Genomic DNA, 57671 nt, shown 5'->3' on the forward strand with positions numbered 1-57671 from the left:
GTATTTGGAATCAAATATTTTTTGCCATGACAGCGTATTGTCTGGCTTTATATGTCCAAATCACAGAGGAAACCAAAAAAAGTGCTTGGCAAACATTGGAGCTTCTCCGCATTTATGCCGAACGATCCTGGGAAGCATTCTGGAAAGCTATACACCGAAAGCCAAAAAGAAAATCGAAGGGAAGGCAGAAAAGCCATCTCCCACGAAGTCCGGTAAAGCAGAACGATGCTGGAGTTGCAGTCGTAAAGCCAATAGGAGAAAAAAACGTTCTAAAACAGCGAAATACTTTAAATAAATTTACCATTTTTTGGATAACACGGGCGAATTTACTGACCCTATTGAGTTTTTTGTTTTCAGAGATAAAATCCAGCTGGTAAAATTTAACATCCCTCATAAAATTGGAAAACCCTCTTAAATATCCACAACCTACTTATCACTTGTTAATACATTTGCAAGACTAGTGATCCTCATTCCGTTATTTGTCTTTTTAAACCTCCTATTCGATTGATTTGGTGCAAATAACGGAACGAGGATTCATTTCACCTCTGTTAGAGTGGTTTTTTACCCTTTTAGCGGAATGAGGATCCGCTTTACAGACGTGGATAATTATGACAGTTGTGTACTAATATATGGTATAATAATGTTTTAAATATTTTGATAAAAAAGTGGTGCAGAGAGGATTCTTCGTTACGCCAGGGAAGTTTTTACTTCTTGCAGCCAATTCCCCATTATAGATAGAGGTGGTATCTTGAACCATTCATACGCTCAACAGCGACAGAAGATCGTAGAAGAAGAGCTGAATAAGCTGGAAGAGAAACAATACATCAACAACGATACATATTTGGAAGTCTTGAAAGCTCATAGTCAGTATTATACTGATCAGAAGAACAAGCAACAGCTATCGGAACAGACTAAACAGCAATCAGTACCAAAAGCACCAAAGCCAAAAAAGGTCAAAAAAGTACTGTCTTCACAGGAAATCCGTGACCGCAATATTACCTGGTCTCTTGTTCTTGGGGTGGTTTTGCTGCTGATTGGAGGACTGGTTCTTGCTACAAGCACTTGGGATACGTTGACGGACTGGAAGAAAACGGGACTGATTGGCCTTGTGTCATTACTGTTTTTTGGTTTGGCATATTTTACAGCACGGATTTTAAAAATCGAAAAGACTGCATTTGCCTTTCATGTGCTTGGCAGTCTGTTTCTGCCGATTGTCATCTTGTCTATAGGCTATTTTGAGTTGTTTGGCCATTATTTTTCTTTTTCAGGTGAAGGACGTTTCCTATACGGAGCAGCTGGGAGCATGGTGATTCTGCCTGTTTACATACTTCTCTCTGTAAAGTTAGCATCTCGTTTATTTGTGTGGTTTTCTTTTGTAACGTTTACGGTATTTGCCGGGTTCCTTATAGCATCTTTAGAATTGCCAGTCGACGGGTTTTACTTGGGAATTATGGCATTTAATGCTTCACTAATCGCAGGTTACCACTATACAAGTAAGCAGGGACGTTATCAGTTGTTTACACAGGAATTTGTACGATACATTCAGGCGAGCTTAATATTATCTACCTTGCTCATGCTGGTATTTTATGAAAATGAGCTGATGTATAGCTTTAACCTGATGCTTACAGCGGTTATCTATTTTTCCATGATATTTGTTGCGAATCATAAAGAATATCACATCGTATTTAGTGCGATGTTAGTTTATGGTGCCTATCAATTGATTGAGTTCTCCGTATTGAATGAGGTTGGGGCAATTGTGTATGCGCTACTTGGGATTGTGTTTGCAGTGCTGCCGAATTTAATAAAGAATAGCAGTTCACTGCATAAAGCATTCCAGTATACGAGTGCAATCGTTTCTGCTGGTGCATTTCTTTTTATTAGTTTTGAAGGAATACTCATGCACATGAATGATCCATCTTTTGTTCTACTGATTGCGTACCTGATCATATCGTTGAATTTTACATATTTAACTTACAAGGTAAAACGGACACTGTTTTCCTATTTAAGTCCAGTATTTTTTACAGCTGCATTGTATGAAGTGATTTTACTTAGCCGCGACCTGTTTGGTTATGCGTACATAGGTCTGCCAATGTTTATTGCGGGTCTCTTCTTGTACATTGTTTTTGGTTGCTTCATCACGCTTGGTTTCTTTGAGCTGATTAAAAAGAGCTCCCGTGATATTGGTGGCGTTGTGATGGTACTTTCTATTCTGCTCAATTTAGGAATCGTCAGCTGGTGGCAGATAGGTACAATGTTTGTGCTGCTAGCTGTAGCTGCACTATTCATGGACCGATTTGAACAACGAGCCATTTTTAAAGATACTGCAAGTGCATCTTGGATTCATGCACTAGCAATAGGGTTGGCAGCCGTAGCGTATTTTACAAAGAGTCAACTTTCGGATGCTGCTTTTTTTGTGGATGCTGGGCATCTTGTGTTAGCGGGTATTATTGTCCTGATTGTAAGTATTATATGGAAAAGGAATAAAAAGAAGGCTTTTTATGATAGTTCGTTTTTTATTTCACAAGGATTTTACGCAATTGGATTGATTAGGACTTTTTTATATGACTTTGATGACAATTTTCGTGCATTGATTGTCCTTGGTGGAGTTGGAATGGTCTATTTGCTGTACAGAAAGACAAAGTGGATCGTCATGCCTTATCTGATCGGTGGAGTTTCGTTACTATTTTATTTCACCGTGTTATATGCAGTTCATACGCAATTTACTATCCAATCTGATCTGTATCAGTCAATGCAATTTGTTGTCGGATCACTTTTGCTTTTAGGTACTGGAATAATCATTGGAAACAAGGAACGCAAACTAGTGAAAGCCTTTTGGTGGATTGGACATATCTACTTGCCGTTCTCCTTATTAGTTACGTATATGTTTAATGGTGAGGAAGCAGTGTGGGCATTTCTTGTGGCTGCTGTGATTTATGGTGTAAGTGTTCTTAAAGTAAATCTTGGATGGAAGGTAAACACCTTTTTATACTCGGGTTTCACGTCATTGTGGATAGCCGTTAGTCTTGCAATGCTTTTGTTGGATTTAGATAATCATGTTCATTATGCCTTTTTAATTATAAGTGGAGCACTTGCTGTGGGGTGGTATCTCAGTAATGGAGCTTTTGGACGAAGAATTGCATTTTATATCGTTCCATTCTCTATGGTCGGAATCAGGGTTTTCACATCGATGGACCCGTTTGATCTGCTGCTATTCGTTGTTACAATGCTGTATGGAATTGGTCTGTTATGGATCTTGCATAAGGAAAAATGGGATGTTCTCAATGCAGTCCCCCTTCTCCTTCTTTATCAAGGGCTACTGTTATATAGCTTTGATCAACTGGAATGGGATTATTCAATGCAGGTTGCGGTGACAGGATTTGCGCTGATAGCATTGCTGGTTGGAAGGCAGTTTTATCAGTTGGTTTTTCAAGGTGCAAAAGAAAAAGGAGAGCTGCTGCGTATTGATTGGTATACATTGGTTGGCTTCATTGCGGCAGGCAGTTTATATCTTTGGGTGACAGAGGATTTATGGACAAAGCTGTTGCCGGGGCTATTGCTAGTTGGAAGCTTGTTGCTGCAGTATAATCGTATTCCTTTTGCAGCACCAAAATGGGTCATATTTGTTGCTTGTGCTTATTTACTGCAACCCTATTACACAGTATTAGTTAATAGCGGGCTGCCGGAACTGATAGAAAGGGAATTGTATGTTCTGCCGTGGATCGTTCTCGTTATTTTACTTAAAAAGGTTGCGGGTAAATCTTTAAAGACTCTCGTCAACAATGTTCAGTGGGGAGTCCTGATTATCGTTTCACTTCTTCTGATTCAGGATGGAATGGCAAGTTCAACGATTTACGACGCGTTGATTGTTGGGACACTCGCCCTTGTATCCATTATTGGTGGTATGGCCTATCAAATGAAGTCCTTTTTCTTTGTTGGAACAGGAGTCCTTTTATTAAATGTATTTCTGCAAACCAGACCATACTGGGGAAACCTGCCATGGTGGATGTACCTGCTTATTACAGGGTCCATATTAATTGCAGTTGCAAGTTACAATGAATGGCATAAGCAAAAGACATCAGATGGAAAAGAAACACTACTTTCTGTTTTCAATAAGAAAGTTATTCAACGGATTAAAAAATGGGATTAAAACTTTAAAAGGGGTGTTTATAATGAGATTAGTAAGCTATAAATTAAAAGGGAAACCAAGTTCATTGCGGGTGGGGTTTATGCTGGATGAGAAGGTAATTGACCTGCAGGAGGCCTATCGACAGGTGCTTCTTTCAAAGCAGGACAAGGATCTGAGTAATGCTATAGAAAACGTGCTTCCCTCTGATCCAACGCACTTTTTTGCTGCAGGAAATAGAACTATTGATAAAGCAAAAGAAGCGTATACGTATGCTCAGAAAAATAGCACGGAAGGATTCAGTCTATTATACGAGGAGGTATTACTATACACGCCTATTCCCGCACCAGCCAAAATTATTTGTGTAGGGAAGAATTATGCCGAGCATGCAGTTGAGATGCAGAGTGATGTTCCTCGGTTTCCTGTTCTTTTTGCAAAATTTTCAAGTGCGCTGATTGGACCTGAAGATGTGGTCGTAAAAAGGGATGTTACCGAAAAACTCGATTATGAAGCTGAATTGACAGTCGTTATTGGAAAAGAAGCATCACAAGTCAAAAAAGAAGATGCCCTTGATTACATTGCCGGTTACACGATTGGCAATGATATATCTGCACGTGATCTGCAAAAGCGAACACCACAGTGGCTCCAGGGGAAAACGCTGGATAAGAGTACTCCAGTTGGCCCATGGGTCGTTACAGCTGATGAGGTAGGGGATCCCGGTAACTTATCGATTCGTTCAACAGTGAATGGAGAGGAGCGCCAATCTTCCAATACAAGTAAGTTGATTTTTGATATTCCGTTTCTGATAGAATTTATTTCCAATCTTATTACATTAAAGCCGGGAGATATTATCCTGACCGGAACGCCAAATGGTGTTGGTATGGCGATGGACCCGCCGCAGTTCCTAAAAGACGGGGATGTCGTACAAATAGAAGTAGAAAAGATTGGTCAGCTGAAAAATAAAGTAATGGAACGGTAGATTTTAAAAGGATTAATCTTCTTTTAAAAGAATATATTTAAGTAAGTCTTAAATTCTATATGGGAGGTTATTTAAATGTCAAAAAAAGTCTTGATTATTGCTGGGGATGCAGTTGAATCGTTAGAAATCTATTATCCTTATTTTCGGTGTTTGGAGGAAGGCTATGATACAACGATTGCTGCGGGCTCAGCTAAAAAGCTGCATACTGTTGTCCATGACTTTGTCGGCTGGGAAACATACACAGAGAAGGAAGGCTATATGATTGATGCAACAGCCAGTTTTGATGAAATCAATCCTGAAGAATATGATGCATTAATAATTCCTGGTGGACGTGCCCCTGAGCATGTTCGCTTAAATGAGCATGTGCCAGCGATCGTGGGTCACTTTTTCGAGACAGAAAAACCGATTGCAGCAGTTTGTCATGCTAGTCTCGTGTTAACGACGGTCAGGGAACATCTGCAAGGGCGTGAAATGACAGCTTATATTGCCTGTAAGCCTGAAGTGGAGGCTGCTGGCTCAACTTATATTGAAGAGCCGCTGCACACAGATGGGAACTTAATTTCAGGACATGCTTGGCCAGACCTGCCTGGGTTGATGAAAGAGTTTGTTCGGCAAGTTAACCAGGAATAGTTAATAAGGGTAATAGCACAATTTAACATTAAACCTCCATACATGCCCTTACACAATAAGTTAGCTGTCATACTATAAATGTAATCCTAATCTTTAAGGAGGTATGACCGAATGAGCTATGGTGGTAGAAATGATTTTGCGTTAATTGTTGTACTCTTTATCTTGCTGATAATCGTTGGAGCAAGCGGATTTGTTCGTGGATTTGGCGGCGGATATTAAGAGAGCATAAGAATGCCGTTGTAATTTCCACTCATATCAGTGCGATCTAAAGCCTCATACGTGACGGGGCTTTGGACGCATTTTTAGCAGTTAAGAGATTGTTTTATATTGTATAAGCTCAATTGGCGATACGTAGTTTTCCATCACCTCTTTGACTGACTTCCTGGTGACATCTTGGAAAGTTTTTCACGGTCAGCGGCTGTTGGTGGCTCTTCTAACCAGCTATTATTTATGGTAAGACTTACTCCTTCATTCGCGTATTTGGCAATGCCTGCAGTAAGTGTAGCTAATTTTGCGTGAATGTCATGTCTCATAATTTTAGATACAGCTAATCCGTAGTATTGTAATCCAATAAAATTAGACATTGTTGTATGATAAAGCATTAATTTATCCGAAAACGGTGGTGTAGTTGACTCAGTAAGATGCGCATCCATAAGTTTTGGAGAAGGTAAGTTATCGTTTATAAGAAAAGATCCTAATTGCTTTATCTGTCTATCTGCTAATTTAGCACCATCATAGAAATATTTTCTTAATTTATCTGATGAAGCAACTTGGCTAAATCCGTGCATAAAGGTCTTACCAAGTGTGTTCGTGTTTATATTAACTTGCAGATGTTTAATTTCTATAGCGGTTAAAGGTCTGGTTTTACCTCCTATAGCTGAAACAAATGATTTTTTTTCTGTAAAATCAACCTTTGAAGGGTAGGGGATAGTAGGAGGAAGAATATCCATTCCTTTTGCAAGTAACAATTTAATCCCTCTTTCATAGGTCTTGATCGTATCTTGAATGCACATGTCGAAATATTTGATGATATCTTGTCTGGAAGAGCTTGAAAGCGCACCACCATAAGTTAGTAATCCTGCTCTTGTCATTTCTGTAATATAAAAAACCATAAACATATCACTAAACAACCGCGGAGCTTCCCTTCTAATATCCTGCTCTCCAAAACCGGCTGGGACAGGAATATTCTCCTTTGTATAGATTTCCTTAATCATAGTTATGTGTTTTTTGGAAATATCCAAGGCAAATTCAATATAATCCTTAACTTCCTCATCTTCAACTACTTCCAAGTGGTGTTCAAAAACACAACAGAACAAAGAATCTCCAAGGTAATTTTCAAAAAGGTCACCTAGTTCTGATGAAGCTAATTTTTTGTTTTGTTGATGCTCTTCCATACGTTTTATTGTATTTTCATTAAATGTTTCCCCTGATTCCATTTTAACCCTCCTTAACATATCTACTGAGGTTTAGTTTGTGTAATATATATTATTTTATTTATAAATTTTTTATTTAAATATCCATGCTATACTAGTAGAAAAAGGAGGAGAAGCGGATGATTCAGGTAATAGAAAACGCAATTCAAGATGAGTATCCGGATGATTTTTCCCATTGCTATGGATGCGGTCGACTTAATGAAAGTGGTCATCATTTTCGGACTGGGTGGCTTGGTGATGAAACGGTCACCATATATACGCCACGACCTGAGCATACGGCAATACCGGGATTTGTATATGGAGGGTTAATTGCATCGTTAATTGACTGTCATGGGACAGGTTCAGCGTCACTGGCCTTACACCGGAAGAATGGGTATGAACCTGGTGATGGTGCAGAACCACCACGTTTTGTAACTGCATCCCTCGAGGTGAAATTCGTCAAACCTACGCCAAATGATGTTCAATTAAAAGCAGTTGGGAAGGTAGAAGAGATACATCCAAAGAAGTTCAAGATACATACGGAGGTTTATGCAGGTGATATATGCTGTGTAAAAGGAGAAGTCGCTGCCGCACTAATGCCCGATACATTTGGTAAGCAATAATATTCTGTAAAGCCACTCCATTAGCGTAACGGGTTCACTTTTGGTAATAACATTAGAAATTACATAAGTAGCATACATTTCGCCCCTATTGATTTTTTAACAGGATGAGGATTCGGTTCACTGGTTTGGCGGATCCTCATTCCGTTATTTCCTTGAAAATCCTCATTTTAAGCTTAGGTTCGGATCCTCGTTCCGCTATTTGTCATTACTGCCTCAGGATTTGGCTGATTTTCTGCTTTTAGCGGAACGAGGATCCGTCTCACACATCCGAGAGCGCCTTTTCTGCTATTTAGCGGAACGAGGATTCACTACGACTCCTTGGCGAATCCTCGAAATAACGGATGGTGTCCGCCAGCTGAAGTCAATTATAAAGCGGATATAGTTCATCGATTAGTTGAATATCATCTGAAGAAAGTTTTACATCTGCTGCTTTTAAGTTATTTACTACTTGCTTGTAATTTCTCGCTCCTGGAATGACAGCGTCAATCTGATCACGGGATAAATAAAATGCCAGTACAACATGTAAAACGTCCACATTGTGTTTAGTAGCAATCTCCCGGATCTTTTCGACTTTTTCTAAATGGCGGGTATATGCAACACCTTGAAATTGGGGTCGTTTCTTTTGTGATTCAGAAAGGACCGTATCTTTTGTGTACTTTCCAGCTAACAGACCGGATGCTAAAGGGAAATATGGAACAAAGGATATTTCATTTTCCGAAAAGTATGGGAAAAGCTGACTTTCTGCTGAGCGATCAAGCAGATTATAGTTCCCTTGTACAACATCCAAGTAACCGTCCTGATTTGCATCCTTTAGCTGATCAATAGAAAAGTTGGAAACACCAATCGAGCGGATTTTTCCGGCTTCCTTTAGCCGACTTAGTGCACCGATAGCTTCGGATTTAGGTGTTTTATCATCAGGGAAATGAATATAAAACAAGTCGATAACATCTGTTTGCAGGCGCATGAGACTGTCTTCCACCGTCTGTTTTAAAAATTCGGGTGAATTATCGGTGATTATCTTATCGCCAGTGTACTTATGCGCTCCTTTTGTTGCTAGTACAACTTTATTTCTCGCGTTATTTTCTTTTAATGTTTTTCCGATAATTTCTTCAGAAAGCCCTTTACCATACATAAATGCAGTATCAATAAAATTCAAGCCGTTTACAATCGCTGAAGACACAATTTTACCGCCATATTCCGTATTCGATTCTTTATTTTCTTCCCCAATCTTGTTTGCTCCCAATCCAACCGGATGAATAAATAAACCTGTTTTTCCTAACTCGACTTTATTACCCATTGTAAACCACCTTTCTAGTGTTCCGTTTAGTTATGAAGAGCGCGCGGTTTTAGGTTTCGATGTAGCCTGGATCATTCTCATTGGTATCAATTTCACGATCAGTAGAGTGATTATCGGTTTCTTTTATGCTATATGTCCCTGCCACTATTAATAAAATACAAGGTATTACGTGAAAAAAATTAATAACTGCAATTCCTATGCCTGTCCATAAAAGCCACATTCCGGTCAGCCTGGACTCATTCTCCAGATTCTCTGGTGTTGATTTAACTAACGTAACGATGAAAAAGGAAATCGTTATGATACTTTGTATGAATGCAATAATTAACCCTGTTTTCATCGCTTTATCAGATAACTGAAAAGGAGTGGACTTTATGTCGCCTTCAATCCATCCTCCAATAAAGGATGTCCCATAGTAAACCCAGCTTACTGATCCAAGAATCCCTAGAATAGAGCCAATTAAAGCCATTAGATATATATAATTTTTGTTCAATTCAACATCCCTCCATATGTATCTACCCAATTTGTGTCCATACTAACAGTATACTAAACTTTGTAATTTTCTTACAATTGTTTTGGGGTAAATAATTAATGATTTGGGTAATCACAGTATTCGATTATTATTCCATCTGTGTCTGCTGGGTTCAAGTAAATTAGTCGTCTTCCATGCTTATTAGTGCGTAAGGAATCTTCCAGTACACGGATATCTCTGTTTCTGAGATCATCCAGTGCTTTATCAAGTTCACCGACATGATAGGCAATATGATGAACGCCTTTTCCTTTTTGTTTTAGAAAACGGGCAATAGGAGAGGTGGTGTTATTAGTTGGTGCCAGCAATTCGGTTCGAGCCCCACCAACTTCTAAAATTGCAATTTCACTTTCCACCCCTTGTGCATCGCTTTTATACCGGTCAATTAGTGATCCGCCTAATATAGTTTCATAGAAGTATATACTATCTTCTAAATTTCGAACGGCAATTCCAATGTGATCAAGCTTATAATCCATTACTATTCTCCTCTTGAAAATGATAGTATTATTTTAGCATATATAAGGCTGTGTAAATAAATACGTGTTCGGGATGGTCTTTTAGGTTGTATATATAAGTAAATTATTATATCGTTATATTCAGTTGTTAAGGGGGTGTTCCTTTGTTGAAAACAGAGATTGAAATAGATAGTGCTGCATTAATATTGAAGTTATTGGGTGATAAAACGCGGTTGACCATGGTGAAAATTCTTGATAATCATGACTGCTGTGTTTGTGAATTTGTTGAGATTTTTAATGCAAGTCAGCCATCTATTAGTCAACATCTTCGTAAACTGCGTGATGTGGGGTTGGTAAAAGAAGAAAGAAGAGGCCAATGGATTTTTTACTCGATCAATAAAAGTAATGATTATTATCCATTTGTTGGGCAGCTTCTAAATCAACTGCCTGACCAGGATTTCAGGTTAAAAGAATTAGAAGAACAAGGTACACGAATTACATGTTGTTAATTGGAGGGAACGTGGTTTGTTATCATCGGTTATACTAGCATCACTCATCTTTTTGGTGACGCTTGTTTTAGTTATTTGGCAGCCAAAAGGGTTATCAATTGGATGGTCCGCATGTGGCGGAGCTGTTTTAGCTTTACTAGCAGGAGTAGTTGGTTTTAGTGATGTAATAGAAGTTACACAAATAGTTTGGAACGCAACATTAGCATTTGTCGCTGTTATTCTTATTTCATTAATATTAGACGAAATCGGATTCTTTGAATGGGCCGCTCTTCATATGGCAAGGGCCGCAAATGGCAACGGGGTCAAGATGTTCGTTTATGTCAGTTTGTTAGGCGCAATTGTTGCTGCACTTTTCGCGAATGATGGGGCAGCTCTAATCCTGACACCAATTGTTTTAGCAATGGTCCGTAATTTAAATTTCCAGGAAAAAATGATATTTCCGTTTATTATGGCTAGTGGTTTTATTGCAGACACAACATCATTACCGTTTATTGTAAGTAATTTAGTGAACATTGTGTCAGCAGATTTCTTTAATATTGGATTTGTGGAGTATGCTTCCAGAATGATCATCCCAAACTTATTCTCACTGACTGCGACTATTGTAGTATTATTAATTTATTTCAGAAAGAATATCCCGGATAAATACGATCTGTCACAATTGAGAGAACCAGTTGAAGCGATAAAAGATCAAAAGATGTTTCGGTTGTCATGGTATGTTCTTGGTGTTTTGCTGATTGGTTATTTTGTCAGTGAGTTTATTAATCTGCCTGTCTCGATTGTTGCTGGTGTAATTGCCATCTTCTTTATGCTAATGGCCAGAAGAAGTAAGGCGGTTAATACAACATCAGTAGTTAAAGGCGCACCCTGGGATATCGTTTTTTTCTCAATTGGTATGTATGTTGTTGTGTACGGATTAAGAAATGCAGGGCTTACTGATTTATTAGCTCAGGCGCTTCAGGCATGTGCTGAACAAGGTTTATTTTCAGCTACCATTTCAATGGGCTTTATTGCTGCTATCCTGTCATCCATAATGAACAATATGCCAACCGTGATGATTGATGCGCTGGCAATTGCTGAAACGAGTACTTCCGGTGTAATGCGTGAAGCACTTATATACGCGAACGTCATTGGTTCTGACCTAGGGCCGAAGATTACACCGATTGGTTCTCTGGCAACGTTGTTATGGCTGCATGTTTTGTCCCAAAAGGGAGTCAAAATCTCATGGGGAACATACTTTAAAACGGGAATTATTTTAACCATTCCAATTCTGCTGGTAACCTTAGTAGGACTATATTTAACGTTATTGATATTTTAATGAGGAGCGTGAGCCACTATGTCTAACAAAACGATTTACTTCCTATGCACTGGAAATTCATGCAGAAGCCAAATGGCAGAAGGCTGGGCAAAAAAGTTTTTAGGCGAAGAATGGGATGTGAAGAGTGCAGGAATTGAAGCACATGGATTAAATCCAAAAGCAGTTAAAGCAATGAATGAGGTGGATATCGATATTTCAGATCAGGAATCAGAAATTATTGATACGGATGTTTTAAATAATGCTGCGATAGCTATCACGCTTTGTGGAGATGCTGCAGATAAATGCCCAATGACCCCACCTCATGTTAAGCGAGAGCACTGGGGATTTGATGATCCGGCAAAAGCAGAAGGAACAGAAGCGGAACAATGGCAGGTTTTTCAGCGTGTCCGCGACCAAATTGGCGAGCGGGTTAAACGTTTTGCCGATACAGGTGAATGATAATTGTCATGAAATGTAACCTTGAAATTTTAACACATATAAAAGACTCTGCTTCTAACATAAAGCAGAGTCTTTTTAAGCAGTTAATTCGTACTACTACCACCGTATTATTAGTTACAAATTTTATGGTGGTTGGAATTTGAAAGATAGTGAATTTTACATCAGTGGCTTCGCTTAGAATCATGATAAGGGTTTTTGCAATGGCAGTGTTTATTTCTGCAAGAGTTTGAACCTTCATAATCAGGAGAATGATCATTTTGATGATGAGAATCGCAACCACAGCTACAACCAGTATTAGTATTGTGGTGCTTTTTGGACTGTTTACATTTAGGTCTAAATGGAGCATCTTCTGTTTCAGATTCCATTATTAAGCCCTGTTCTAATTCGTTTACAATATCTGTCTCTAGTCCATTTACCTGGAGTTGCAATGTAGGAGCAAGTACGCCTCCAAAGTGATTAAAAATATATTGGTCCGGCTGATTTGCAACCTCGTCGAGTGTCAGGCCCTCTAGATTAAAGTAGTTTACAAAACTTTCAACAGAAAAATCAGGTAGTACTATCCAAGAGTATGCCTGGAATGGCTGTTCAGGTGGGTTGGCAATTACAAGTCCCCCTTCATTTAATGGAACATAATCCCCGAATAAATCATTTGCAGCAAATCCAAATAAACCATCAGGTCCATCCAAACCAGGAGCAAAGGTAAATTGGTGGCTAACAATAAATAAATAGTAACGCCCATTACGATATACAATATGCGGTCGTTCTAACTGCTGATTTACGCATTCTGCTTCCAAAATTGCTGGAAGTAACTCCCATTCTGTATAGTCATCGTCACGTAATAAAGCAATCCCCACGTTCCCGTTGAATTGAGCAGCGCCGTTTGGAACGTCATTTCCGCTGCGGTAGTCACCGTCTCCAATGTTTTCTGGTTCGCATTCGCGGACAGTTGGCAGGATGGCGGTATTTCCTTCAAATAATAAATATTCACAGCCACTTTCCGGATCTTTATAATACCATGGGTCACGGAAAGAATAGATTATCCCTTCTCCAGATTGTTCTTGCGTCTGATAGAATTCTCCGTCAGGTACAAGTATAATGACGTGTTCACCCCAGTTTTCAAATTCAACTCCATCAAGATTAGAAAGTACATCGCCTTGAGCAAATGCCATCCGTTGCTCGTAAGAAATTGTTGACTCTCCTCTGCGCCCAGTAGCTGTATAGAAGAAGTAGATTACATCGTCTTTTACAAAAGCAGAACCAGCCCATTGACGAGATCCAAGGGTGTCTCCAGCTGGGAAAACTCTTCCTCCTGGGATCCAATCCTGACCATCCCGTGAATAGAAATACCTAATTGTTGCAATGTCATGGCGTTTTCCAGGTAAAACACTTCTTGGAGCAGTAAGCGAGAATATTACTCTCCAGCCACCAGGTAAAACGGCGATAGAACCATCTTGTTCTCTTAGTGGCCAAGTATCCCACACCCATAAATCGGGGGCAGTATTCTCCAAATCATCGAAGTCAATTACTGGAGCAGCGGTATCTGAATTTATTCGAATTCGATCCGCCTGCTGCCGTGTCCAACTTGCAGGTTCACGGTCAAATCCACCACTCTCTTCTAAGCAACATGTAAACATCCGATCTTGAGCTTCGTGATGCTTGTTGCAATGTTTACAGTAATCATGATTTTCTTGTCTCATAGTTTCTGCATACTTCCTTTCTATTTATATATTTTAGTTGAGATACCAAATCTGGTACTCACAATAGAATATGTAAGAAAGGAAAGCCCGTAAAGGACTAACTTACAGGTGTAAATAACTCAATTTTATATAATCAGAGGTTCTTACAAGATAAGTTAAAGAATGGTATAGAAAACTAGTTTTTAAAGATATAACTGAGGTGTTTCGTGAAAGAGAACTAGTAGATTCAGCCATGTTTCTTGGCTAAGCGCAAAAGCAGTATGTCCAAGATGACAAAAGGGATGTTAGTTACATTCTTGTGATAACCTTCTGCCGGAAAATCTCACTTGTCAGCATCATTTCCACCTGTCTGCCCCAAGTGTTTACCGCCTCAATGGTGGTGTTTTCCTGGATGGCAAGTTCACTCACTGTCATACCGCCAATAATGTGATAATACATCCAGTTCCATTGATTTAGCGTCAGACTTGCTCTGAGCTGGTACCATAAACCTGGATCATGTAAGATGACAGGCAGTGACACGAATGTGTGGGATGTTTTTTCGAATAGTAGTTTCATATTATTTCCTCCCTAGTAATTGTATTCACAATTACTATCGTTGGAGAGGGGTGGTTAGGTGGCATTGAAATTAAAAAAATTAAAAATGTTATGCCTGAAATATAAATTTGACAAAAATGAAAGTAAATCGTAAAATGAATGATAGTCAGTCACCGACGGAGGGCTCATAAATGGATAATAAAAAAGAGAGTATTATACAATCAGCTATCGAGGTCTTTCGTGAGAAAGGTGTAGAGAAGACGAAGGTATCAGATATCGTTAAAGGCGCCGGCATTGCTCAAGGCACCTTTTATTTATATTTTTCCTCTAAACTATCTGTAATGCTATCAATTGCGGAAGTTTTGACAGAAAAAATACTCACAAAAATAAATGACAATGTTCAGGATGACTCACCATTTCCTGAAAAATTGGAGGTAGCAATTGATATCGTTTTTGACGTGACCAATGAATACCGTGATCTGTTTGCTTTAACCTATGCAGGACTTGCGTCAACCGAGTATTTGAAGGAATGGGAAACGATATATGAACCATATTATGAATGGTTAAGTAAACAGCTGCAAAAAGCACAAGTGGATGGTGTCGTTCGGGAGTCATTACACCCGCAGCGCACAGCAGAGATATTAATCGGATTAATTGAAGCAGCAGCAGAACAGTCCTATATGTATGGTGATGAAGATGAGAAGGTTGCTGATCTAAAGAAAAAAGAAGTTTTGGAATTTGCGGGGCATGCGCTCGGACTCTAATCGGGTGCAATGTCCTTTTACTCTCTTTTTCGGTAAAAATGACTGAACGTCAGTCAAAAAAGGAGGTGCTCATGATGAATAAGGGATGGATCTATGTATTATTAACATGCTTATTTGAGATGCTCTGGGTACTTGGGTTTAATTTTTCTGTAAGCTGGTGGCAGTGGGGATTGGTAGTTATTGTAATTATAATGGATTTTCAATTCCTAAGAAAAGCTTGTGAAGCACTGCCGACTGGTACTGTTTATGCGATATTTGCATCAACGGGTACAATTGGAACAGCTTTAATGGACGTGTACTTGTTTAATGGCAGTTTAAATTTAGGAAAAATATTCTTCATCATGCTCCTGATTGCAGGTGTAGTAGGGTTGAAACTTGCAGATACGAAAGATGAAAAACGTTCTAAAGGAGGGACTCACTGATGGGTATAATCTTAGTATTGTTAGCTTCTGCTTTTGAAATTAGTGGTGTCATTGGTTTGAAGTTGTTTAGTCAAAAGAGCACTTTTCGAAATGGGATTTTGTATATTGGCGGATTCAGCACATCGCTAGGAGTTCTTTTACTTTCCTTCTCGTTTTTACAAGTAAGTGTTGCCTACGCCATGTGGGTAGGTCTAGGCACTGCTGGTGCGGTATTGGTAAATATGCTTTTCTTTGGGGAATCCAAGAGCCTATCTCGTATTGTAAGTCTTGCTGCCATTATTATTGGTGTGGTTGGATTGAAGGCATTATCTTAAACAAAAATAAACCAATCGAACATGAAAGCTCGATTGGTTTATCATTAGTTTAGTGTCGTTTATTCAGCCACAGGATACCGGATTTTGCAACACGTGGTAAATAACCGGTTACTGATTGTGACATCATTTCTCCAAAGCCTTCAGAGCTTCCGAGAGAACCGAGCGTTCCTTTAAGCTTGAGTTTTTTTGGCTTTTTCGGTTCGTTCCCTCTGAATACATCCATTAAGACTTCCACAATCTGTTCACCTTGCTGGCGTGCAAGCTGGGCACTCGGGGAGTGTTCGGAAGACGCGCAATCGCCTACTACATATGTGTTTGGTTGTTCAGGCACCTGATAAAAGTCATTTATAATAATCTTTTCCTGATCATCCTTTGTAAAAGGCAATTCACGTGCCAGATAATTAGGCCGTACGCCTGCAGTCCAGATGGTAACATCATTGACGAAGCAAACACCATTGTTGCATACACCATCTTTTTCCACGTACTCAACGTTAGCGCCATGTACTATTTCAACGTCATTTTTCAGAAACCAGTCTTCTACATAGTTTTGAATCTTTGTATCAAATGCTTTTAATACTGTGTTACCTCGGTCAAGCAGTCGGATGTTCAGGTCTGGTCTGCTTTCACGTATTTCAGCTGCTGCTTCAATCCCACTCAAGCCTGCACCAACGATCGTAGCTTTACCATAGGCTTTCAAATTGCCAATAGACATTCCAGTATGGCGGGAGCGGCCAATTGTCTGGATGCTTTCCGTGAACTCTGCTGCTCCTTCTATTCCATGGTAGTTGTCTTCACAGCCAAGCCCAATCACAAGATAGTCATATGCTACCGGCTCACTTCTTTGCTCGAATAGTATTTGCTGGTTTTCTGTATCTATTTTACTGACTTCAGCATAGACATAATCCACTTTTTCATGGTCTGGGAAATCGATACGGACATCCTTATCAGCGGATGTCCCTGCTGCTATTGTATAAAATTCTGTTTTAACTGAGTGGTAAGGGTTGCGATCGATAACGGTAATCCGCACATCCTCAGGCAGGTTCTGATCAATTAAACCTAATACAATATTAACTCCACCATAGCCGCCACCTAAAATGACTAAATTTTTCATAGTAAAAACCCCTTATGTACGTATAAATACTTCTATTATTAAGATTACCAAAAGATGTGCCTGAAAACTAGGAAAAGCATGGAATTGTTGTTTTTTGTGTGTTAATGATACATACAGGTCAGGAGGATTCACCTTCAACAACAGCATGAAGCGAAATCAACTTTTCCGGCGTCACCTGTAATTATCCGTGGATTTTTTAGTTATGTCCCGGCCGCTTTTAGCAGAAATGAAAGTATAAATACTCTATATCGCATAAGCGCAACCTGGTTGGAAGCTATTTATTCTCAATGACTCTTTTCATTGCATGAATTTGCCCTAGATGATTGGCCTCATGATATGTTGTCATAACTGCCAATTCACCATATGTTTCATTGCCCATCATTGGTTTTGGCAGTGTTTCATTGAATTTTTCCGGTGGTATTTCTTTAATGCGAACGAGCTGATCCGTTAATTGACTTATTAATTCCTCGACTGATGGAACATCATCTGACCAATCGGCAGGCTTCGTCCCATAGGCAAACAGTTCTTTGTAATGGGAAGGAAGGTGCTGGGATTTAGTTGGGAAACCAAATAGAACTTGTTCTGTTACCGTTAGTACGTGACCGATATGCCAATGAATCGTGTTATTGAAACCAGCAGGCTGAATAGCTGTAAGGTCCTTATCCAAGCCATCTATTTTCTTTAAAAAAGCATTTCTGGTTTTGTCAAACTGCGTATACATTAAATCATTCATGTACGTGTCCTCCTCTGTTTTTGTTAACTCAACTATAACAATTTGTTATTGATTTCTAAAATCTGAAACATTGCTAAGATGAATCCGTATTAAATTAAAGAGAGGTGACTTATGGAATTTAACTATGATAATCAGGAAAAATGGATAAAAAACGGGTTAGCTTCATTTGGTGGTGCAATTCTATTTTTACTTATTATAACTTTTGAAATTTATATGAAAGGATATATAGACAAGGTAATGCTTATTATTGAATTTGTGCCTGTCATCGCAGGGGTAGTTCAAGGGTTTTTGTTTATGACCAGGTCTGAGAAGGACTATATTCGAATTGAGGATGAAGTGATGTCTATTCATCGAGGGACTTTCCTGCCAAGAAAGAAGGTGTTTTTTGATGAAATTAGAAGATATGTTCAATATGATACACTTTTCATCCTTAAATTAGAAGACGATAGAGAAGCCCAGTTTAATATGGACTGGCTATCAAAAGAAGATGTTGGTGAAATCAGGGACTGTCTTAGTGATAAAAATATCCCTGCCATACACAGCAGGGATACGTCGATTAATATTCTTTTTAGGATGCCAGTCTGCTTCCTCTTTTGGTAACAGATCCAGACAAGACCACATACCACAGAAGTCATCACCCAGACCGAAATGAGCCTTGGAATACTGATATATTGTGCCATCATCTTTCTTTTCTAAAATTGATACCCCAGGCTGTGGCGAACCTGGTTTCAGGCAGTACAGTTTATGAATGTGCTTTTGATCGTTTATATTTCCACATCATGTACCGGTAGCGAATCGTGCAGCCGATACAATACCCCATTAGTGCAACTCCTGAAGCAGCTAACACCATCAAGCTGAATATGGACCCAAGTATAGTTAGATTAACATAAAAGAATGTAATGGAGAGACCTAAGCAAACTGTTGCGATCCATTGGTTAAAAAGCTGCTGATCCTTATCTTCTTGTCTGTATTTCTCAAAAGGCTTGCGTAAAAATCGTTTACTGAATGAAATAATAGGATTTTGTTTTGTAAGCAAAGTGTATATACCAACAGTAAATGGTATGAGTAAAATTGCTGGGTGAAAAAGAAGTCCCGATAAAACAAAAATTACAATAAATGACTGATTTACCTGAACAAGTGGCTTTGGAATAGACATGTTCATCCCCTTCCTCGTTAATTCTTATTATACACAGTAGTTTACTCAGAATAAAGGGATTTGTGTTTGATTTGGTGTTTTGTTCTATGGAAAAACCTTTCAAGGTAATAATTTTTACTAATTGGGTAAGATAATTATTAATAAGGGATCGGTTTGAAAGGAAGGGATAAAATTGACTGAAGAACATGTACCTTTAGTGTCCTCTGAGCTTGCAAGTCTTTGGATTGTCTATCAAAAGAAAACCATGATGCTATGCGTTATTGGACATTTTTTATCGAAAAACGAAGAGCCAGAAGCAACTGAGATGTTACAGGCGTTTCAAGACAAAGAATTACGTTTTGTGAATGAAATAAGCGGAATACTTCGGCAGGAAGGTGCGGCGGTACCAGTTGGATTCACAGAAAATGATGTCAATTATAATGCACCAGTATTGTATGGTGACTTTTTTGATATCATGTATTTACGTACCATGATGAAATTAGCCTCTGGTATTCACGCATTACATATGTCGTTGAGTTACCGGAAAGATATAATGGACTTGTACAAAAGGTGCACAGCATTTGCGGAGGATTATTACGAAAAGACGACAGCTTATTTATCCAAAAAAGGGGTGCTCCCAAAATCTCCGGCAGTAACGCTTCCCAATCATGTGGAATTTACAACAGATAAAGATTACCGTTCAGGATTTAAGTTGAATGGAAGCAGAAGAGTATTAAACACTGTAGAAGTTGCTTATATTTATCAGGGGATTGAATCGAATGTTGCCGGGATGAAGTTAATGACTGGATTTGCTCAAGTGGCTAAGGAAGAAGAGGCTATGAAGTATTTTTTTCGTGGAAAAGAGCTGACCAAAAAGCTGATAACAAAGTTCAGTGAAATATTAATGGATAGTGATATTAACGTTCCGACTACTTCAGCCGGAGTGGTTACAGACTCAACAATATCCCCTTTTTCGGATAAGCTTATGATGTATAATACCTCCTTGTTAAGTACCTTTGGATTAGGCAGTAGTGCATTAGGCACATCCTTTAGCCTTAGGAATGATTTGCCACTGAAATTGTTCATGTCAGCTAAGGACATTTTCAATTTTGCAAGTGATGGAGGAAATATCATGATTAAACACGGCTGGACAGAAGAACCGCCTCAAATGAATGATAGAACCGAATTATCAAAGAAGCAGAGTAAATAAATCTATCCTTATTAAAAATCACGTTCATGCAGAGCGTGTTTTTTTGTTGAGTTTATGTGGCCTAGACTTTCCTCTTGACTTGAGGGAAAACTTATGTGTACAATATAAACAAATGTTTATAAACTAAACAAATGTTTAGGGGGTGGCTTCATAATATGAATAAAAATGAACAAAAGATTATAGATTTAATTAAGAAAGATGCATACATATCCCAGCAGGAATTGGCAGACTCCCTTGGACTATCACGGCCATCTGTGGCTAACCTAATTTCAGGTTTAGTTAGAAGAGGATATATCCGGGGTAAAGCATATGTACTTAATGATTTAAAACAGATTGTCTGTGTTGGCGGTGCAAACTTAGACCGGAAAGTTTATGTTAAAGACGAAATACAATTGGGGACATCCAATCCAATTCGGACTACCAAAAATGCAGGTGGAGTTGCGCGTAATATCGCTGAAAACCTGGGGCGATTAGGTATGGACACGACATTACTTACTGTCAGCGGATCGGATTCGGAGTGGAACTACATTGCAGAGCAATCACTTCCATACATGAATCTGGAAGATGTAACACATTTTTCAAAGGCAACAACTGGATCGTACACCGCTGTCCTGGATGATGATGGTGACCTCTTACTAGGCCTGGCTGATATGGACATTTTTGATTTAATGATTCCAGAATGGATCCAGCAGCATGTTTCATTATTGCAACAGGCAAAATGTATTCTCGCTGATCTGAATTGTCCTAAAGATACACTTCAATTTCTATGCAAATTTGCCAAAAGTCGTGATATAACCCTTATTCTGGTAGCAGTATCAACGCCAAAAATGAAGCACATTCCAGATAAGCTTGGTGGTTTGAGTTGGATGATTACAAATCTTGATGAGTCAGAAGCATACTTCCAATGCGATCTTACACCAACAGAAGCTGTTGAAAAATGGCTTGCATTAGGAGTAGAAAATGTAGTAATCACAAAAGGAAAAGAAGGAGCAGTAGTTGGGAATAAAGCAGAAGAGATTTATCATGTGCCGGCAATTGAAACTAGAGAGATTATCGATGTGACAGGAGCAGGTGATGCCTTCTCGTCAGCTGTCACGTATGCATGGTTGGAAGGGGAAAGCCTAATTGACACGACAAAGGCTGGAGTTGTCAATGCAACAAGAACATTACAGACAGCTTATACGGTTCGCCGTGACTTAACAGCGCTACAGCTACAAGAAGACATGGAGGAATTATTATGAAAAAATATATTGTATTATCAGAAGAAGTCAAGAAAGCAAAAGAACAGGGAAAACCTGTCGTAGCACTGGAATCAACAATTATTTCGCATGGAATGCCATATCCGCAAAATGTTCGGACGGCTCGTGAAGTGGAACAAATTATTCGTGATCATGGAGCAGTTCCGGCGACCATCGCTATTTTAGACGGAGAAATCAAAATAGGCCTAAGTGATGAAGAACTGGAGAACTTCGGTAGTAGCGAAGATATTGCAAAGACTTCCCGCCGAGACTTGCCTTATTTATTAGCTACTGGCAAAAAAGGTGCAACGACAGTGGCGGCTACAATGATTTGTGCTGAAGCAGCTGGTATAAAGACGTTTGTTACAGGTGGTATTGGTGGTGTTCACCGTGGAGCCCAAACGTCAATGGATATCTCGGCAGACCTTGAAGAACTCGCAAAAACGGATGTTGCTGTTATTTGTGCAGGAGCGAAATCAATCCTGGATCTTGGTTTGACGATGGAATACCTTGAAACAAAAGGGGTTCCCGTAATGGGATATCAAACAGATGTGCTTCCGGCATTTTATTCACGGACAAGTCCATTTCCGGTTAATTTTCGGACAGATGATGCGGATACAGTTGCTGCCACCCTAAAAGCGAAGTGGGATATGAATTTGACAGGTGGAGCGGTAATTGCTAATCCGATTCCAGAAGAATACGCGATACCTGAAAAAGACATCACAGCAGTAATTGAAACGGCACTGGAGGAAGCCCGGGAAAATAATGTTACAGGCAGGGATGTAACGCCGTTTTTGTTAGGTAAAGTGAAAGAGTTAACCGATGGCAAGAGCCTGGATGCTAATATTGCTTTGGTGAAACATAATGCACATGTTGGAGCAGAAATAGCAGTAAAATTAGCGGGAATGAAATAATTATTTTATTATATCTTCAAAACCTTCTGTTCCCAATCGTTAATTACAAAAAGTTTCATATTTAATACCGATTTAGTAAATGGTACTAATGAGGTGAAGATATGAATAAGGAAAAATTAAAACTCACATCCTCCGAGATAGGATCATTGTGGGGACAGTATATGAACGGAACAATGACAGATATCATAAATCGTTATATGCTTTCTATTATTGAAGATAAGGCAATAAGGGTTATTTTTCAGGATGCTATTAATACTTTTGCTAATCAAAAAAGACAAGTAGTATCTTTTCTAGAGAACGAGGGTTTTCCGGTGCCAATTGGATTTAATGAATCTGATTTTAATAAAGGTACGAAAAGATTGTTCAGTGATATATTTTGCCTGAATTATTTACATGTCATGACTATACACGGTTTAGTTGGTCACACAACTTCTTTTGGAATTGCTGTTAGAGAGGATTTACGGTATTTTTATGATTCTTGTGATACGGAAGGAAAACGGATGTATCATCAAACAATCGATTTATTACTTAAAAAAGGAGAGTTTCAGAGAGACCCGTACTGTTATCCTGGAGAATCCCCAGAGTTTATTACGACCAAGGATTTTACGGATGGATTTTTTGGAAAAGGAAGACGTTTAGCTTCAACAGAAATCATAAGTATTTCACTTAATATAAAAAAGAGCATTTTAGCCAAAACACTCTGTGTAGCATTCAGTCAGGTTGCTCAATCAAAAGAGGTAAGAAAATTTATGACGGATTCTCAAAAAGTTGCCGAGGCTAACGTAAAATCTTTTTCAAAAATTTTGGATGATGACAATTTATCGGTGCCAAAGTCTTGGGAGACAGAAGTGACAACTTCAACCGAATCTCCTTTTTCCGATAAATTAATGATGTATCATATTGGCTTTTTGTCTCAAGTTGCACAGGACTATTATGGGACAGGATTAGCCTCTGCCATGCGAAAAGACCTTTTAATTGCTTATGAACGCACTATCTTAAGAAACCTGAGGGTAACCCAAAAATGGTTTACTATCATGGTGGAAAATAAGTGGCTGGAGCAACAGCCGCTGGTACCGAATAGACAAGAACTTGCGGAAGAAAAGTAATGAAGAAACGAATAGATGGCTGATAAACCTATATTGTTTGTCAGCCAGGGTTTATTTCACAACTTTTTTTATGGTCAGTTTTATATTAAATCATATACGCTTATCGATATACTAGGTCCTCTGTATACATTGTTGTTACCTGTTCTTTGGTATGGATATACGCTCGGAAGACGATTGTCAGGCAACCGTATTGTCAGAGTAGATGGGAGAAAAGTAGGGTTAGGGACCATGTTATTAAGGGTCATTGTAGCATTGTAGCAGGTATAGCCTATACACTTACATTGGGAATTGGGATAATTGTAAGTGCATTTATGATTGGTATTAGGGAAGATAGACGTTCTATACATGACTTTATAGCTGGAACGTACGTGACAAACGATCCTCCAGAAAAATCATAACTTTATAATTTACTGTAAATAGCTCAGTCAGTAACTGGGCTATTTTTAATGAACCGCTAGCGAAATTTTAAAGTTGACATTATTAGTAATTCAAGATAATATAGTTACATAAAGTAAGTTAATGATTAATCATTACCTTACATTTTTTTAATAATAAAGGAGTGTTTGAGACAAAATACAGAAGTGAAAGGATTGGGAACATATGGGCTTCTTAGAAAAAATATTAGGTAAGTCAACTACAACTACAAAGGAGACAAAAAGTATGGCAAACGTGAACTTGGCAGTTATTTATTACAGCTCCACAGGAACAAACTATCAAATGGCTCAATGGGCGGAAGCAGCAGCATCAGAAGTAGGTGCTGAAGTAAAGGTAGTCAAAGCACCTGAACTTGCGCCAGAAGAAGCAATCTCCTCTAATCCAGCATGGAAAGCTCATGCTGACGCAACCAAAGACGTACCGGAAGCAACTTCAGAAGATATTGAGTGGGCAGATGCAATTATCTTTAGTATTCCAACTCGTTTCGGAAATCTTCCAGCTCAAATGAAACAATTTATTGATTCACAAGGTGGGCTTTGGGCTTCTGGAAAAACAGTAAACAAAGTAGTAAGTGGGATGACATCTGCTCAAAACCCTCATGGAGGACAAGAGGCAACAATGCTTAATTTATATACTTCCATGATGCATTGGGGAATGATTATCGCAACCCCTGGTTATACTGACCCGGTATTATTCGGTGCTGGTGGTAATCCATATGGAACAAGCGTATCTGTCGACCAGGATGGTAACATGGTGGAAGATGTAGAAGGCGCAGTTAAGCATCAGGCAAAAAGAACCGTGGATATTGCAACACGCATTAAATCTGGCAGTTAATTTTAAAAAATCCCTCCATTCGCAGTTCAGTGCGAATGAGGGATTTTTGATTGAGGGACGGGAAGATACCTACAAGTCTAATTTAAACCCGAATTCAGGGTGCTTATATATTTGACTGATCGAGAATTTGAATTTGTAATCGAATTAGAGAGGTAACTTCAAATAGCAGGTTTGGGGTTTGCGGACAGCATGGACCTTATTTGGCACCAATACTCTCTTTATACCCTGATATATGTAAAATAAGGACTTCTGTGTCGGGATAGCTTCAAAAAGACGATTCTTTTAATAAAAATAGCGTCTCCTGTGTCCGCTCGTTAATCCTTTTATAGAAGCTAAAGAATACCCATTGTCTCTGCAACATGAAGATTGTTTGTTTATCTGTTTCTATAGCAAGTGATAAATCAGACTTTATCCATGTAGCACCAATCAATGATGGTGGCTGGACAGTTAAATGATATATTAAAAGGCCCCTCATGTGATGTGAGGGGTCTTTTATCGTTGTTTAGCGTACTATAAAATTTAAGTGCTGTGGGTGACTGAACTCCAGAATCAGCGACGTCCAGCTCCAGCGCTTTTGTTCTTCTAGTCCATCAGTTCTCCAACGATCTCATAAGAACGTTTCCGGGCTTCCTGGTCAAATATTTGTGAGTTAATAATCATCTCATCAGCCTGGGTTTCTTCTAGGAACTTTTCGAGACCTTGCTTTACCGTTTCCTTGCTTCCGACAATGGTTGAACGGGAATTAATTGATTGTTCAACTGCTGCTTTTTCCATTTCGGTCCAAACGCTATCAATATCATCAATTGGACGTTGCAATTTTGTAGGCTTTCCTTGTCGAATACTTAAGAATTGTTGCTGCTGAGATGTTGCCAGATACTCTGCTTGTTCATCTGTGTCAGCTGCTATTACATTTACACCGACCATTGCGTAAGGTTTAGCTAGTGTATCGGATGGTTTGAAATTATCACGATAAAGATTCAAAGCTGGAATTGTGTAATCTGGGGCAAAATGACTTGCGAATGAGAATGACAAGCCTTTTTTAGCCGCTAGTTGTGCGCTGAATCCACTTGAACCTAATAGCCAAATTGGAACATTGAGTCCTTCGCCTGGAACAGATCTGACTCTGGCAGTTCCCTCGAAATATGCTTCAAGTTCATCCACTTGCAACGGAAAATCCTCTACACGCTGATTCAATGTACGACGCAAGGCATATGCTGTAGCCTGATCACTTCCAGGTGCACGTCCTAGTCCTAGATCAATTCGCCCCGGATACATGGATTCCAGTGTTCCGAATTGTTCTGCAATAACTAATGTTGCGTGATTTGGCAGCATGATACCGCCAGCGCCCACACGCATATGGTTGGTTGCACCAGCGATGTGTCCAATTATAACTGATGTTGCTGAACTCGCAATCCCAGGCATATTGTGATGTTCTGCAAGCCAGTAACGGTTAAAGCCATGTTTCTCGACACTTTGAGCAAGGTCGACACTATTTTTAAATGATTCCGATGGATCGCTACCTTCTAGTACAGGTGCAAGATCCAATACGGATAGCGGTATATTGTTAAATGTTTTTTTAGTCATTGTATTCACTCCTTATTGAGAAATGATACGACGATAGTAAAAGAACGTCCAATTATTAGCTTGAACAAGCTTCTTTTTTCTATTAGAAAATTTGGCTTTTTGCCAAGCTTTAGCTGCACTTATGCAGTAAGAAAGGATTTATACTGTTGTATGAAAAATACATTAAAAATAATTATTATTTTCATAACAGATGTTGACTGCACATTTGGCAACCATGTTGATTTCTTAACTGCAAAAAAGCCATCAAAAGCTCTTAACTTTTGATGGCAACTATTTAATGTTTTAAGGTTTCCTTTATTTCCTTATACTCCTCTATACTAACCTCGCCTTTAGCAAGTCTATTATCCAAGGTTGCCATTGCGTTGGGGCTACTACTATTATAATAGCACCTTTCATTGCTTCTGCGCTTCCAGAAGATAATATTTGTAATGAATAATGTGATTAGTATTATAAAGAGAAAAAAACCAAATGGATGAAAAAATTCTCCATACATAATGATCAACTCCTATAGTTATTTTTTTGTATCAATTTCTTAGATGCCTTTACAGTAACAAGCGATCTCCAGAATAATATCATTGCGATGACTGGATGGATTGCTGCTACAAAGGGTGCACTTGCAGTTAACTGTGTTGTCACATATTGCATAATGATTAAGAGGTAAAGACCAGCATAATCCCACCGTATTTTTTTAGGAATCCTTACAAAGAATGAAAGAATCAGCATGATAATTGGAGTAAATTCAAAGTAATGAATGAAAGTTGTATGCAGCTCCCAATTACCATAATTAACAAAGGTAGCAATGCCAGCAAGAAATACCTGGATAACTACACAAATAAAAAATAACAGTGAAAGTACTACTAAGATTCCTCGAACGATACGATTCGTATTCGAACGTGTTTCAGTTTTCATGAATTCCCTCCTTTTTATTATTCATTTAGAAACAGTAGTACGCCTTCCCCACGGCTTAAAAACAGATAGTCCAAACATGAGAAGTAGTGAAGTGAGTTGGGTGATTATCCCTATCCACAGCTCTGCTTGTACGATAAAAATATCTGTGCGTGCTCCTGAAGATTCAACCAGCTTAAATGCTTGTAATGTCCAGTAGTACATTCCCCACAAATTTAACGCGAATACTGGAATTGTTAATAACTCTTTTGCGATAATCCAATAAAATTTAAATAGCCCCCATTTTGTCCAGATAGAAAGAAGGATACCGGTGATAATCGTTCCGAAAGTCGATGCTTTAACGGATGTTTTGGATAATAAATGCATGACCTGGTAACTGCTTTCGATAAGCTGTCCATTCTCGGAAATGGCTATGGTTATACAAAGTAGCAAGAAGGTTACCATATTACCTAGCATGATTGCCGCAAACAGGATGTGGCAAGTTTTTAACCAGCTTTTAGTCGTAATTGAGAGTTTCACTTTTTCACCACCTGTTAAGGAAATGTTCTACTATTCTAATGTAACAAGCAGATATAAACCCAAACTAAAGCATTTATAAATTATTTATAAACATCTGATGAAAAAATGAGAAACAAAAAACACCCCGCATGGAAAATAAGTAGTTCCGTTACTGTGGAGAAACATTCGAAATAGCATTCCTTTTAACAGACCAAATCGCATATGATTTGGTATCTTCATTTTTCCTTATATTTCAACGAATATTGGGCATTAGCGCTTGAATTAGCATACAAAATCGCACCCCAAATAGCATAATGTCAATAGCTGTTGTCAATGTGATTTTTCCTATGCGAATTTGTATGTTATTTGCGATGCTGTATTTTCAACCCAAGTAGGTAATTGTAATTTTATGTTAAAACAAATGTAGAGTTTGTGGACCATCGTAAACTAAAGAGGCAGAAGAGTGGAATATGCGTATATACAATTTTGAAACCAAATAATGTATTATTCGTATCAATATAGAGGTGATAAAATGTATTTCTCGTCAAAAAAAGACTTGTGGATGGCAATTATTATTTGGTTATCCGCATTTCTTTTAATTATCCCTCCAGTTTTCTTTCCAGATTTGGGAGTTTGGATGCTCCCTGATTTTTTAAACAAGCAATGGGTTAAAATTGTTGTTTTATTTCCAATTGGTTTTTGTCTAATGTGGATTTGGTTCAAAACTGGATATACAATCGAAAATAATTCTATCAAAATACAATACGGTCCCTTTAAAAAGTATATAGAGATTGATGAAATTTACAATATTAGGGAAACCAAAAATCCATTTACAGCTCCTGCACTTTCTATGAATAGAGTCGAAATTAATTATGGAAAGTACGAAACAATTCAGATATCCCCAAAAGAAATAAGTTTATTCGTAGGCGAATTGCAAAAAAAGAATCCCCATATTCAAATTAAAAATTACTAAAAGAATTACTCTATACATTTATTTACTGCATTAATGGGTTGCGTTAGTTGAAGAAGAAAATAAAAAAAGAACGCTTGGGATATTTAAAATCTAAGCGTTTTTCTATGCTTTTTTCACTGTTATTTATATTGCTAAAAATAGTGAAATTTAGTGTGTTATTTGACCCGTTATTTTAGTTTTTCTCCACAGTATCGGGACTACTTACATGGAAAACGGGTTTTGTTTCAGAGGTGCAAACATTAAAAACAAACGCATCATAAAACACACGGATTTTCACAAGGGAAATATGGGTATTTATGTTAAAATAAATATAGATATTGTGAACGATTATACTAAATCTAACGCAGCAGGTTAGTGAAATTAAGGAAACTATTCCCTTTGTGATTCGTATAAAAAGTATCAGACAATTTGGGGGTGTAGAGGTGGACTACGGATTATTGATAATTGGTATAGCCCTTTTACTTGTGTCATACTTAGTAGCTGTGAAAAAACAAACTTGGTTGTTAGCTGGATTCAATGAAAAAATGATTAAAAATAAGGATTTATTAGGTAAAGTGGCAGGTGGAGGTTTTTTCCTGCCGTTAGGTTTGTTAGTAGTTATCCATAGTTTTATTGAATATTCTTATGAGAAAACTGTTCTAATTATTGCTATGTTGGTTTTATTAACAATTGTGTACTTATTTATAAATAGAAGGTTACTCGATTAGTTCAATTAACGGGTGCTTAAGTTTAACAACAGATATTAGAAAGAAAAATGGCTTGGATATTTTTCCAAGCCATTTTTACTGTGAATTTAATAGTGAAAGTAATGTGATTATAGATGAGATTTAACTTGTGAATCGTTGTTTTGCACCTCACAAGTGAACCCGTTACGCATGGAAAACGGGTTTTGTTTCCTATCACAAAACTCAGAATTGCACTTCGTATTTGTAGTAATACTTGTTATTAAAATAAAAAAATATCAGTTCAGATAACTGATATTTTTCTTCTATTTATTTTCAATTGCTGAATAATAAATTAATATCTAATAAGACTATTTTTTTATGTTTTGGAAATTATAAAATTTAAGTGCTGTGGATAATTGGACATCAGAATCAGCGACGTCCAGCTCCGACGTACAGGACGTACTAGTGCCGGTGATGCCACAGGAGGTGGCGTTCTCACCGGCCAGCGCCTAGCGCCTAGTGGACTTCCTTCCCCGTGTCTACGATAAGTCAACATCGAATCGCTTACGCTCTTCGTGTATCCTTTATCTCACACGGGTCAGTCCAGTCCATACGGCACTGAACAGGCGCTTGCGCTTTTGTTCTGTTTTCTTGCAAAATATTTATTTGCTGTTGCATCTGTTCTATTGTTGTTGCATTTGTTTTTGTTGAAATTCCTGTTGTTGTTTGTCTTGTTCCTCTTGGATTTTATCTTGCCTATCTTGTTCGAGTGCAATAGCTTGCCCTGCTAAAGTAATTATATCTCCAGTAGACACAAACCACTGTCCAACCAATTGTAGAATATCAGCAAAGTTGTTGCCATTGCAGTAATTATTTTCGTTATTATCAATAAGTGGACACATAATATCCCCTTCTTTTCTTTTTAGAACTACTTTATGTTATGTAATCAAGCTTTGGTTGGCAACAAAAAATACTCTTTAATTAATTCTTGTTCAATTAAACTGTGTTGTTCTATTGAGTATCAAATTAGTTTACAAATTGATGCTCATTTCACATTATATTTTTAATTTGCGATAGGTAATAAAACCCTTTAAGCAATGGAATGGTTTAGCCTTTAAAACGATATCCGGATCCCCACACTGTTTGAATTAATTGTGGATTAGCCGTATCCTTTTCAATTTTCCTGCGTATTTTTTTCACGTGAACGGTTACGGTAGCTGTGTCCCCCATTGATTCGATCCCCCATATTTTTTCAAATAAGTGCTCTTTGCTAAAAACCTGGTTCGGGTGCTTAGCCAGGAATGTTAATAAATCGAATTCGCGAGTGGTAAATGGAACCTCCTTTTCGTGGATAAAGACTTGTCTGGATGCTACATTTATTCGAAGCTCGCCTTTATGAATATCCTCGGTAGTCTCGTTGGTCTTAATCAAGCGTTCATATCTGGCTAGATGCGCTTTTACTCGCGCCACCAATTCACTGGGACTAAACGGTTTTACAATATAATCATCAGCACCAAGTCCAAGACCACGTACCTTGTCGATATCTTCATCCTTAGCTGTAACCATGAGGATAGGGATATTGGAAATTCTGCGTATTTTTTTACATAATTCAAAGCCACTTATATTAGGAAGCATTAGATCTAGCAAAATAAGGTTATAGTGCTGTTGCGATGATACAGCTTCTAAACCGGTTTCTCCATCTGAAGCAATTACGACTTCAAAACCTTCTATTTCAAGGTAATCCTGTTCCAATTCTGCAATGCTTTTGTCATCTTCAATGATTAAAACCCTACGCATGTTTATCACCTTCAGTTTTATTAAGGGTGAAGCAAATAGTTAATCCGCCATTTTGAGGACTTGTAGCACTGATTGAACCACCATGAGCTTTAATAATTTGCGAAGCTATCGCAAGACCAAGCCCACTTCCTCCTTTATTTCGTGAGGGATCTGTTTGATAAAATCGGTTAAAAATGTGGACAAGGTTTCCTTCCGAAACCCCCGGACCGTTATCACTAATACATACTTCTACCGTATTATCAAGATCCTTAAGTAAGATTTGTATAATACATTCGCTTTTGTCGATATATTTTATACTGTTGTAAATAATATTGTTCATCACACGAATGAGTTTGTCTCTATCCAATGAAACAGTTGATTGCGTAGCTGCATTCTCGTTAAATGTTAAGTGAACATTGTTGTCCACAAGTTCTGGCTTCATTTCTTCCAGATAATCTTTCATAAATGCTTTAATATTTACTTCCTCAAAATGAAACGGAAGGCTTTTTACATCCAGCTTGGAATATAGGGATAGTTCTTTAATCAGCATATCCATATATTCAGCTTTTGCATGTATGGTTTCCAAATACCTTCCTCGTTTTTCTTTTGTATTGGCAACACCATCCTGTATGCCCTCCACGTAGCCCATTATTGAAGTGATAGGTGTTTTCAAATCATGTGAAATATTAGCAATCAATTCTTTACGGTTATTTTCATATTTATCACGTAGTTCCATTGATTCCTTCAATTGTAACCGCATATCATCAAAAGATTTAACCAACCCACCTAACTCATCCTTGCTTGCTGGTCTGACAGAAAAATCCAGATTTCCATTGCGGATATTTGCCGCAGCATTTGATAGTTGACGGATCGGATTTAGGATACCTTTAGACATAAAATAAGACAACAGCACATTAGTAAGGATAAGCAGGAGTATTAAGCTAATAAATAATAGCGGAAAAAACGTTCTGGCGAATTGCGCGAATGATGAAGATTCACGTAATAGAAATATAGATCCTTCTGTGCCATTGTCAAAATAAAAATCATACTGCTTAACGTTATATCTATCATGCCCAAACGGAGGTCTGGTGTTGAACTCATTTTCACCAAATCGCGGCAAATCATGATAGGAGATCTCTTCTATACGATTCGACTTGTAAGAAAGCTCTGAACCCTTTCGAATAATTATTCCGCTTTCATCGCCTTCTAGCTGGTTTGTTAGTGCTTGGAGATAGGCAGGGTCATCTAATTTACCCTGTTTTAATGATGCCGTTTTTTTTAAGCTATTAAATATTTCTATATCATTTCCCTCCGCCGTATTCCATCCTCCTTGCTGAGATTGATTAAAACCTCCGCTAGTGACGACGTTTAATAAAATAACGATACCTATAATAAAAATGATTGGCATAACAATCATTGCTGTATTTGATAGAAAAAGCCGTTTGCGTATTGACATAATATCCACCTTCAGTCGTTATATTCCTTAGCATAACGCAAAAATCTAAACAAGTTCTAAAAAAACATAAACTTTTTATAAAAAAATTTTAGTAATAAGCTACGTTCACTCTTTATCCCTTGTCAGTAATGCATTAAAGATGCATAAGAAGTTTTATAAATACTAAAATGACAGCGTTTACAATGATCGATTTTGCATACTTATGTATGTAAATAACTTATCTGAATTTTGAGTTAAAATTGAATTTATGATATACTGAAGGACACCGTTTTAATAGAAAGCTAATCTTGGCTTTGTAAAGATTGAATAAATAGCACCACAAAAGAGAGGAGTTGTTGTGATGACAAGAACTAAAAATGGATTTCCTGAAGCGCAGGGATTGTATCATCCTGATATGGAACACGAAGCATGCGGTATTGGGATGATTGCAAATATAAATGGCGAAAAGACACATAACATCGTACAAAATGCGATAAACATTCTGTGTAATTTAGAGCATCGTGGTGGTCAGTCAGCTGATACAAGTACAGGCGATGGTGCTGGTATACTTACACAGATTCCTCATCGATTTTTCCAAAAGCAATGTGAAAAAGAAAATATCACTTTACCGGAAGCTGGTGAATATGGCATTGGGATGACTTTTCTCCCGCAGGACCGTGAGACCAGACTGAAGAGTAAGGAAATATTTGAAAATATTATTCGTGAAGAGGGGCAAACCTTTCTAGGCTGGAGGCCAGTGCCAATAAACGAATCTTTTATCGGAAAAGTAGCGGCGAAGCGGAAGCCGTTTATCCGGCAGGTGTTCATTCAGAAATCGGATGAACTTGCTGACCAAATGGCATTTGAACGTAAACTGTATGTAATTCGAAAACGGGTGGAAAAGGAACTTGCCAGCCTAACAGGATTTGAGGACGTTTATGTTAGCAGCTTATCAACCCGCACAATTGTGTATAAGGGTATGCTTATTCCTGAACAGTTGGATTCCTTCTATATTGATTTAAACCATCCGAATTTTAAATCCGCGTTAGCATTAGTACACTCTCGATTTAGCACGAACACCTTCCCAAGCTGGAAACGGTCACATCCAAACCGATATACGATTCATAATGGTGAGTTTAATACATTGCGAGGAAACGTGAATTGGATGCATGCACGTGAAAAGCTTTGTTCGTCAGCGTATTTTAGTGATGAGGATATAGAGAAAATATTGCCAGTTATTGATGACGATGGAAGTGACTCATCGATTTTTGATAATACATTTGAATACTTACATTTATCAGGCCGTTCACTTGCCCATACTGCAATGATGATGGTGCCGGAGCCATGGGCCAATGATGAAGCGATGAATCAGGAAAAACGCGACTTCTATGAGTATCACAGTACATTAATGGAACCATGGGATGGACCTGCAGCACTAGTATATACAGATGGCAATCAGATTGGTGCATGTTTGGACCGAAACGGGCTAAGGCCGGCTCGTTATTATGTTACAAAAGGTGGCATGATTGTACTTGGATCAGAAGTAGGTGCACTGGACATTTTTTCTGACGAAGTCCTGTATAAAGAACGGCTGCATCCAGGGAAAATGCTGCTCGTTGATCTGGAAAAGGGAACCATCATTCCAGATGAACAAATAAAAATGGAAATTGCAGCTGAAGAGCCATATAAAGATTGGCTTACAAATATGAAAAATCTCGAGGATATTCCTGAAACCACGGTGAAGCAGCCACCGTATCGTGAAGATTCCTTATTGGAACAACAACTTGCATTTGGCTATACACGTGAAGAACTAAATAAGATTATCAAGCCACTTGTCAGCGATGGAAAAGATCCGATTGGGTCAATGGGCTATGACTCGCCGCTTGCTGTCCTTTCACAAAAACCGCAGCTTTTATATAACTATTTCAAGCAGCTTTTTGCCCAAGTAACCAATCCGCCAATCGATGCAATCCGTGAAAAGATTGTAACCATGGCACAAACAACCATCGGAGCAGAAGGGGACCTTGTTAATCCGGGGCCCACGAGCTGTAAGCATATCAGGTTGAAAACACCTATTGTAACGAATGATCAGCTTGAGAAACTTCGTGCAGAGCATGTGCCTGGATTCAAGGCAGCAACGTTGCCCACGCTTTTTGATGCAAAAGAAGGCAGCTTAGAAACATCGCTTAATCTTCTTTTCGACAAAGCAGACGAAGCTATAGCTGATGGTACGACACTGCTGATTTTATCTGATCGTGGTGTGAAGAATGATAAAGCTGCTATACCGGCATTATTGGCAGTTTCCGGATTACACCACCACCTGATTCGTAAAGGTATTAGAACAAAAGTCAGCTTGCTGGTAGAGTCAGGCGAACCAAGAGAGGTACATCACTTTGCTACACTAATAGGTTATGGAGCAGAAGTGATAAATCCTTATTTGGCGTTTGACACAATTGGTGATCTCGTTGAAAAAAATGATATTGAATCTGTTTCATCTGAGCATGAAGCAATTGACCAGTATATTTCCTCAGTTACGGACGGTATTATTAAAATTTTGTCCAAAATGGGAATCTCAACAATTCAAAGTTATCGTGGTGCTCAGATATTTGAAGCAGTTGGTATCCGAAACGATGTGATAGACAAATATTTTACTCGCACAGCGTCAAGACTTGGCGGTATCGGGTTGAGTACAATTGAACAAGAAGTCCTGCTCCGTCATCAGACAGCATATACTGAAAACCGTGGCGGTAACAAGGCATTAGCTGCAGGAGATGAATTCCAGTTTAGAGGAGATGGCGAGGACCACCAATATAATCCAAGTACCATCCATATGCTGCAGCATGCATGCCGGACGAACAGCTATGATGTTTTTAAGAAGTATTCCAAGCTGCTGACTGACGAACGAAACAATTTGCAGTCACTTCGCGGATTAATGCGGTATAAAAAACAAGCATCAGTACCGATCGAAGAGGTTGAATCAGTAGAAGCTATTTGCGCGAGGTTTAAAACTGGTGCAATGTCATATGGAGCAATAAGTCAGGAAGCTCATGAAGCACTGGCTGTTGCTATGAACCGGATTGGCGGAAAAAGTAATTCTGGTGAAGGTGGCGAAGATCCGAATCGTTTCACACCTGATGCTAACGGTGATACGAGACGGAGTTCCATTAAACAGGTTGCATCTGGCCGGTTTGGTGTTAATAGTCATTACCTTGTCAATGCAGATGAAATTCAAATCAAAGTAGCTCAAGGTGCGAAACCTGGCGAAGGTGGACATCTTCCAGGCAAAAAGGTGTATCCGTGGATTGCCGAAGTTCGTGGATCAACACCTGGCGTTGAATTAATTTCACCACCACCTCATCATGATATTTACTCGATTGAGGATTTGGCCGAGTTGATTCATAATTTGAAAAACACAAATCCGGAAGCTCGAATTAGCGTTAAACTTGTATCTGCAGTTGGTGTTGGCACGATCGCTGCCGGTGTAGCAAAAGGCCGTGCGGATCATGTATTAATTAGTGGTTATGACGGTGGAACCGGTGCAGCTCCAAGAACCAGCCTTAAGCATACAGGGCTTCCATGGGAAATCGGACTTGCTGAAACCCATCAAACGCTTTTACTGAACGGTTTACGTGACCGTATTGCTGTGGAAGCTGATGGAAAAATGATGACTGGACATGATGTTGTATATGCAACATTACTTGGTGCAGAAGAGTATGGATTTTCAACAGCACCACTCGTTGTCCTAGGCTGTGTAATGATGCGGGTTTGTCATTTGGATACGTGTCCGGTTGGCGTGGCAACACAAAATCCGGAATTACGTAAAAAATTCACAGGTGATGCAGAGCATGTTGCTAACTTCATGCGATTTATTGCACAGGAAACACGTGAGATTATGGCAGAGTTAGGATTTAGAACAATAAACGAAATGGTTGGTAACACCGATTCGCTGGAAAGAAATGAAAATATTGATCACTGGAAAGCAAAAGATGTTGATTTATCTGCACTTCTATATCAGCCAGATCTGCCAGCAAAGGTCGGTCGATATAACAAGATCAAGCAAGATCATGGAATCGAGAAAACTCTTGATTATCAAGAACTCATTCCAAGTTGTCAGCGGGCAATAGATAAGAAGGAGCCTGTACAGTTCACAACAGCGATACGTAATATTAACCGGGTAACTGGCACGCTGCTGGGAAGTGAAATCACTCGCCGTTACGGTGAGGAAGGGCTTCCTGAAGACACTATAGATCTCACTCTTAAAGGGTCCGCTGGTCAAAGCTTTGGAGGATTTATTCCACGGGGTATGACGTTACGCCTTGTTGGAGATGCCAATGACTTTGTTGGAAAAGGGTTATCAGGTGGAAAAATCATTGTACACCCTGATACAGTTGCAACTTTCCAGCCAAAAGATAATATCATTGTCGGAAATGTTGCTTTTTATGGGGCATCAGCCGGTGAAGCATATATTGAAGGAATTGCCGGAGAACGCTTTTGTGTTAGAAATAGTGGCGCTAACGTCGTTGTAGAAGGAGTTGGCGGACATGGCTGCGAGTACATGACTGGCGGGAAAGTGGTTGTATTAGGTCAGACTGGTCGTAACTTTGCAGCAGGTATGTCAGGAGGCGTTGCTTATATCTATGATGAGGAAGGTACGTTTCATGACAACGTGAATCCTGAACTGGTAAGCGTAGATCCACTAACGAATCAAGCAGAAATAAATGATATTCGGGAAATGATTGAACGGCATATCCTTTATACTGGAAGTAAACATGCTAAACGAATACTTGCATATTGGGAGACTTACGCAGCGCGTTTTGTCCGTGTTATCCCTAAATCATACGTTAAGATACAGAATCGGATTCAGGAACTTAAAAATAGCGGGTTAACGAAATTTGATGCTGAAATGAAGGCGTTTGAAGAAAGTAAAAATGGTGTAAGCATAGTGAAAACAGAAATAGAAAAATTGCAACCTGTAATGAAATGACTTTGGTTTAAGAGCCACATCGAATGTTTTGAAATAAAGTGAGCACAATCAAGCGAATGAAATACACAATAGTTAAGAAAAGAGTCTAACTATAAACGAATTACACAAAAGAAGGAGGAGTCTAATGGGGAAACAAACTGGATTTATGGAATATAGCCGACAAGCACAAAAAGAACGAGACCCAGCCGAACGTACAAAAGACTGGGTCGATTATACAAAACCATTGTCAGAGCAAGAAGTCCAAGAGCAAGGAGCACGCTGTATGGATTGTGGCGTTCCAACATGCCATACCGGAATGGAAATCAATGGCGTAACAACCGGTTGCCCTGTTTACCACCTTATTCCTGAATGGAATCATCTAGTTTATGAGGGTAAATGGAAGGAAGCATTGGAACGTGAACATGAAATGAATAATTTCCCTGAATTCACTGGAATCGCATGCCCTGCCCCATGTGAAGGAGCATGTGTGTTAGGTATAAATGAACCACCTGTGGCAATTAAGACAATCGAACGTTCAATTATTGAAAAAGGATTTGACGAAGGATGGGTTGTGCCAAATCCTCCCGATAAACGTACAGGGAAGAAAGTGGCAGTCGTCGGATCAGGCCCAGCTGGACTTGCCGCGGCTGCACAGTTGAATAAAGCAGGGCATACCGTTACGGTATTTGAACGCAGTGATCGTGTAGGTGGATTATTAACATATGGAATTCCTGAGATGAAACTATCATACGAGATTGTAAAACGCCGTGTGGATATTCTGGAACAAGAAGGTATATCATTTATAACAAATACCGAAGTTGGTAAAGATATAACAGTTTCTGAGCTTGAATTAGATTACGATTCTACTATTCTATGCGGTGGCGCTGCTGTTCACCGAGATATTGAAGTAGAGGGCAGTAAACTAAAAGGTGTTCACCATGCGATGGATTTTCTGCATGCAAACACAAAAAGCTTGCTTGATTCCAACTTAACAGATGGCAATTATATCTCAGCAACTGATAAAGAAGTTATTGTCATTGGTGGCGGAGATACTGGAACTGACTGTCTTGCAACATCAGTTCGTCACAACTGTAAGAGTCTTACTCAGTTTGACATTTATGATAAAAAAGGATTAACACGTGATGAGGAAACAAACCCATGGCCCCAATACCCGGTGATTCACCGAGTTGAGTACGGGCATAAGGAAGCGGCAAGCACGCTTGGGGAGGATCCTCGTGCATATACAGTTATGACTAAGAAATTTGTTGGCGATGATAATGGACATGTTAAAGAAGTTCATACGGTCAACGTAAAACTCCGTTATGAAGGCGGGAAGAAGATTCGTGATGAAATACCAGGTACCGAAAAAGTGTGGCCAGCCGATCTTGTTTTGATTGCAATCGGCTTTACCGGTCCAGAACAAGGCTTGTTGGATCAGCTTGATGTTGAGCGCACCCCAAATTCTACCGTCAAAGCTGAGTATGGAGAATACACAACAAATGTCGATGGCGTGTTCGCTGCTGGTGACATGCGCCGCGGCCAGAGCCTGATTGTATGGGCTATTAATGAGGGACGTGAAGCCGCACGCGAATGTGACCGATATTTGATGGGCGAAACCGTATTACCATAGAATAAAGCACCTCCAACTGGGGGTGCTTTTTTTGTGTTAAAAAGTATAAATACGTTCTTACTGGATAACTGAGCATTAGGGGGTATAGGAAAGCAAAATACGCTTTCTTAAAGATCCTTTTAATAATAAGCCAGGTTTACTAATGGTTAAAAACATAATAAAAATGATGATAGCGGCATATGTTCTTTATTAAGTATAATTTAGCAAAAAAGTTCACACTTTTTTTGAAAAAACTGTTGACTTGTTCACTATAAAGAACTAAACTAAGTATTAATAACAAAAATTATATCCTCATTGGTGGGGAGAATTTTTTTGGAATAATTGTTCTTTATAAAGAATATAATGTGCTTTATGCAGTATACATTAAATTATAGTTAAGGGTGGTTGGGCTATTGAGCAGATTAAAACAAAATCGTTACATAGATAGAAGAACAGCTAAAGAGGTAAATTTAAAAGATTTTATTATTCTAATTAAAAAGAGGTTCTGGATTATTGTCTTGATTACCATTATCACTACTTTGGCTGGACATTTTTATACAACTAATAACAGCACTCCACTTTATCAAACATCAACAGATGTCATTATTGGCTCAGAGGCGGAATCGATGAGTACGATTATGGTGATGGTTACAGATCCACTCGTTATGAATAAGGTTAAAGAAAACCTAGGTTTATCACAGTCATCTGGAAGTATCAAAAGTCAGATAGAAGTACAAAGAGTGGATAATTCTCAAATAATTAATATTGCTGTTACGAATACTGATCCGCAATTGGCTGCTGCTATTGCTGATTCAACAGCAGTGGCATTTAAAAATAGAGTAGCAAACATACTTGAGTTTAAAGATGTACAGATATTAAATGAGGCGGCAGTGAATGCTGCACCAATAAATGGGAATCAAAATAAAACCGTTATCATTGCGTTCGTATTTGGAATTATTGCTGGAACGGGATTGGTGTTTTTACTGGACTCCATGGACGACACAATCAGTAAAGAACTTGAAATCGAGGAAGTTTTAGGAGTACATGTACTTGGAACGGTTTCCAATATGAACAAGAAGAAATTAACGGCCCAGCAAACGAAACAAAAACAACTTGAAATCAGAGGTGAAACCGTTGATGTTAAATAAAAGGACGCAAACAGCCAAGCTAAAAAAACAAAATCTTATCACATACACTAGTTCTAATTCCATTATTTCTGACCAATTTAGAACGATACGCACAAATATTAAATTCTTAACGGAAGAGAAAGAAAAAAAGACTTTTCTTATTACCTCTCCAGAATCAGGTGAAGGAAAAACAACGTTAATCACAAATCTCGCAGTTTCCATGGCCCAGCATAAAGAGAAGGTATTATTGATAGATGCGAACCTGCGAGATCCAAATATCCATCATGTCTTTAAAACATCAAATGAAATCGGCTTAACTGATGTACTTACTGGTAAGACATCGCTTGAAGAGGCAACTTATATTCCTGGAATTGGAAAATTAAAGGTACTTACAAGTGGTTCCACATTGGTTAATCCTGCTGAATTACTAGGAAATGAGTTAATGATAGATCTATTAAAGAAAGTAAAAAGTGAGTACGATATGGTGCTAATCGATTCTCCCACTGTATTAGGTTCCACTGAAACCAGGATACTGGCGAATTTATTGGATGGTGTTGTTTTAATTTTGCAACGTGGCAAGACGGGAATGGAGAAAGCTATTGAGGCACAAAGGGTTTTAGATCTTGCCCATGCAGAAATAGTTGGTGTAATTGTAAATAAGTAGTTATAATGATTATTTTTTTAAACAAATTGTTCTTTATTAAGAATTAAATGATTAATTTTATTTGTTATTAAGAAATCTTGGTGATGCCTACTAGCCATTATCGATGTAGGCACTCGATCATGCTGTGGGTTTATCCAATATAAACCTTAGACGCCAGTCGTCGGTGGTGTGGTGTGAGGGCGGGTTAAATGCCCATACATACATAACTTTAGCAGTTAAGAAAGTATAATGCTTTCTTACTGCATAAGTGCAACTAAGGCTTGCACTCCAGCGTATAAGGGGTTCTAAGAAAGCAAAATACGCTTTCATAAGAATCACTTTAACGATAAGCCAAGTTTTCTAAAATTTATTATCTTAATAGAAAGGAGGACATGTATGACGTACCGGCAAAGATTATCTCTATTTATTATTATTGACTCGTGTATTGTATTATCAGCTATATTTATTAGCAGCTTCCTCGTTAATGCCAGTATTCATGTTATAACTTTACCGTTAACTGTAATTTCAATAGCAATATTGTTGTGTCATTATTTTTTCTCTATAAAATACAAACTTTATAAAAAAGTCTGGGAATATGCCAGCACGAAGGAATTACTGATTATTTTTAAAATTGTATCTTACTCGATTCTGACTGCTGTTATTATTCAGCTTACTTTTCTGCAAGAGATCTCATTCAGATTATTAGCTGTTACATGGCTGCTTGATATGTTTCTGATAGGGGGTTCACGGTTTGTATGGAGATTGTACCGTGACACAGTTATGAATAAGCAGGAAAATAAAATTAGGACGTTAATTATTGGTGCAGGATCAGCAGGGACAATGGTTGCAAGACAGCTATTGAAACATAATGAGGGCAACCTCTTACCAGTTGCTTTTATCGATGATGACAGCCGGAAACATCAGCTCGATATACTAGGACTCCCTGTTGTAGGTGGAGTAAAGCGGATAGCAGAATGTGTGGAAGAATTTGAGATTGATAATATCATTATCTCGATTCCTTCCCTTAGTAAGAAAGACCTGAATATCATTTTTCAAGAGTGTGCCAAGACAAAAGCTCAAACAAAAATTCTTCCTTTACTTGAGGATTTGATCACAGGAAAAGTTTCTGTTAACCAATTTCGTGATGTTCAGGTAGAAGACCTGCTCGGGCGTGATCCTGTAGAAATGGATATTGAGAGTATTTCAGACAGTATTAGAGATAAGGTTGTTCTGGTAACAGGTGCTGGAGGTTCCATTGGATCTGAAATATCAAGACAAATTTCGGAATTTAACCCAAGGCAGCTTGTGTTGCTTGGTCATGGTGAGAACAGTATTTATACGATTGAGCTGGAGCTTGAAGATAAATATAAAGATGGAGAAATAGATTTTGTAACAGAAATAGCTGATATACAGGATGCCAAGAAGATGATGTCGGTGGTCAGTACATATAATCCTGACGTTATCTATCATGCTGCAGCACATAAACATGTACCCTTAATGGAACGTAACCCGGAAGAAGCAGTTAAGAATAATATTATCGGAACAACAAATATTGCTCATGCTGCACATTTAAATAAGGTTGACACATTCGTAATGGTATCAACAGATAAAGCAGTCAACCCGACAAGTGTTATGGGTGCTTCAAAGAGGCTTGCCGAAATGGTCATTCAAGATATGGATCAAAATAGCAGTACAAAATTTGTTGCAGTGAGGTTTGGCAATGTATTAGGAAGTCGCGGAAGTGTCATTCCACTGTTTAAAAAGCAAATTGAAAAAGGCGGCCCGGTAACAGTGACCCACCCTGACATGGTTCGCTATTTCATGACTATCCCAGAAGCGTCGAGATTAGTTATTCAGGCTGGTGCATTGGCAAGAGGTGGGGAAATCTTTGTGCTGGATATGGGGGATCCTGTGAAGATAGTTGAGCTTGCAAGAAATCTTATCAAACTATCAGGTAACTCCATTGATGAAATTGGATTAGAGTTTACTGGAATAAGACCAGGTGAGAAGCTTTTTGAAGAATTGTTAAAAGAAGATGAAGTAAATGAAAAGCAAGTGTACTCCAAGATTTATATCGGAAAAACAACAAGTATTTATGTGGAAGATATTGAAGAAATCGTTTCAAATTATTCCAGATTCGAAAGAGATACGCTCAGGAAAAAATTAATAAATCTCGCAAATAATGATGTGGTACAGGAACAAAGAAAAGCTATTTCATTATAAGGGCAGGGGGCAAATCAAAATGAAAGTAAAAAAAGCCATTATACCAGCAGCAGGATTAGGAACAAGATTTCTTCCGGCAACGAAAGCAATGCCAAAAGAGATGCTGCCTATTGTTGATAAGCCAACGATTCAATACATTGTTGAAGAAGCCATTGAATCAGGGATTGAAGATATTATTATCGTAACAGGTAAAGGGAAAAGAGCTATCGAGGATCACTTTGATAATTCGTTTGAACTGGAGCAGAATTTATACGATAAAGGGAAGTTCGACTTATTAAATGAAGTACAAAAATCCTCAAAAATGGTGGATATCCATTATATTCGCCAAAAGGAACCTAAAGGCCTTGGCCACGCAATCTGGTGTGCACGTAAATTTATCGGAAATGAACCTTTTGCAGTGCTGCTGGGAGATGACATCGTTAAATCTGAAACACCATGCCTGAAGCAACTGATAAATCAGTATAACCGGTATAATGCCTCAATCTTAGGCGTACAAACAGTTAAAGATGAAGATGTCACAAGGTATGGGATAGTAGGCGGGAGCATGATAGAAAACCATCTATATAATGTTCATAACCTGGTAGAAAAACCAAATCAGGAAGATGCACCATCCAGTTTGGCCATTTTAGGCAGATACATTCTAAGCCCTCAAATCTTCGAAATTCTGGGTAATCAAAAACCAGGAACCGGCGACGAAATACAGCTGACAGATGCTATCGCAGAGCTTAATAAGCATGAAGCGGTATATGCATATGATTTTGAAGGAAGACGCTACGATGTTGGGGAGAAGATGGGATTCATTCAAACAACCATTGAATTAGCATTGGATCGGGAAGATTTGCGTAAAGACTTATTGGATTATCTTTCAACAGTTGTCGAAACAGAATTAACAAAATAAAAACTATAGTGAAAGGGGGGGATGTTCATGACGAAAAAAATACTGTACTGTGCGACAGTTGATTATCATTTTAAAGCGTTTCATTTGCCTTATATGAAGTGGTTTAAAGAACAAGGGTGGGGTGTTGATGTTGCTGCAGCGGGAAACATAAATTTACCGTACACAGATAATCAATATAATATTCCTATTGAACGAACCCCTTTTAGCAAATCAAACATAGAAGCCTATAAGCAGTTAACGAAGGTCATGAGTCAGAATAATTATGCTATTATTCATTGTCACACCCCCCTAGGAGGAGTGCTTGCCCGACTCGCTGCAAAGCAGACAAGAAAACAAGGAACAAAGGTGATCTATACAGCACATGGGTTTCATTTCTGTAAAGGTGCACCTCTTATAAACTGGCTTGTCTATTATCCGATTGAAAAGTATTTATCTCGTTACACAGATAGTTTAATCACGATTAATCGGGAAGATTATAATATTGCCACCAAGCATCGATTTAAAGCAGAACGAACAGAACAAATTCATGGCGTAGGAGTAGATACCGTCCGTTATAAGCCGATCGATGAAAATAAACGGGCAGAACTGAAAAAGTCATTTGGCTATCATGCCGATGACTTTTTATTATTTTATGCAGCTGAGTTTAATAAAAATAAAAATCAGCAATTTCTCCTTCGCTCGTTAGCTTTACTAAAAGAAAAAGTGCCAAATGCAAAGCTGCTGCTTGCTGGAGAAGGTGCTTTATTAGAGAGCTGCCAGGAATTAGCTAATAGCCTTGGAATAAGCCACATGGTTGATTTCCTTGGTTTCAGGAAGGATATTGACCAGCTTCTGCCAATGTGTGATATAGCAGTTGCATCAAGCTACAGAGAAGGGCTCCCTGTCAATGTTATGGAAGCAATGGCCTGTGGTCTTCCTGTCGTAGCGGTTGATAATAGAGGGCATAGAGAACTTGTTCAAAATAATAAAACAGGCTGGTTATTAACTGATTGGGAGCCGCTGGCGTTTGCTAATAAAATCATAGCCCTGTCAAGTGCAGTCGATATGAAGCATCAGCTCGGACAAAATGGAAGGAATGCAATTATCGCAAAGTATTCTACAAATAAAGTGTTGGCTGAGAAAGAAATAATTTATCGATCCTATATGCAGGAAGAGGGTGAACCGGTATGGGCAGCCCATTAAGGGTATTACATGTTGTCGTTAATATGAACAGAGGTGGTGCTGAAACCCTAATCATGAACCTCTACCGAAACATAGATCGTTCAAAGGTACAATTTGATTTTTTAACGTGCAATGAGGGGGTCTTTGACTCAGAAATAATAAGCATGGGTGGAAAGATTCATCGTATCCCTTATGTTACCGAGGTCGGACATATCGGTTTCAATCGTGCACTGAATCAATTTCTGCAGCAACAACAAGAGTATAAGATCATCCACTCCCACATGGATAAAATGAGCGGATTTGTGTTAAGAGCTGCTAAAAAGATGAATATCCCAGTAAGAATTGCTCATAGTCATAATACGGAAAGTGAAGGCGGGTTTACATCAAGAACGTATAAATGGTACGCAGGCAGCAAAATTAATGCATATGCAACACACTATTATGCTTGTTCGCATGCAGCAGCTAAATGGTTATTTAAAAGTAAATCTGGAGAAGCATTTGTCCTGAAAAACGGAATTGAAACAGATAAATTTAAATTCTCACAGCACACCCGTAATACTATCAGAAAAGAACTGAAACTGGATAAAGATACGCTGGCCCTCGGTCATGTTGGCAGAATGGCACCTCAGAAGAATCAATTACAGTTAGTAGATATCTTCGCAGGTCTAAACAAGCAGATAGCAAATTCTGTTCTGCTAATAGCTGGTGAAGGGCCACTAAGGAAAGAAATTGAAGCAAAAATTAATGCTTTAAATTTAAACGGCAAGGTTAAATTACTGGGGGTACGGGATGACGTTGACGCACTCCTTCAGGCGATTGATATTTTTGTTTTTCCTTCGATACATGAAGGTTTACCAGTAACCTTAATAGAAGCTCAAGGTGCTGGTCTTCCATGTTTAATCGCTGACACAATAACCAAGGAGGCTGATATGGGATCAGGCCTTGTCGATTTTCTGCCATTAGCAGATACAGCCAGTTGGATTGAACGTGTTGTAAGTTTGGATAAACAAATCAGACCCAGAATAATCGATTACCATGCCTTATCGGAAAGCGGCTATGACATAAAGGAGACAGCCGGGCAAACACAAGCATCCTATCTGGCATTAGGAGAAGCGATAATATGAAACAGCTAACTGTATTTACACCTGCCTACAACCGAGCATTTTGTCTCCATGTTTGTTATGAAAGTCTGAAACGCCAGTCATGTAAAGACTTTATTTGGCTAATTATTGATGATGGGTCAACTGATGATACCGAAGACCTAGTAAAGACATGGATTAAGGAAGGCATCCTTGAAATAGACTATTATCACCAGGAAAACCAAGGGATGCACGGTGCACATAACACTGCTTATGAAAGGATTAATACAGAATTAAATGTATGTATTGATTCAGATGATTATATGCCAGATGATGCTGTGGAAAAGATTCTATCATTCTGGAATAAATATGGAAGCAATAGTGTTAGTGGGATTATTGGTCTTGATTCGGACAGCAACAATCAAATAATTGGGTCTATTTTGCCGGATCATATTAAGTCCTCTACGTTGTTTAACCTGCATTACAAACATGGGGTGACAGGTGATAAGAAGCTTGTTTACCGTACAGAATTAACCAAAAAATATCCATATCCGATCTTTCAGAATGAAAAATACGTTGGTCTAGCATACAAGTATTACATGCTTGATCAGGAATATGAAATGTTATTGATGAATGAAGTACTATGCTGTGTTGAATATCTTCCAGATGGTTCTTCGCGAAACATGCTTCATCAATATCGCAGGAATCCAAATGGCTTTTCCTTTTATCGTAAAGAATTAATGAAGATACCATTTGCGGGTTTTGTATTTAAATTTAAGCAAGCGATCCACTATGTATCCAGCAGTTTATTAGGCCGTAATTGGTCATTTTTACAAGAAACACCAAACAAAATACTTACTGTACCCGCGTTGCCGATAGGATTTCTATTATATCTTTATATAAAAGCCAAAACGAGGACAGTTTAATGTTTTAGATTGAAAGGAAACTTCAGATGACAATATTATGGATGAACCTTGCCGTCGTTTTCAGTTTTTCTCTATTTGCACGATACTTTGCGTCCCCTGCACGAAGCGTCGAATCACCTGTTCCTATCAAACCGAATAAAGTATTGGTGTTTGGAGCATTAGCGTCATTAGTAGTTGTATCAGGGCTTCGTTCAAATATTGGAGATACTTATGTTTATAGGAGAATATATGAGCAAAATGAATTTTCCTGGGATTTCATTCTAGCCCAAAAGGATATCGGATTTGGCATTTTACAAAGATTATTAAAGACGTATATATCAGAAGATCCGCAAATTATGATCTTTACCGCAGCTTTAATAACAAACGTGCTTATTGTAATAATTTTATATAATTATTCCAGGATGATTGAGATTAGCCTATACGTTTATATAACGGGTGGGCTATTTTTAGTATCAATGAATGGAATAAGACAGGTGCTTGCAGCCGCAATTGCCTTTACAGCTACAAAATATTTAATTGAAGGAAGCTTTGTGAAGTATGCTTTGATTATTATTTTGGCATCTTTATTTCATCAAAGTGCACTTATTTTATTACCAATTTACTTCTTAGTAAGGTTCAAAGCATGGTCAAAAGCTACCGTGGTATTGCTTATCCTTTCCGTATTTATTGTTATCGGATATGAGCAATTTTCGACGATATTATTTTCAACAATAGAGGATACACAGTATGGTCATTACCAAAGCTTCTCTGAAGGCGGGGCTAACTTTTTGAGGGTTGCGGTAGCAGCAGCTCCCATCGTTATTGCTTACTTAGGGAGAGATAAACTGAGGCGCATATTTCCTGAAAGTGATTATATTGTAAATATGGCGATACTTGGATTGGTCTTTATGATAATCTCAACACAAAATTGGATATTTGCCAGAATTTCAATTTACTTTGAACTTTACAATATAATTCTTATTTCATGGGTTGTAAAAGTATTTACGAAGAAGGATCAAAAAATTATCTACTTTGGGATTGTTGCGTGTTACCTTGCTTATTATTTCTTTGAAAATGTTATTAATCTCAATATTTTATATGAAAGTGACTATTTAATCTGGTAGCTGAAAGGAGGAGAATTTAATGGCTATTCTAGTAACAGGTGGAGCAGGATATATTGGGAGTCACACATGTGTGGAGCTTCTTAATGAGGGGTACGAAATTATTGTCTTGGATAATTTATCGAATAGTAATGATGAAGCATTAAGACGTGTAAAAGAAATCACTGGAAAACAGTTTAAAGCATATAATGCTGATTTACTGGATAAAGAACACGTTACTGAAGTATTTAGTGAAAACAAAATTGACTCCGTTATTCACTTTGCGGGATTAAAAGCAGTTGGCGAGTCAGTTACCAATCCACTTCGCTATTATCAAAACAATATTACAGGAACGATTACTTTGTGTGAAGTGATGCAACAGTATGGTGTTAAAAAACTTGTATTTAGTTCATCAGCAACTGTATATGGCGCTTCGGGTAACGTGCCTATTACAGAAGAAGCAAGGATGGAAGCGACAAATCCATATGGCCGTACAAAGCAGATGATTGAGGAAGTCTTAAGGGATGTATATCGTTCAGACAACGAATGGAGTATTGCGATACTAAGATACTTTAATCCAATCGGAGCTCATAAGTCTGGTCGTATTGGGGAAGATCCAAATGGCATTCCAAACAATTTAATGCCATATATAGCACAAGTTGCAGTAGGAAAAAGACAGCAACTAAACGTATTTGGGAATGATTATCCAACAAGAGATGGAACAGGTGTCAGAGATTATATCCATGTAGTCGATTTAGCCGCCGGTCACATAAAAGCCTTAAAAAAGATACAGTCTGCCGATGGTGTTGATGCATACAATCTTGGAACCGGCAAAGGTTATAGCGTACTGGAAATGATCAATGCCTTTGAAAGGGCTACAAATCAGACAGTCCCATACCAAATTGAAGAGCGGCGCCCAGGTGATGCTGCAATATGTTATGCAAACCCGTCAAAGGCACGAAAACAGCTCGGCTGGCAGCCAACCCGAGACATAGATGCTATGTGTGAAGATACATGGCGCTGGCAATCTAATAATCCGAATGGTTATGAAATAGTTAATGAAACAAATAAAGCAAGTAAATCTCCGGTGCATCATGCAGCGGATTTTTAATGCCTAAATAATCTCTGGGAGTGAGAGGTGAATGAAACGTCTGTTGGATAGTGTCATTTCGATAATGATTGTTACCCTGTTTTCTCCATTAATTATTGTATTGGCGGTAATTATTCGGATTCGAATGGGAAGACCGATATTATTTAAACAAAAGCGTCCAGGATTAAATGGTAAACCCTTTTATCTATATAAATTCAGGACAATGACGAATGGATTGCAGCAAAACGGTAAGGAATTGGCCGATGAAGTCAGGTTAACATCCCTAGGGAAGTTCCTAAGAAAGTATAGCCTGGATGAATTTCCGCAGTTGTTCAATGTACTAAAGGGGGATATGAGCCTGGTTGGGCCACGGCCATTATTAATGGAATACTTACCGCTTTACAACAAGGAGCAATCATTTCGTCACTCTGTGAAACCAGGCATTACTGGATGGGCACAAATTAATGGCAGAAATGCAATTAGCTGGGAAGAAAAGTTCAGACTTGATGCGTGGTATGTCGAAAATCGATCATTATTTCTTGATTGCAGAATCCTGCTGAAAACTTTTCTAAAAGTAGTCAAAAAAGAAGGAATCACGGGCAGGGATTCTGTTACGATGGAAAAATTTAATGGCACGAAAGAAGTGCTTTAGCATGAGTGTCATTATTATAGGCGATGGTGGACATAGCACAGTCATACAGGAGATGTTATTTCCCAACATAAACTATCAAGTCACTGCTATTCTGGATGATAAGTATAAACGCGGATTTAAACAAAATGGAATTATTTATGCACCGATAGCGTACTTAGCTAAATTACTTCAACATGATACACGAGTAGTGGTTGCTATTGGAGAAAATAAAATAAGAAAGAAACTAGCAGACCAAGCAAATTTACTTCCTGAGCAATTTTTATCGGTTATACACCCAACAGCAGTTGTCAGCAGGTCTGCTGTAATTGGGTATGGAACTGTGATTATGCCAAATGCTGTCATTAATGCAAATGCCAAAATAGGGATGCATTGTATTATTAACACTGGTGCAGTGATTGAACATGACAACAATATCGGGGACTACACACATATTTCACCAAACGCAACGTTGACAGGGAATGTCACTTCAGGTGAAGGGGTCCATGTTGGATCGACAGCTACAATAATCCCCGGAAAGCATCTTGGCAGCTGGTCCGTAATTGGTGCAGGATCTACAGTGATCGAACATATACCAGCATATAGCAAGGCTGTAGGAAGCCCGACAAGAATAATCGAACGCATTATGATTTAGAGAGGGTGGTGGTTGTTTGACTAAGTCGAGAATTAATTTATCTCTTCCACACATGAGTGGCAGGGAGCAGGAGTATATAAATGAAGCATTTGCAACAAATTGGATAGCGCCTTTAGGGCCTAACGTGGATGCGTTTGAAAAAGAAATAGCAGAAAAAGTTGGAGTCAAAGATGCTGCAGCCGTGAGTTCGGGTACTGCTGCTATTCATTTGGCTCTTTCTTTATTAGATGTAACAAAGGATGATTATGTTTTTTGCTCAACTTTTACATTTGTAGCAAGTGCAAATCCGATTTTGTATCAAGGAGCAATACCTGTTTTTATTGATTCAGAACCTGAGTCATGGAATATGTCACCACAAGCACTTGAAAGAGCGATGCAAGAAGCATCACTTGCTGGAAGGCTGCCAAAAGCCGTAATTGTTGTTAACTTGTACGGCCAAAGCTCTAAGATGGATGAACTTCTGGGGATTTGTGACGCATATGATGTACCAATGATCGAGGATGCAGCGGAGTCACTTGGAACGACCTATAAAGGAAAAGCCAGTGGGACATTCGGCAAGTTCGGTATTTACTCCTTCAATGGGAATAAAATTATTACAACTTCTGGTGGAGGCATGCTTATATCAAATGATGCCAAGGCCATACAACGAGCAAGATTTCTGGCAAGTCAGGCACGTGATCAAGCTCCACACTATCAGCATAGTACTGTCGGATTTAATTACCGGATGAGTAACCTATTAGCCGGGGTTGGGAGGACACAGTTACAAGTACTTGACGATCGCGTTTCTGCAAGGAGAAGTATTTATGAAATCTACAAGCAGGGGCTTCTTAACCTGCCGGGGATTTCGTTTATGCCGGAATTGGAAGAAACCAGGATGAATCGTTGGCTTACAACTTTAACCATTAATGAACAAGAAGCAGGTGTAACGGTTAAAGAATTGTTGGCAGCACTACATCATGAAAACATCGAAGCCCGCCCTGTATGGAAGCCGCTTCATATGCAGCCACTCTTCAAAGAAGCAAGTTACTATCCTCACGAGGGAAATGAACATGTAGCTGAGCAGTTATTTTCCACAGGGATTTGTCTTCCATCGGGGTCAAACCTGACAGATGACGACCAGCAGCGAGTTATCCGATGTGTTAAGGATACGCTTCGTAAAAACGACCGAAATAAACGTTATTTTATCTTAGGAAAACATGAGGTATAAACTATGATAGGAGAAAAAATTCAGAGCATACGTAAACAGAAAGGACTCAGTTTATCTGAGTGTGCCCAGCGAGCAACAATATCAAAATCTTATTTAAGTAATATTGAACGAGGTTTAAATCAAAACCCATCCATTCAGATTATTGAACGAATCGCAACCGTTTTAGACGCAGACCTTCGAACATTATTAGGCACAAAACCAGTTGATGAACTGTTGCCGGAAAGTGAATGGCTGGAGTTTGTAGAAGAACTGAAGGAGTCAGGAGTTGATAAGGGTGAGCTCCAGAAATTTAAAACAGTTATTGAATTCGCAAAATGGCAGAATGATAAGTTTGGAAAAAAGACGTGAAAAGAGGATAACAAAATGAGGATTCTTCACGTTGTCGGGGCAATGAACAGAGCAGGAACAGAAACAATGCTAATGAATATTTACAGAAATGTAGACCACGAGAAAGTACAGTTTGATTTTATTTCATATAGTAATCAGGATGCTCACTATGACGATGAAATCAAAAAACGCGGCGGAAGAATTATTAAGTTATCGAAGACTAATTCCATAAAAGAAATTTATTATTCCATCAAAAAATATGGACCATATGAAGCTGTTCATGCACATACATTGTTTCATTGCGGTATTGCGGCAATTGCTGCCTATTTAGCTGGTGTAAAAATTAGAATTTCACACGCACATACAACGTTGGACAGCAGTAACAGTTTTACAAGAAAGGTCTATATAACAGCAATGCGGTTCATCATCAATCGCTTCTCAACAAATTTACTGGCTTGCAGCAGTGGAGCAGGAACGTATTTATTCGGGAACAAGGGGTTAGCAAAATCGAAGTATTCGTACTTCCCTAATGCAATCGAGTATTTAAGATTCCTGATAAATCCGCAAAAGAAGGTCATCACATTTAAAGTAAAGGAAGGCTTAGGTAAGAGTATCGTAATTGGCCATATTGGCAGGTTTATAGAAGCAAAGAATCACATGTTTATAGTGGAAATTATGAAGCATGTCATCCAAAGAGACCCCACTATTAAGCTATTATTAGTAGGAGATGGAGATTTAAGACAGCAAATAGAAGAAAAGGCCGAACAGGAAGGGATCCTTGAAAACATACGATTTACAGGGATAAGGCATGACATAGCCACCATGTTGCATAGCATGGATGTATTTATTTTTCCATCCCATTATGAAGGATTGGGTCTGGTGCTGCTTGAAGCGCAAGCATGCGGATTGCCCGCCGTGGTCTCAGAAGCTATCCAGCCAGAAGCAGATTTGGGGATAGGTTTACTAACAAAGCTTTCATTAGCTGATGGACCTGATGTTTGGGCAGACAGGATAGTTGAAGTGGCAGGTCAGAAAGAAAAGAACACCTATCATATTATAAATGGATTTGAAAAAAGCGGCTATTCCCTAAAGCGAGCAATAGACACGTTGTCAGCTATCTATCAATCCAGCTCAGGAGGACAATATGAAAGAGATATTAATCGCCAGCTTTGATATGGAGGTTGGAGGCGTTGAAAGAAGTCTTATTAGCATGTTGGATAATTTCGATTACAGCAAGAGCCATATCGATCTTATGCTATACAGCCATACAGGCGACTTAATCGATCTGCTCCCTGATAAAGCAAATTTATTGGAAGAGTCAAACGCCTATAAGACCTTTCGAATGCCGATTGGGCAAATCTTAAAATCAGGCAAAGTAACACTAGGTCTGACAAGGCTTATCGCTAAGTATAAGGCGAATAAGAGCAGCGTATCAGAACCAGGATACAGGCAAATGCAACTTATGTGGAAATACGCATTGCCATTTCTGCCAAGCTTGGAAAAGAAATATGATGCTGCAATCAGCTATTTATGGCCACATTACGTTGTAGCAGAGAAGGTGGAAGCCAAGACAAAGATAGCCTGGATACATACTGATTTTTCAACAGTAGAAACGGATATAAACATGGATTTAAACATGTGGCGCAACTTTAACTATATTGCAGCCGTATCCGTAGCGTGTAAAAACGCATTTATTAAAAAATACCCCAGCTTAAAAGAGAGAGTTATTGTTATCGAGAACATCACATCACCTGACGTTGTGAAGGCGTTATCAGATGAGAAAGTTGAAAATCCGATGACTGCTGATCCGCGATTCAAACTGATAACAGTAGCAAGACTTTCGCATGCAAAAGGAATTGATAATGCAGTGCGTGCTTTTAAACTACTAAAGGACAGAGGTTATGATGATATCGTCTGGTATGTTGTTGGTTATGGTGGTGATCAGGAAATGCTCGAGAAGTTAATTGCGGCAAATGATTTACAAGATAGCTTCATTTTATTGGGGAAACAAACCAATCCATATACTTATTTAAAAGAAGCAGATCTTTATGTTCAGCCATCCCGATATGAAGGAAAGGCCGTAACGGTTGGGGAAGCGCAGATACTTGGTAAGCCGGTGCTGATAACAAATTATCCAACCGTAAAAAGCCAGGTGAATGATGGGGTTGATGGAATGATTTGCGACTTATCGGCTGAAGGTATAGCAATCGGAATAGAAACGTTATATAGGGATAAGGCATTGCGAGACAGACTCGCAGCAAATTGCAGCAGCATAAATTTTTATAATAACAAGGAACTGGAAAAACTATACGAATTAATATAGAGGGGGCAATACAGGATGCAAAAAGGAAAAGTTAGCGTTGTTGTCCCAATCTATAAGGTGGAAAAATATATCCATCGCTGCATCGAAAGTATTCTCAACCAAACATACTTTAACTTAGAAGTCATTCTTGTAGATGATGGTTCTCCAGATAATTGTGGAGCAATTGCAGCGAGTTACAAAAAATCAGATCCCCGGATAAAGGTGATTCACAAGGAAAACGGGGGTTTATCGGATGCACGAAATCATGGAATGAAGCATGCAACAGGTGAATTTACTATGTTTGTTGATAGTGATGATTGGCTGGAAAATAACATGGTTGAAAGCCTGATTAAATGCAGCCTTGCATATCAAGCTGATGTTGTTCAATCAGCTTTTTATTATGCTTATGAAGATAAATTGCTTTTGGATAACAGGTATCATAATAAAAATGATACCCCAACAAAACTGGATAATAGAAAGCTAATGTATGAGTTAGTAATTAACGAACGGGTGAAGAATTTTGCCTGGGGTAAGCTTTATAAAACAAAGCTGATCAACGATATTCCATTTCAAAAAGGGGTATTATTTGAAGATGTATTTTGGGCACATCAGGTGATGCATCGAGTTGAAAAATTTGTGCTTTTGCATAAGCCATTATATTACTATTATCAACGGGAGGATAGTATCGTCGCAGCCTACACCCCAAGAAATCTGGATATTATTAAGGGGTTAAAGGAAAGGCATCGGTTTATTGAGAATTTTCATCAGGGGCTAACGGATGAGTCCTATAAGGCTATATTGAAAATGAGCTTTATCCATTATAATTTGTTGCTGCTTAACAGAGAGAAGGATCAAAACGGGCTGCATAAAAAAGAAATACAATCCTACATAACTGACAACTACAAAGAGCTGAGAAGGGCAGTAATGGACGATAAAGCATTAAGAAAGCAATTATATTTATTTTCCCTCCATCCTTATTTAAATGTTCTTTTACCTGGAGTAAGGAAAGTGATGAGGACGGCGAGAATAGTGCCTAAACCAGTTGGACTAAAGCAGGAGGTGTCATCTGAATGAAGAAATGGATCGCGTTAATCATTATTTATCTATGTAACTGTCTTCCAATTAAACAAAACAAAATATTCTTATTTAGTTATTATGGGAGTCAGTATGGATGCAGCCCAAAGTATATCACCGATTATATGATGCGGTATTACCCGAAAGATCGATTTGATGTTGTCTGGGCCTTTAATGACCCGGATTCCAAAAAACACTTAGACCATGTGAAAAAAGTGAAGATCATGTCATTACGATATTTTTATGAATTGTGTACATCAAAGGTGGTCATTACAAATTATAGAACCACCGGCTTATTTGTAAAACGTAAGAAGCAGTATTACATTCAAACCTGGCACAGTTCACTTCGAATAAAGCATATTGAAAAAGATGCGGAAGCTGTACTCCCATCAAGCTATGTCAAAATGGCGAAGAAAGACTCAGCAAAATGTGATTTATTATTATCCGGGTGTAAGTACAGCACTGCTATATTCAAACGTTCCTTCTGGTATGGTGGAGAGATTTTTGAGCATGGAACACCAAGGAATGACTTATTGTTTCAACGTAATCCTGACAGGAGAGCGGATGTATTAGAAAAGTTACATGTAAATCCTGATTCTAAAGTATTGTTATATGCACCAACATTTAGAAAAAATAATAACCTGGAAGTTTATAATATTGACTGGTCCCGTTTAGTACGCCAGCTGGAAAGCAGATTTGGTAATGAGTGGACAATATTGGTTAAACTGCATCCACACTTAAACGCAGAATCAGGCAAACTAACTTATGGTGATCATGTGAAGGATGTTACGTCATTCGACGATATACAGGAATTACTGCTAGCAGCAGATGTATTGATTTCCGACTACTCATCACTAATATTTGATTATTCGATAACCAAACGACCATGTTTTCTCTATGTCCCGGATTTAGAGGAATATACTAGACAAGACAGAAAGCTGTATTTTGATATAACAGACCTTCCATTTATTAGTGCAACAAGCAACAATGACCTTTTAGAAAAAGTTGCAACGTTTGATTACGTACCATATCGCAAAAAAATAGAAAAGTTCCTCTATAAGATTGGCAGTTTCGAGGACGGAGATGCAAGCAAACATTTGGTGAAACGAATCGATCGTGTTTGCCATGGCCAAAAAGGGAAAAGGAGAGAAGAAATATATGAAGCAGTATAAAGTCGGCTATACAACAGGGGTATTTGATTTATTTCATGTTGGCCACCTGAACATTTTAAAAAAGGCCAAAGAAAAGTGCGAATTTCTCATTGTAGGCGTAAGTACAGATGAGTTAGTAATGGAATACAAAAATAAGCAACCCGTCATCCCTTACGCGGAAAGAATAGAAATTGTAGAAGGAATTAAATATGTCGATGAAGCAGTACCACAGGAAGACAGAGATAAATATCGGGCTTGGGAGCATTTACTTTTTGACGTCATGTTTGTTGGTGACGACTGGAAAGGAAATGCTCTTTTTAATGAACTGGAGAGAAAGTTTGACAAAAAAGGAGTCGACATTGTCTATTTTCCATATACAAAGGGTGTCTCGTCGACGATTGTGAAGCAGAAGGTTGAGTTGTAAGAGATAGTTAAAAGGCTAACAATTAAATAAATATAATGGGTGTGGGCGGAATAAATGAAAAAAAATCTTTTATTTGTAATTGATTCGTTGAAAACTGCAGGTGCCGAAAAGAGTTTAGTTACGCTATTATCAATGTTGGATTACTCAGTATACTCAGTTGATTTATTGCTGTTCGCTCATGGTGGAGCACTTGAAGAACTGGTCCCAGAAGAAGTTAATATCCTTAAACCATTGAAGTATACAAAATTTAGTGAGTTAGATTTAATAGATTCACTTAAATATTCTGTAGTTAACCGTGAGTATAAAATGCTTTCAGCAAGGTTTAAATACTCAAGCAGATTACGCAAAGGAAAATATAGTAACCCACAAAAGGCAATGCTCTTTTGGCAAAGTGTCTCTAGTGTAATTCCCGGAAATCCGAAAGAATATGATGTTGCTGTAAGTTATGCTCAAGGAATTCCAACCTATTACGTAGCTGAAAAGGTAAAAGCAAAAAGTAAATTTGCATGGGTAA

Annotated in this window: 55 protein-coding genes and 2 pseudogenes (1 of these 57 running past the window's edge); 42 read left to right on the plus strand and 15 right to left on the minus strand. The window is 38.5% G+C overall.

The features are described 5' to 3' along the window. The 5 genes and pseudogenes from ACE1TG_RS12810 to ACE1TG_RS12830 form a co-directional block, all read left to right on the plus strand. Window positions 1-377: pseudogene (locus ACE1TG_RS12810) on the plus strand (hypothetical protein); the annotation flags it as partial. Window positions 378-748: 371 nt separating this feature from the next. Further along, window positions 749-4147, plus strand: a complete 3399-nt coding sequence (locus tag ACE1TG_RS12815; protein WP_375052783.1) for a hypothetical protein — start codon at window positions 749-751, stop codon at window positions 4145-4147. A gap of 22 nt (window positions 4148-4169) precedes the next feature. Beyond that, complete coding sequence (locus tag ACE1TG_RS12820) at window positions 4170-5102, plus strand: fumarylacetoacetate hydrolase family protein (protein ID WP_375052784.1); 933 nt, start codon at window positions 4170-4172, stop codon at window positions 5100-5102. 75 nt (window positions 5103-5177) lie between these two features. Beyond that, window positions 5178-5732, plus strand: a complete 555-nt coding sequence (locus tag ACE1TG_RS12825) for a DJ-1/PfpI family protein (protein WP_375052785.1) — start codon at window positions 5178-5180, stop codon at window positions 5730-5732. A gap of 111 nt (window positions 5733-5843) precedes the next feature. Beyond that, complete coding sequence (locus ACE1TG_RS12830; RefSeq protein WP_375052786.1) at window positions 5844-5951, plus strand: YjcZ family sporulation protein; 108 nt, start codon at window positions 5844-5846, stop codon at window positions 5949-5951. Window positions 5952-6094: 143 nt separating this feature from the next. Here ACE1TG_RS12830 and ACE1TG_RS12835 read toward each other — a convergent pair whose 3' ends face one another. Beyond that, on the minus strand, window positions 6095-7168 hold the full coding sequence (locus ACE1TG_RS12835; protein ID WP_375052787.1) for a DUF3231 family protein: 1074 nt from the start codon (window positions 7166-7168) through the stop codon (window positions 6095-6097). A 116-nt stretch (window positions 7169-7284) separates the two neighbouring features. Between ACE1TG_RS12835 and ACE1TG_RS12840 the strand changes: the two genes are divergently transcribed. Next, on the plus strand, window positions 7285-7767 hold the full coding sequence (locus tag ACE1TG_RS12840) for a PaaI family thioesterase (RefSeq protein WP_375052788.1): 483 nt from the start codon (window positions 7285-7287) through the stop codon (window positions 7765-7767). Window positions 7768-8128: 361 nt separating this feature from the next. On the opposite strand, the gene ACE1TG_RS12845 is transcribed toward ACE1TG_RS12840, so the two are convergent. The 3 genes from ACE1TG_RS12845 to ACE1TG_RS12855 all read right to left on the minus strand — a co-directional run bounded on the left by ACE1TG_RS12845 (window position 8129) and on the right by ACE1TG_RS12855 (window position 10066). Beyond that, entirely contained in the window at window positions 8129-9064 is a 936-nt protein-coding gene (locus tag ACE1TG_RS12845; RefSeq protein ID WP_375052789.1) for an aldo/keto reductase, read from the minus strand. A gap of 49 nt (window positions 9065-9113) precedes the next feature. After that, window positions 9114-9554, minus strand: coding sequence for a hypothetical protein (locus ACE1TG_RS12850; protein ID WP_375052790.1), 441 nt, complete (start codon window positions 9552-9554; stop codon window positions 9114-9116). Window positions 9555-9649: 95 nt separating this feature from the next. Then, a complete protein-coding gene (locus tag ACE1TG_RS12855) occupies window positions 9650-10066 on the minus strand; it encodes a VOC family protein (RefSeq protein ID WP_375052791.1) in 417 nt (138 codons plus the stop codon). Window positions 10067-10209: 143 nt separating this feature from the next. Here ACE1TG_RS12855 and ACE1TG_RS12860 point away from each other — a divergent pair, with 143 nt between their 5' ends. From ACE1TG_RS12860 to arsC, 3 genes are read left to right on the plus strand one after another with little or no spacing between them, the layout of a single operon-like run. Beyond that, a complete protein-coding gene (locus ACE1TG_RS12860; RefSeq protein WP_375052792.1) occupies window positions 10210-10554 on the plus strand; it encodes an ArsR/SmtB family transcription factor in 345 nt (114 codons plus the stop codon). Window positions 10555-10570: 16 nt separating this feature from the next. Beyond that, window positions 10571-11869: an arsenic transporter gene (locus tag ACE1TG_RS12865; RefSeq protein ID WP_375052793.1), complete on the plus strand. Its 1299-nt coding sequence runs from the start codon at window positions 10571-10573 to the stop codon at window positions 11867-11869. 18 nt (window positions 11870-11887) lie between these two features. Continuing rightward, window positions 11888-12307, plus strand: a complete 420-nt coding sequence (gene arsC, locus ACE1TG_RS12870) for an arsenate reductase (thioredoxin) (RefSeq protein WP_375052794.1) — start codon at window positions 11888-11890, stop codon at window positions 12305-12307. Between the two features lie 161 nt (window positions 12308-12468). Here arsC and ACE1TG_RS12875 read toward each other — a convergent pair whose 3' ends face one another. Both ACE1TG_RS12875 and ACE1TG_RS12880 read right to left on the minus strand, forming a co-directional pair. Continuing rightward, window positions 12469-14004 carry a glycoside hydrolase family 68 protein gene (locus ACE1TG_RS12875; RefSeq protein ID WP_375052795.1) on the minus strand — a complete coding sequence of 512 codons (1536 nt, stop codon included), beginning with the start codon at window positions 14002-14004 and terminating at the stop codon, window positions 12469-12471. Between the two features lie 288 nt (window positions 14005-14292). Continuing rightward, window positions 14293-14559: a hypothetical protein gene (locus ACE1TG_RS12880; protein WP_375052796.1), complete on the minus strand. Its 267-nt coding sequence runs from the start codon at window positions 14557-14559 to the stop codon at window positions 14293-14295. Between the two features lie 170 nt (window positions 14560-14729). Between ACE1TG_RS12880 and ACE1TG_RS12885 the strand changes: the two genes are divergently transcribed. The 3 genes from ACE1TG_RS12885 to ACE1TG_RS12895 all read left to right on the plus strand — a co-directional run bounded on the left by ACE1TG_RS12885 (window position 14730) and on the right by ACE1TG_RS12895 (window position 16038). Then, complete coding sequence (locus tag ACE1TG_RS12885) at window positions 14730-15302, plus strand: TetR/AcrR family transcriptional regulator (protein WP_375052797.1); 573 nt, start codon at window positions 14730-14732, stop codon at window positions 15300-15302. A gap of 71 nt (window positions 15303-15373) precedes the next feature. After that, window positions 15374-15724, plus strand: coding sequence for a DMT family transporter (locus ACE1TG_RS12890; protein WP_375052798.1), 351 nt, complete (start codon window positions 15374-15376; stop codon window positions 15722-15724). Beyond that, entirely contained in the window at window positions 15724-16038 is a 315-nt protein-coding gene (locus ACE1TG_RS12895; protein WP_375052799.1) for a DMT family transporter, read from the plus strand. Before ACE1TG_RS12890 ends, ACE1TG_RS12895 begins: the two co-directional genes overlap by 1 nt. Before the next feature lie 49 nt (window positions 16039-16087). On the opposite strand, the gene ACE1TG_RS12900 is transcribed toward ACE1TG_RS12895, so the two are convergent. Together ACE1TG_RS12900 and ACE1TG_RS12905 are read right to left on the minus strand one after the other, a co-directional pair. After that, window positions 16088-17149, minus strand: a complete 1062-nt coding sequence (locus tag ACE1TG_RS12900; RefSeq protein WP_375052800.1) for an NAD(P)/FAD-dependent oxidoreductase — start codon at window positions 17147-17149, stop codon at window positions 16088-16090. Between the two features lie 274 nt (window positions 17150-17423). Then, window positions 17424-17882 carry a DinB family protein gene (locus tag ACE1TG_RS12905; RefSeq protein WP_375052801.1) on the minus strand — a complete coding sequence of 153 codons (459 nt, stop codon included), beginning with the start codon at window positions 17880-17882 and terminating at the stop codon, window positions 17424-17426. A gap of 111 nt (window positions 17883-17993) precedes the next feature. On the opposite strand from ACE1TG_RS12905, the gene ACE1TG_RS12910 reads away from it, so the two are divergent. Beyond that, window positions 17994-18482, plus strand: coding sequence for a hypothetical protein (locus ACE1TG_RS12910; RefSeq protein ID WP_375052802.1), 489 nt, complete (start codon window positions 17994-17996; stop codon window positions 18480-18482). 142 nt (window positions 18483-18624) lie between these two features. On the opposite strand, the gene ACE1TG_RS12915 is transcribed toward ACE1TG_RS12910, so the two are convergent. Continuing rightward, entirely contained in the window at window positions 18625-19038 is a 414-nt protein-coding gene (locus tag ACE1TG_RS12915) for a DUF4395 domain-containing protein (RefSeq protein ID WP_375052803.1), read from the minus strand. A gap of 172 nt (window positions 19039-19210) precedes the next feature. On the opposite strand from ACE1TG_RS12915, the gene ACE1TG_RS12920 reads away from it, so the two are divergent. The 6 genes and pseudogenes from ACE1TG_RS12920 (at window position 19211) to wrbA (ending at window position 24754) form a co-directional block, all read left to right on the plus strand. Further along, a complete protein-coding gene (locus tag ACE1TG_RS12920; protein WP_375052804.1) occupies window positions 19211-20227 on the plus strand; it encodes a DUF3231 family protein in 1017 nt (338 codons plus the stop codon). Window positions 20228-20382: 155 nt separating this feature from the next. Beyond that, window positions 20383-21468: a carbohydrate kinase gene (locus tag ACE1TG_RS12925; RefSeq protein WP_375052805.1), complete on the plus strand. Its 1086-nt coding sequence runs from the start codon at window positions 20383-20385 to the stop codon at window positions 21466-21468. Further along, complete coding sequence (locus ACE1TG_RS12930; RefSeq protein WP_375052806.1) at window positions 21465-22379, plus strand: pseudouridine-5'-phosphate glycosidase; 915 nt, start codon at window positions 21465-21467, stop codon at window positions 22377-22379. Before ACE1TG_RS12925 ends, ACE1TG_RS12930 begins: the two co-directional genes overlap by 4 nt. Before the next feature lie 101 nt (window positions 22380-22480). After that, the gene (locus ACE1TG_RS12935; protein ID WP_375052807.1) at window positions 22481-23485 is read left to right on the plus strand and encodes a DUF3231 family protein; all 1005 of its coding nucleotides are present in this window, start codon (window positions 22481-22483) and stop codon (window positions 23483-23485) included. A 15-nt stretch (window positions 23486-23500) separates the two neighbouring features. Then, window positions 23501-23883 (plus strand): annotated as a pseudogene (locus ACE1TG_RS12940) (RDD family protein). 202 nt (window positions 23884-24085) lie between these two features. After that, window positions 24086-24754 carry an NAD(P)H:quinone oxidoreductase type IV gene (gene wrbA / locus ACE1TG_RS12945; protein ID WP_375052808.1) on the plus strand — a complete coding sequence of 223 codons (669 nt, stop codon included), beginning with the start codon at window positions 24086-24088 and terminating at the stop codon, window positions 24752-24754. Between the two features lie 582 nt (window positions 24755-25336). Here wrbA and ACE1TG_RS12950 read toward each other — a convergent pair. From ACE1TG_RS12950 to ACE1TG_RS12960, 3 genes are all read right to left on the minus strand, one after another. Beyond that, window positions 25337-26338: an LLM class flavin-dependent oxidoreductase gene (locus ACE1TG_RS12950; protein ID WP_375052809.1), complete on the minus strand. Its 1002-nt coding sequence runs from the start codon at window positions 26336-26338 to the stop codon at window positions 25337-25339. 498 nt (window positions 26339-26836) lie between these two features. Further along, the gene (locus ACE1TG_RS12955; protein ID WP_375052810.1) at window positions 26837-27247 is read right to left on the minus strand and encodes a DUF6220 domain-containing protein; all 411 of its coding nucleotides are present in this window, start codon (window positions 27245-27247) and stop codon (window positions 26837-26839) included. Window positions 27248-27268: 21 nt separating this feature from the next. Further along, entirely contained in the window at window positions 27269-27763 is a 495-nt protein-coding gene (locus tag ACE1TG_RS12960; RefSeq protein ID WP_375052811.1) for a hypothetical protein, read from the minus strand. A 541-nt stretch (window positions 27764-28304) separates the two neighbouring features. On the opposite strand from ACE1TG_RS12960, the gene ACE1TG_RS12965 reads away from it, so the two are divergent. Both ACE1TG_RS12965 and ACE1TG_RS12970 read left to right on the plus strand, forming a co-directional pair. Continuing rightward, a complete protein-coding gene (locus ACE1TG_RS12965; protein ID WP_375052812.1) occupies window positions 28305-28715 on the plus strand; it encodes a PH domain-containing protein in 411 nt (136 codons plus the stop codon). 422 nt (window positions 28716-29137) lie between these two features. Continuing rightward, window positions 29138-29422: a DUF3784 domain-containing protein gene (locus ACE1TG_RS12970; protein ID WP_375052813.1), complete on the plus strand. Its 285-nt coding sequence runs from the start codon at window positions 29138-29140 to the stop codon at window positions 29420-29422. Between the two features lie 641 nt (window positions 29423-30063). Here ACE1TG_RS12970 and ACE1TG_RS12975 read toward each other — a convergent pair. The 3 genes from ACE1TG_RS12975 to ACE1TG_RS12985 form a co-directional block, all read right to left on the minus strand. After that, on the minus strand, window positions 30064-30282 hold the full coding sequence (locus ACE1TG_RS12975; protein ID WP_375052814.1) for a hypothetical protein: 219 nt from the start codon (window positions 30280-30282) through the stop codon (window positions 30064-30066). 205 nt (window positions 30283-30487) lie between these two features. Next, the gene (locus ACE1TG_RS12980) at window positions 30488-31177 is read right to left on the minus strand and encodes a response regulator (RefSeq protein ID WP_375052815.1); all 690 of its coding nucleotides are present in this window, start codon (window positions 31175-31177) and stop codon (window positions 30488-30490) included. After that, window positions 31170-32612 (minus strand): sensor histidine kinase, encoded by a 1443-nt coding sequence (locus ACE1TG_RS12985; RefSeq protein WP_375052816.1) that lies wholly within the window; start codon window positions 32610-32612, stop codon window positions 31170-31172. Before ACE1TG_RS12985 ends, ACE1TG_RS12980 begins: the two co-directional genes overlap by 8 nt. Window positions 32613-32952: 340 nt before the next feature. Between ACE1TG_RS12985 and gltB the strand changes: the two genes are divergently transcribed. From gltB to ACE1TG_RS13090, 21 genes are all read left to right on the plus strand, one after another. Beyond that, entirely contained in the window at window positions 32953-37575 is a 4623-nt protein-coding gene (gltB, locus tag ACE1TG_RS12990) for a glutamate synthase large subunit (protein ID WP_375052817.1), read from the plus strand. Between the two features lie 124 nt (window positions 37576-37699). Further along, window positions 37700-39184 (plus strand): glutamate synthase subunit beta, encoded by a 1485-nt coding sequence (locus tag ACE1TG_RS12995; protein ID WP_375052818.1) that lies wholly within the window; start codon window positions 37700-37702, stop codon window positions 39182-39184. Between the two features lie 392 nt (window positions 39185-39576). Continuing rightward, entirely contained in the window at window positions 39577-40311 is a 735-nt protein-coding gene (locus ACE1TG_RS13000) for a YveK family protein (RefSeq protein ID WP_375052819.1), read from the plus strand. Then, the gene (locus ACE1TG_RS13005; RefSeq protein ID WP_375052820.1) at window positions 40301-40954 is read left to right on the plus strand and encodes a CpsD/CapB family tyrosine-protein kinase; all 654 of its coding nucleotides are present in this window, start codon (window positions 40301-40303) and stop codon (window positions 40952-40954) included. Before ACE1TG_RS13000 ends, ACE1TG_RS13005 begins: the two co-directional genes overlap by 11 nt. 375 nt (window positions 40955-41329) lie before the next feature. Next, a complete protein-coding gene (locus ACE1TG_RS13010) occupies window positions 41330-43156 on the plus strand; it encodes a polysaccharide biosynthesis protein (RefSeq protein WP_375052821.1) in 1827 nt (608 codons plus the stop codon). A gap of 19 nt (window positions 43157-43175) precedes the next feature. Next, window positions 43176-44054 (plus strand): UTP--glucose-1-phosphate uridylyltransferase GalU, encoded by an 879-nt coding sequence (galU, locus tag ACE1TG_RS13015; RefSeq protein ID WP_375052822.1) that lies wholly within the window; start codon window positions 43176-43178, stop codon window positions 44052-44054. A 27-nt stretch (window positions 44055-44081) separates the two neighbouring features. Continuing rightward, complete coding sequence (locus ACE1TG_RS13020) at window positions 44082-45236, plus strand: glycosyltransferase family 4 protein (protein WP_375052823.1); 1155 nt, start codon at window positions 44082-44084, stop codon at window positions 45234-45236. Next, window positions 45221-46339 carry a glycosyltransferase family 1 protein gene (locus ACE1TG_RS13025; RefSeq protein ID WP_375052824.1) on the plus strand — a complete coding sequence of 373 codons (1119 nt, stop codon included), beginning with the start codon at window positions 45221-45223 and terminating at the stop codon, window positions 46337-46339. Before ACE1TG_RS13020 ends, ACE1TG_RS13025 begins: the two co-directional genes overlap by 16 nt. Further along, window positions 46336-47220: a glycosyltransferase family 2 protein gene (locus ACE1TG_RS13030; RefSeq protein ID WP_375052825.1), complete on the plus strand. Its 885-nt coding sequence runs from the start codon at window positions 46336-46338 to the stop codon at window positions 47218-47220. The genes ACE1TG_RS13025 and ACE1TG_RS13030 overlap by 4 nt, the downstream gene beginning before the upstream one ends. Before the next feature lie 26 nt (window positions 47221-47246). After that, window positions 47247-48323 (plus strand): EpsG family protein, encoded by a 1077-nt coding sequence (locus ACE1TG_RS13035; RefSeq protein ID WP_375052826.1) that lies wholly within the window; start codon window positions 47247-47249, stop codon window positions 48321-48323. Between the two features lie 19 nt (window positions 48324-48342). Continuing rightward, entirely contained in the window at window positions 48343-49410 is a 1068-nt protein-coding gene (gene galE, locus ACE1TG_RS13040) for a UDP-glucose 4-epimerase GalE (protein ID WP_375052827.1), read from the plus strand. Window positions 49411-49441: 31 nt separating this feature from the next. Beyond that, a complete protein-coding gene (locus tag ACE1TG_RS13045; protein ID WP_375052828.1) occupies window positions 49442-50041 on the plus strand; it encodes a sugar transferase in 600 nt (199 codons plus the stop codon). Between the two features lies 1 nt (window position 50042). Continuing rightward, window positions 50043-50672, plus strand: a complete 630-nt coding sequence (locus ACE1TG_RS13050) for an acetyltransferase (protein WP_375052829.1) — start codon at window positions 50043-50045, stop codon at window positions 50670-50672. Window positions 50673-50724: 52 nt separating this feature from the next. Further along, a complete protein-coding gene (locus ACE1TG_RS13055; protein WP_375052925.1) occupies window positions 50725-51879 on the plus strand; it encodes a DegT/DnrJ/EryC1/StrS family aminotransferase in 1155 nt (384 codons plus the stop codon). A 3-nt stretch (window positions 51880-51882) separates the two neighbouring features. Next, complete coding sequence (locus ACE1TG_RS13060; RefSeq protein ID WP_375052830.1) at window positions 51883-52227, plus strand: helix-turn-helix domain-containing protein; 345 nt, start codon at window positions 51883-51885, stop codon at window positions 52225-52227. Window positions 52228-52242: 15 nt separating this feature from the next. After that, the gene (locus ACE1TG_RS13065; RefSeq protein WP_375052831.1) at window positions 52243-53379 is read left to right on the plus strand and encodes a glycosyltransferase family 1 protein; all 1137 of its coding nucleotides are present in this window, start codon (window positions 52243-52245) and stop codon (window positions 53377-53379) included. After that, entirely contained in the window at window positions 53351-54529 is a 1179-nt protein-coding gene (locus ACE1TG_RS13070) for a glycosyltransferase (RefSeq protein ID WP_375052832.1), read from the plus strand. Before ACE1TG_RS13065 ends, ACE1TG_RS13070 begins: the two co-directional genes overlap by 29 nt. Before the next feature lie 15 nt (window positions 54530-54544). Continuing rightward, a complete protein-coding gene (locus tag ACE1TG_RS13075; RefSeq protein ID WP_375052833.1) occupies window positions 54545-55582 on the plus strand; it encodes a glycosyltransferase family 2 protein in 1038 nt (345 codons plus the stop codon). Continuing rightward, complete coding sequence (locus tag ACE1TG_RS13080; RefSeq protein ID WP_375052834.1) at window positions 55579-56754, plus strand: CDP-glycerol glycerophosphotransferase family protein; 1176 nt, start codon at window positions 55579-55581, stop codon at window positions 56752-56754. Before ACE1TG_RS13075 ends, ACE1TG_RS13080 begins: the two co-directional genes overlap by 4 nt. Then, the gene (locus ACE1TG_RS13085; protein ID WP_375052835.1) at window positions 56741-57157 is read left to right on the plus strand and encodes an FAD synthase family protein; all 417 of its coding nucleotides are present in this window, start codon (window positions 56741-56743) and stop codon (window positions 57155-57157) included. The genes ACE1TG_RS13080 and ACE1TG_RS13085 overlap by 14 nt, the downstream gene beginning before the upstream one ends. A gap of 54 nt (window positions 57158-57211) precedes the next feature. Continuing rightward, window positions 57212-57671, plus strand: partial view of a glycosyltransferase gene (locus ACE1TG_RS13090; protein WP_375052836.1) — the start only. The gene runs 731 nt beyond the window's last position; the window shows 460 of its 1191 coding nt (coding positions 1-460); its start codon is at window positions 57212-57214; the stop codon falls past the right edge of the window.

The sequence above is a fragment of the Virgibacillus sp. JSM 102003 genome, from assembly GCF_041949995.1.
Classification (GTDB): domain Bacteria; phylum Bacillota; class Bacilli; order Bacillales; family Amphibacillaceae; genus Lentibacillus.

What these genes read in the sequence shown, in the direction of transcription:
- ACE1TG_RS12820 (WP_375052784.1), top strand. Translation starts at nt 4,170, where the DNA reads ATGAGATTAGTAAGCTATAAATTAAAAGGGAAACCAAGTTCATTGCGG.
- ACE1TG_RS12825 (WP_375052785.1), top strand. Translation starts at nt 5,178, where the DNA reads ATGTCAAAAAAAGTCTTGATTATTGCTGGGGATGCAGTTGAATCGTTA.
- ACE1TG_RS12830 (WP_375052786.1), top strand. Translation starts at nt 5,844, where the DNA reads ATGAGCTATGGTGGTAGAAATGATTTTGCGTTAATTGTTGTACTCTTT.
- ACE1TG_RS12835 (WP_375052787.1), bottom strand. Translation starts at nt 7,168, where the DNA reads ATGGAATCAGGGGAAACATTTAATGAAAATACAATAAAACGTATGGAA.
- ACE1TG_RS12840 (WP_375052788.1), top strand. Translation starts at nt 7,285, where the DNA reads ATGATTCAGGTAATAGAAAACGCAATTCAAGATGAGTATCCGGATGAT.
- ACE1TG_RS12845 (WP_375052789.1), bottom strand. Translation starts at nt 9,064, where the DNA reads ATGGGTAATAAAGTCGAGTTAGGAAAAACAGGTTTATTTATTCATCCG.
- ACE1TG_RS12855 (WP_375052791.1), bottom strand. Translation starts at nt 10,066, where the DNA reads ATGGATTATAAGCTTGATCACATTGGAATTGCCGTTCGAAATTTAGAA.
- arsC (WP_375052794.1), top strand. Translation starts at nt 11,888, where the DNA reads ATGTCTAACAAAACGATTTACTTCCTATGCACTGGAAATTCATGCAGA.
- ACE1TG_RS12875 (WP_375052795.1), bottom strand. Translation starts at nt 14,004, where the DNA reads ATGAGACAAGAAAATCATGATTACTGTAAACATTGCAACAAGCATCAC.
- ACE1TG_RS12880 (WP_375052796.1), bottom strand. Translation starts at nt 14,559, where the DNA reads ATGAAACTACTATTCGAAAAAACATCCCACACATTCGTGTCACTGCCT.
- ACE1TG_RS12885 (WP_375052797.1), top strand. Translation starts at nt 14,730, where the DNA reads ATGGATAATAAAAAAGAGAGTATTATACAATCAGCTATCGAGGTCTTT.
- ACE1TG_RS12890 (WP_375052798.1), top strand. Translation starts at nt 15,374, where the DNA reads ATGATGAATAAGGGATGGATCTATGTATTATTAACATGCTTATTTGAG.
- ACE1TG_RS12895 (WP_375052799.1), top strand. Translation starts at nt 15,724, where the DNA reads ATGGGTATAATCTTAGTATTGTTAGCTTCTGCTTTTGAAATTAGTGGT.
- ACE1TG_RS12900 (WP_375052800.1), bottom strand. Translation starts at nt 17,149, where the DNA reads ATGAAAAATTTAGTCATTTTAGGTGGCGGCTATGGTGGAGTTAATATT.
- ACE1TG_RS12905 (WP_375052801.1), bottom strand. Translation starts at nt 17,882, where the DNA reads ATGAATGATTTAATGTATACGCAGTTTGACAAAACCAGAAATGCTTTT.
- ACE1TG_RS12910 (WP_375052802.1), top strand. Translation starts at nt 17,994, where the DNA reads ATGGAATTTAACTATGATAATCAGGAAAAATGGATAAAAAACGGGTTA.
- ACE1TG_RS12915 (WP_375052803.1), bottom strand. Translation starts at nt 19,038, where the DNA reads ATGTCTATTCCAAAGCCACTTGTTCAGGTAAATCAGTCATTTATTGTA.
- ACE1TG_RS12925 (WP_375052805.1), top strand. Translation starts at nt 20,383, where the DNA reads ATGAATAAAAATGAACAAAAGATTATAGATTTAATTAAGAAAGATGCA.
- ACE1TG_RS12930 (WP_375052806.1), top strand. Translation starts at nt 21,465, where the DNA reads ATGAAAAAATATATTGTATTATCAGAAGAAGTCAAGAAAGCAAAAGAA.
- ACE1TG_RS12935 (WP_375052807.1), top strand. Translation starts at nt 22,481, where the DNA reads ATGAATAAGGAAAAATTAAAACTCACATCCTCCGAGATAGGATCATTG.
- wrbA (WP_375052808.1), top strand. Translation starts at nt 24,086, where the DNA reads ATGGGCTTCTTAGAAAAAATATTAGGTAAGTCAACTACAACTACAAAG.
- ACE1TG_RS12950 (WP_375052809.1), bottom strand. Translation starts at nt 26,338, where the DNA reads ATGACTAAAAAAACATTTAACAATATACCGCTATCCGTATTGGATCTT.
- ACE1TG_RS12955 (WP_375052810.1), bottom strand. Translation starts at nt 27,247, where the DNA reads ATGAAAACTGAAACACGTTCGAATACGAATCGTATCGTTCGAGGAATC.
- ACE1TG_RS12965 (WP_375052812.1), top strand. Translation starts at nt 28,305, where the DNA reads ATGGCAATTATTATTTGGTTATCCGCATTTCTTTTAATTATCCCTCCA.
- ACE1TG_RS12975 (WP_375052814.1), bottom strand. Translation starts at nt 30,282, where the DNA reads ATGTGTCCACTTATTGATAATAACGAAAATAATTACTGCAATGGCAAC.
- ACE1TG_RS12980 (WP_375052815.1), bottom strand. Translation starts at nt 31,177, where the DNA reads ATGCGTAGGGTTTTAATCATTGAAGATGACAAAAGCATTGCAGAATTG.
- ACE1TG_RS12985 (WP_375052816.1), bottom strand. Translation starts at nt 32,612, where the DNA reads ATGTCAATACGCAAACGGCTTTTTCTATCAAATACAGCAATGATTGTT.
- gltB (WP_375052817.1), top strand. Translation starts at nt 32,953, where the DNA reads ATGACAAGAACTAAAAATGGATTTCCTGAAGCGCAGGGATTGTATCAT.
- ACE1TG_RS12995 (WP_375052818.1), top strand. Translation starts at nt 37,700, where the DNA reads ATGGGGAAACAAACTGGATTTATGGAATATAGCCGACAAGCACAAAAA.
- ACE1TG_RS13005 (WP_375052820.1), top strand. Translation starts at nt 40,301, where the DNA reads ATGTTAAATAAAAGGACGCAAACAGCCAAGCTAAAAAAACAAAATCTT.
- ACE1TG_RS13010 (WP_375052821.1), top strand. Translation starts at nt 41,330, where the DNA reads ATGACGTACCGGCAAAGATTATCTCTATTTATTATTATTGACTCGTGT.
- galU (WP_375052822.1), top strand. Translation starts at nt 43,176, where the DNA reads ATGAAAGTAAAAAAAGCCATTATACCAGCAGCAGGATTAGGAACAAGA.
- ACE1TG_RS13020 (WP_375052823.1), top strand. Translation starts at nt 44,082, where the DNA reads ATGACGAAAAAAATACTGTACTGTGCGACAGTTGATTATCATTTTAAA.
- ACE1TG_RS13025 (WP_375052824.1), top strand. Translation starts at nt 45,221, where the DNA reads ATGGGCAGCCCATTAAGGGTATTACATGTTGTCGTTAATATGAACAGA.
- ACE1TG_RS13030 (WP_375052825.1), top strand. Translation starts at nt 46,336, where the DNA reads ATGAAACAGCTAACTGTATTTACACCTGCCTACAACCGAGCATTTTGT.
- ACE1TG_RS13035 (WP_375052826.1), top strand. Translation starts at nt 47,247, where the DNA reads ATGACAATATTATGGATGAACCTTGCCGTCGTTTTCAGTTTTTCTCTA.
- galE (WP_375052827.1), top strand. Translation starts at nt 48,343, where the DNA reads ATGGCTATTCTAGTAACAGGTGGAGCAGGATATATTGGGAGTCACACA.
- ACE1TG_RS13045 (WP_375052828.1), top strand. Translation starts at nt 49,442, where the DNA reads ATGAAACGTCTGTTGGATAGTGTCATTTCGATAATGATTGTTACCCTG.
- ACE1TG_RS13050 (WP_375052829.1), top strand. Translation starts at nt 50,043, where the DNA reads ATGAGTGTCATTATTATAGGCGATGGTGGACATAGCACAGTCATACAG.
- ACE1TG_RS13055 (WP_375052925.1), top strand. Translation starts at nt 50,725, where the DNA reads ATGAGTGGCAGGGAGCAGGAGTATATAAATGAAGCATTTGCAACAAAT.
- ACE1TG_RS13060 (WP_375052830.1), top strand. Translation starts at nt 51,883, where the DNA reads ATGATAGGAGAAAAAATTCAGAGCATACGTAAACAGAAAGGACTCAGT.
- ACE1TG_RS13065 (WP_375052831.1), top strand. Translation starts at nt 52,243, where the DNA reads ATGAGGATTCTTCACGTTGTCGGGGCAATGAACAGAGCAGGAACAGAA.
- ACE1TG_RS13070 (WP_375052832.1), top strand. Translation starts at nt 53,351, where the DNA reads ATGAAAGAGATATTAATCGCCAGCTTTGATATGGAGGTTGGAGGCGTT.
- ACE1TG_RS13075 (WP_375052833.1), top strand. Translation starts at nt 54,545, where the DNA reads ATGCAAAAAGGAAAAGTTAGCGTTGTTGTCCCAATCTATAAGGTGGAA.
- ACE1TG_RS13080 (WP_375052834.1), top strand. Translation starts at nt 55,579, where the DNA reads ATGAAGAAATGGATCGCGTTAATCATTATTTATCTATGTAACTGTCTT.
- ACE1TG_RS13085 (WP_375052835.1), top strand. Translation starts at nt 56,741, where the DNA reads ATGAAGCAGTATAAAGTCGGCTATACAACAGGGGTATTTGATTTATTT.